Source organism: Biformimicrobium ophioploci, from assembly GCF_030270605.1.
GTDB classification, from domain to species: domain Bacteria; phylum Pseudomonadota; class Gammaproteobacteria; order Pseudomonadales; family Cellvibrionaceae; genus Biformimicrobium; species Biformimicrobium ophioploci.
In genome coordinates this window covers 1-57,671 of the sequence record NZ_BSYJ01000006.1, presented here as the reverse complement: position 1 = coordinate 57,671, position 57,671 = coordinate 1, and the positions used below count along the sequence as shown (strand labels likewise).

Below are 57,671 nucleotides of genomic sequence, written 5' to 3'. Positions count from 1 at the left end.
AACGCTGCGAGAGACGCATTCCTCGATGGCCCTGATAGTGTCAATGGGGTTATCGAGGCTGGCTCTCAGCCTGACGAACTTACTTCAATACAGTTCACCGCTGAGGAGCAAAAGCGGTTTTGGGCAACCTGGAGCGGTGTGTTGGACTTCCTGATTCGGCCGATGCAGGACGATGGTGTTCATTCCAACACGCGAATCATGAATACCAACGGTATTCCGATTGACGAGGTTGTGCACAAGCAACACGGCTTACAGCAACGCCAGGGCCTGAGCTGGAATGGCGGGGCCTATGACCTGATTCAGTTTGTCCGTGGCTTTATTACTATCACCCCGAGTGATCCGGAGGTTCCGGAAAATCGCGAGGAATATAACTACTGGGTGAAAGAGTATCGCTATATGCCATTGGTGCGGTATATCGAATCCCTGGATGAACCAGATCTGCCGATAGACAGGGTCTTTGACGCTGCCGCAGCAAAACGTGGCGAAGCGATTTTTGATCACAACTGCACCAGCTGTCACAACGGCCCTGGCGGAGAGACCAGTCGTCCCTACGATCACGCGGAAGTCGGCGTTGAAACTTCCCACGCGGACATCATGGCTCCGTTTTGGGATCCCACAGCGTTCGGCGGCGCCGGTGGTTGGGAAAACGGGATTTCTGTGGTTGCAGAACGATTCCCGGCGGGTGTGACCGGCGAGGTTACCCGGCAGGTAAAGGCGCCGCGTTTTATCGCCATGTGGGATAACGACAGGTTGCTGCACAATGGCGCTGTTGGTGGCCTGGAAGAACTGCTCACCTGCACCAGTGAGCGGAGCAGCTACGCGGAGGTGATCCCTTACGTAGATGAGGCAACCGGAGCCACGGTTATCCCAACCCTGGAAGAGCACTTTGCGGACAACCCCTTCTTCGACAACAAGGGGCATGAATTCGGCTGTTCTTTCAGTGCGCAGGATAAGGCGGATTTGATTGCGTTTATCGAAACCTTCAGGACGAGCCGTGATGTGGGCAACCGCTATAACGGCCAGTGGGATTCAGTTTGTCATCCAAAAAATAACGGCGGCTCCCAGGTTATCAACCTGACGTTTACCAATGGTAAGCGGATGGATCTGCTGGCCAAGCACTACTCCGATGATAATTGCCAGGTATATGACACGGGCCTGGTGAAGAACCCAAGTCATGGTCTTTCCTGGGAAATGGAAGTCGGTTCTGAGTTCATCAACTCCCGCGGTTATCTTTCCCATAACGTCACCTACACCAAGCCGGATGGCACTATCGCGGAAGATGTAATTGCCATCGAGGGTGATCAGCTTGCCAATGCGGAAGAGGGCGATCCGGAACCCAGAGGGTTGTTTGTTCGTGAGCGGACTGATTACCCGGGGCTGAATGGCCTTTGGCTCAACGACTACTGCACGGCTGAAAATACCCGGGAATTACTGTCGATTCGTGACGGTGTTCGGGTGAACAAGACCGTCACTTACAACGCGCCGGGTTGTACCGGCGGCGTGTTGAGTATGGTGAATGACAGTGCCTGGAGCTTCGAGGATCCAAAGTGGACCCTGGTGGGTACTCACGATACCTGGAGTCAGTCGTCGCCCAAATACAATATGGTATTGAAGATGCAGTCGCTTGAGGGCGCTGGCAACTGGACTCAATGGGTCAACGTTACCGAAACCACACTGCATGCGATGTTCAATAACTACTTTGCGGCCAGTGTCAATGGTAACGGGGAGCATTATACCCGGGTCTATAACATCAATACTGCAGAGTAATGTCTGACTTTTAACTATTGATGTAAGCGAGGCGGGAAGCGATAGCTTCCCGTTCTCATTTACAAAATTTTTTGCAAGATAAAAGGCATGTAGCGAACAAAGGAGGTGAGAATTCAAATAAAAAATATGGTTGTGAATAGGTGAATAGGTGAATTGGTGAATAGGTAAAAAGATATTGATCAACTCAAGTTAATCTAGCGAAAAGGATTGGGTGAGAGAATGATAAAAAGAATTACCCTCCTATTGAATTTGGGAGCAATGCTATTAGCGAGTACGGTACAGGCACAGCCATTGCCTGGGTACCAATCTTACAATGGGGTGACCAATGACGTAGGACCAGACCTGGCAACCGTCATTGAATACGATGCCACCAAGGCAGCCTGCGACCAGTATCAGGCGGATCTCGATCAGTACCTTATTGATAATGATGCGGTACTCAGCCAGCTCAGTGATGTGGAAACCAGCATGGCCGTTTTGTCTGAGCACGAGCAGTATATCGTCGATGACTTTGTCAATACCTATGACGAAGCGACGACCTTGAAGTGTGGTAAGTATTTATTTTTCTATGGTGCGTTCGATACCACCGGCGTTCCAAAGGTAATGGTTCACTGGATGCTCAGGAATTTCGAGGACTATTACGGACCCGGTTTCGAAAACTACGGTATGATCGCGGATCCGAACCCGGTCGCTACTATTCCGGCCTCCCCATTCAATCCAAATATCGGACCAAAGCAACTCCCTGTGGGAATTGTTGATAGCACCGGTGATTTTGGATCATCTGTACCTGTCTATGCGTTTTCCTGTGCTTCCTGTCACTTCAAAGAAATGGATGACGGAAACTTTGCGATTGGCATTGGCAATACAGAGTATGAATATGGAAAGATGATCTCTACACAGGGTCAGCTGCCCTATGCATTTCTTTTCCAGGCGCCAAATCTCATGGGTGCAACTGATGAAGTCGCGCAGACATTGCTTAATGCCTACGTGATTCCGGAGGTTCAGACAGAGCTTTCCGGCCCGGTTTCAACTGCTAGATCTATCCCTGGCGCCATTGATGAGTGGAATGCACTGGATGCATTGATGAATGAAGGGTCGACGCAAGAGGATCGTTCTTCAATTGAATACACGCTCGATCAGCAAAGGTTGAATTGGGCAACTTGGTCCGGCGTGATGGATTTCATGGTTCAGCCTAGCCAAAACGACAATGCTTTTACCATTACGCGGATTCTGAATTTGGCGGGTATTGTTGCTGATCCAAATGTGCAGAAGCAGCATGGGTTCAAAAATAAAGAAGGACTCGGATGGCATGGTGGCTCGTACGATACAATAAACTTCATTCGTTCGTTTATTACGCTGACTGCCAGTGACCTCGAAAACCCGGAGTTGAGTGACGACTATAATTACTGGGTGAATGAATATCGCTACATGCCGCTGGTAACGTACCTGCACTCTTTGAAAGAACCTGCGCTCCCCGTTGATCGGACGTTTGATGTTGTTGCAGCAAATCGTGGCGAGGCATTATTTGACAATAATTGTACAAGTTGCCATAACGGACCAGGAGGTGAAACAAGCAGAGCCTATGATCATGCCGAGCTCGATGTCGAAAATGGGCATTTGGGCTTTATGGATCTCTATTGGGACGGTGCTCTGTTTGGTGGCGCCGGTGGTTGGGAAACCAATGTGACGACCATTCGGGATAGGTTCCCGGCGGGCGAAACCGCTACTTATACCCGGGGGATCAAGGGTCCTCGTTTCATAGCGATGTGGGATAACGAGCGTCTGCTGCATAATGGATCAGTGCGTGGTTTGGATGAGTTGCTGACTTGTGCTCCTAACAGAATTAGCGACGCGACACAGTCCGATATCCAGTTCTCCAACCAGGGGCATGAATTCGGCTGTTACTTCAGCGCCGGCGATAAGGCGGACCTGAAAGCGTTCATCCAGACTTTCGCCACCAACCGCAACGCGGGTAACCGCTATAACGGCCAGTGGGATGGGGTATGTTCCACCTTGAGTAACGGAAAATCCCAGATTCTCAATATAACGTTCACCAAGGGCAAGCGGATGGACCTGCTGGTGAAGCACTATTCCGACGCAAACTGCCAGGTATTCGACACGGATCGGGTCAAGAATCCCGGCCATGGCCTCTCGTGGGAAATGGAAGTCGGTTCCGAATTCATCAACTCCCGCGGCTACCTATCCCATAACGTCACCTATACCAAGCCGGACGGCACCACTGCGGACGATGTGGTTGCCATCGAGGGCGATCAGCTCGCCAATGCGGAGGAAGGTGATCCGGAGCCCCGCGGCCTGTTTATCCGACAGCGTACTGATTACCCGGGACTGAACGGTCTGTGGCTCAACGACTACTGCACCGCACAGAACACCAAAGAGCTGGTGATGATGCGCGATGGTATTCGGGTCAATAAGACAGTCACCTACAATGCGCCGGGCTGTACCGGTGGGGTATTGAGCATGGTAAATGACAGTGCCTGGACCTTTGAGGATCCGAAGTGGCTAAATGCCGGTGTCCGGGGTGAGACCTTCCCCATGCATAACATGCGCCTGAAGATGAAAAATGTAGCCGATGGCACTAATTGGACACAGTTCATCAATGTCACCGAAACCACGCTGCATGCGATGTTTAATAATAACTATGCGGCGAGTATTAATGGCAACGGGCAGCACTATACCCGTGTGTACAACATCAATACGGCGGAGTAAATTGGGATAAAAAGGGCGGGAAGCGATGCTTCCCGCCCTTTTTTAATGTGCCGGGAAAAGTTATCTGAATTTAATGAATTAAAGTGGTACATATAGATGATTCCTGCTGATAAATCTGATACTTTTGAACTCGGTTGGATTCGTTGCGCACAGGCCTTACGCCCGGCGCGGCGGCAGGTTTGCATAGGGCGGTTTTATCAGGATCGCTACCGCAACCGACCCAACAGTTGTATCTGAGTAAATGGAGTTTTACAGAGGTTCAACATGAACAATTCCAAACCTGTTATTGCAATACTCGGTGGTACCGGCCAGCTCGGGACAGGCCTCGCACGGCGTTGGCTTCAGGCCGGCTACACCCTGATTATTGGCTCTCGCGATCTTGAAAAAGCGGAGCAGGCCGTTGCCGATTTAAGAAATGTCCTGGCGGAGCGCGGCATTAGCTCGGCTGACGTACAGGCGATGGATAACTGCAGTGCAGCGGAGTGTGCGTCCATAGTTACGCTCTGTGTGCCGTTTAGTCATCAGGAGTCGACCCTGCAGTCAGTCAAGGCAATGCTGGAAGGAAAGATCCTTATTGACGTGACGGTGCCACTGGTGCCGCCCAAGGTTGCGCGGGTGCAGTTGCCGGACCAGGGTTCCGCCGGGCAGATTGCTCAATTGCTGCTGGGGGATGGCGTTGATGTTGTTTCCGCCTTTCAGAATGTACCCGCACCGCATCTGAAGGAAGACGGTCCTCTGGACTGTGATGTCCTGGTTTGTGGTAATAACAAGGAAGCGCGGGCAGCGGTAATCGAACTGGCAGAAGCCGCAGGTATGCGCGCTTTTCATGCCGGGCCGATCCAGAACGCGGCGGCAGTGGAGGCCATGACCTCTGTATTGATATTTATCAATAAGCAGTATAAGTCGCATGCCGGTGTAAGAATTACCGGTGTTGATACCTGATATTTAACAGGCCAGGAATAGCCATGGCGCAGCGTCTTGAACTCCTCGCCCTCCCTGACTTTCCATTGGTCGAGCCTGGCGATGATCTTGCGAAAATGATTTTGGACTCCCTGCACCGGAGCGGCTACGTGCTGCAGCAGGGGGATGTTCTTGTTATCGCACAGAAAATTGTTTCCAAATCAGAAAATCGTTACGCCTATCTGAAGGATGTTCGGGTTAGCCAGGAGGCGCTGGATCTTGCAGAAAAGGTGGATAAGGACCCGCGTCTGGTACAGCTGATTCTGGATGAGTCGGTGGAGGTGATAAGACACCGACCCGGTGTAGTCATCGTCGAGCACCGATTGGGGTATGTGCATGCGAATGCGGGTATAGACCAATCCAATATTTTCTCGGAATTGGATAGCCCGCGAGTACTCTTGTTGCCGACTGATGCCGATCAGAGTGCGGCTAGGTTACGCGAGGAATTTTTTGCATCGAGTGGCGCTGAGATCTCGGTCATTATCAATGATAGCGCCGGTCGTGCCTGGCGCAATGGCACCCTGGGATTTGCCATAGGTACAGCAGGCTTTGAGCCGGTTGTCGATATGGTTGGGGAAACTGATCTGTTTGGGCGTCCTCTGGAGACTACCTCGGTCGCAGTTGGGGATGAATTGGCTGCGGCTGCCTCTTTCCTCATGGGCCAGGCGGATGAATCTGTGCCAGTTGTTTTGATTCGCGGGGCGAAGCTGAGAAAGTCCGAACACGGCTCTGGCAGCCTGGTTCGGGAAAAGAGCCAGGACCTGTTCCGGTAACCCGGGATGGTAAGAACTTCTACGCAGTTAGTTTTGGAAGCTATCAATGCAGTTTTCTTCTGAATCCAGAGTGCTGGCTCTGACCGGTGGTGTCGGAGGCGCAAAGCTCTGCCTCGGCCTGGCGCATTGCCTCGCTGGTGAACAGTTGTGCATCGTTGCCAATACCGCGGATGACTTCGAGCACCTGGGGCTGAATATTTGTCCGGACCTGGACACTGTCATGTATACCCTTGCGGGACTTAGCGACAGGGAAAAGGGTTGGGGATTGGCCGGAGAGAGCTGGAATTGTCTTTCTGCCCTTGAGGCAGCCGGAGGTGAAACCTGGTTTCTGCTGGGTGACAAGGATATCGCCACGCATTTGGTCCGTACGGGGATGATGAACGCTGGCAGGAGTCTCAGCGAAGCAACTGCAAAGCTGTGTAAACAGCTTGGGTTGAACGTCAGTCTTCTGCCCATGAGCGATGATCCAGTGAGAACAATGGTCCAGACCGCCGGCGGCGAGTTGCCTTTCCAGGAGTATTTTGTGCGGGAGCGTTGCGCCCCGGAAGTTTCCGGGTTTCGGTTCGATGGGCTGGAAAAAGCGAGGCCGCAACCGGAATTTCTTCGAACGGTTGAGGACAGTGCGCTCCGGGCCATCATTATTTGCCCGTCTAACCCCTTCGTGAGTGTCGAGCCGATAATCTCCCTTCCGGGTATTCGGGAGGGGATGGCGTCAAGCCAAGCTCCTGTCATTGCCGTATCCCCAATAGTTGCGGGAATGGCCATCAAGGGCCCAGCGGCAAAGATGATGCAGGAGCTGTCCATGCCCAGCAGTGCGCTCGCCGTAGCGGAATACTACGGCAATTTGCTTGACGGGTTTGTGATCGATGAACGTGACTGGGCTCAGGCCGAAGCGATCGAGCGTCTGGGTATATCCGTTCTGGTGGTGCCTACCATCATGAACAGCCTGCAGGGCCGGATTGAACTGGCAGAGCAGGTCTTGGAGTTTTCGCATTCGCTGATGTAGTTGTGAAGTTAACCCGAAGCGGGGTAGAGAGTACTACTTATGTGGGCATTATTACCACTGAAGGAATTCGCGGCCGCCAAGCAGCGACTTTCACCGGTTTTGAGCCAGCGCGAGCGGGCTGCGCTTGCACAGGCAATGGCCGAAGATGTGCTTGCGGAATTGCGGGATCACCCGGCAATCGAGAATATCCTGCTGGTCTCAAATGAACCGTCAGGCCGGCAGTTAGCGAGGCAATTCGGCGCAGAATTTCTGAGTGAGTCTGGCCTGCATGCGCGCGGTCTCAACCAGGCCGTGAAGGCTGGTGTACAGGTGCTGGCAGAGCGGGGGGTAGATAATGTCATGGTGGTGCATGGTGATCTGCCGCTAATTTCCGCTGCGGAGATCGATGAGCTTGTTCGTGCCCATTTTGGCAATGGCTTTGGTAAGAAGGCGGATGATTCTGAGGGTTCAGGAATGAGTGAGAAAGCCCTGACCCTGGTGTCTGATACAGCAGGTGAGGGCACAAACTGCCTGATCTGCAATACCGCAATCGAGATGCAGTATAGTTTCGGGCCTAATAGTCTTGCTGCACATCTTGATGCTGCGGCCCGTATCGGCCTTGACGCGCGGGTGGTTCCGTTACCGGGATTTGGCTGTGACATCGATGCCCCAACAGACCTCCTCACCCTACTAAAACGGCTAGAGGGCAGTAAAGCAAAGCACTCTTTGAGTGTCGTTGCGCAATTTGCCCTGGCCGAGCGTTTGCTAACCGTTGGCAGCTCTACTTATAGAGCTGACTTTCTTCTGAGTCAGGCGGGATAGAGCCGGGAGTTACCATGAACTGCAATAATCATGCTTCTGCTCTGCCGACTCATCAGCAAGCCTTGCAACTGGCTGAAAAAACCGACACGGCGGATTTGATGGCGGCCGCACGCACGCTTCGTGATAGGGGTTTTCGCGACCTTGTGACCTATTCCCGCAAGGTTTTTATTCCGCTAACCCAGCTGTGCCGCGATGTCTGTCACTATTGCACATTTGCGCAGACGCCGAAACGTGTTGAGCAGGCATATATGCCGCTGGAGCAGGTGTTGAGTACAGTGCGTGAGGCCGAGGCGATGGGCTGCAAGGAAGCGCTGTTTACCCTGGGGGAGCGGCCGGAAGATCGTTATAGTGCGGCCCGCCGGGCACTGGATGAGATGGGGTTTGGCTCAACTCTTGAATACGTCGCCCACGTAGCTGGTGCAGTGCTGGAGCAAACCGGTGTACTGCCGCACATCAATGCCGGCTGCATGAGCCGGGAAGAAATTCGCATGCTGCGGCCGGTCTCGGCATCCATGGGCATCATGCTTGAATCCTCTTCTTCACGGTTGTGTGAAAAAGGCATGCCGCACTATGGCTCGCCGGATAAGGACCCCGAGCGCAGGCTGGATACTTTACGTGTAGCGGGCCAGGAGAAAGTACCCTTTACCACCGGCATCCTGATTGGCATCGGCGAGACCCGGCGTGAGCGCATCGAATCACTGCTGGCGATTCGGGATGTGCACCAGGAGTATGGTCATATCCAGGAAGTCATCATCCAGAATTTCCGAGCCAAACCCGGCACGCGCATGGCAGAGTCACCGGAACCTGATCTGGAAGACCTGCTGTGGACCATAGCCGTCGCGCGGATAATTTTCGGGCCCGAGATGAGTATTCAGGCCCCGCCTAACCTGAGTCCGGGTGTATTGCCCCGGTTGATCGACGCAGGTATCAATGACTGGGGTGGCGTTTCACCGGTGACCCCGGACTTTGTCAATCCGGAAGCACCCTGGCCGCACGTGGAAAAGCTGGCGAGGGAATCGGCGCTGGCTGGCAAGCACCTACAGCAACGCCTGACGATTTACCCGGAATATGCACTCGATGCCGCAAGCTGGCTGGATCCTGGCCTGCGCAGTCCGGTACTGCGCATGCTGGATGCAGAGGGCTATCCGCGCACCGATGACTGGGTGACGGGGCAAAGTAAGGATGTGCCACAAAATTTGGTGCAAGAGCTAACGGTACCGGTGGAAGGCAGTGGGTTGAGTCCTGAACTGACTGCAATCGTTGAGCGGGCGAAAAACGGCAAAAGTTTATCCGAGCGCGAAATTGAACGGCTATTTCAGGCGCGGGGGCCGGAAGTGGCGTACCTGTGCGCCGAGGCGGATCAGCTCCGCCGTGAAGTAAGCGGCGAGACCGTGCGCTATGTGGTTAACCGCAACATTAACTATACCAACGTGTGCTACTTCAAGTGCCAATTCTGCGCTTTTTCCAAGGGCAAGCTGAGTGAGAACCTGCGGGGTCGCCCCTATGATTTGGACCTTGAGGAAATCAAGCGGCGTTCCCTGGAAGCATGGCAGCGTGGTGCCACTGAAGTCTGCATGCAGGGTGGCATACATCCGGAGTACACCGGTCAGACTTACCTGGACATTCTTGCTGCGATAAAGTCGGTTACGCCGGATATGCACGTACATGCATTTTCACCGCTCGAAGTGTGGCAGGGTGCAGAGACGCTGGGCCTGCCGGTTCGGAAATTTCTGCAGCAATTGAAAGACGCGGGCCTGAGCAGTTTGCCCGGAACTGCGGCGGAAGTGCTGGACGATGAAGTGCGTGCGCAGATCTGCCCCGACAAGATCAATACCCGCCAGTGGCTTGAAGTCATTGAGACCGCGCATGAAGTTGGCTTGCGCACCACGGCGACAATTATGTTTGGGCATGTCGACAGGCCGATTCATTGGGCGCGTCATATTTCCAGAATCCGTGCGTTGCAGCAGCGCACTAATGGCATTACCGAATTTGTACCCTTGCCGTTTGTTGCACAGGAATCGCCAATGTACCTGAAAGGCAATGCGCGCAAGGGGCCTACGTTTCGGGAAACACTGCTGATGCATGCAGTTGCGCGGTTGGCGCTGCACGCCGTCATCGACAATATCCAGACTTCCTGGGTCAAGATGGGGGAGGCCGGTACTGCGGCATGCCTGAATAGCGGTGCCAATGATTTGGGCGGAACGCTGATGAACGAGACCATTACCCGGTCCGCCGGTGCTTCCCATGGCCAGGAAAAAACACCCGCGCAACTGGAGCAGCTGATTCGTGATATTGGGCGGCCGCCTGCACAGCGCACGACGATCTATGGCCAGGTGGCGGAAGAACGGGTTAGTGCGTCTTTTTCTGCGGCACCACTGATACCGGTAGTGAATACCGCGATCGACCGCAAAAAATGTAGTGATACGCCGAAGCCGGTACTGGTTCGTTCTCAGGTTGAGCTGGACCAGGGCCTGATTGTCACGGCCTGATGGGGTGGCCCCCAGATATGTAAAAGCCCGCAGCGATGCGGGCTTTTTTTTTGCTGATGTGAATCAGTCTATCTTGGCCAGCACCTTGCATTGGTGGCTGGGTGTGCGCAGTGCCTCGAAGACACCCGGCAGATCGTCCAGGGCGATCACGTCGGTAATCATCGGGCTGATATCGATTCGTTTTTCTGCCAGCATCGCAATGGAAGTTTCGAAATCATCCTTGGTATAGGCTATCGCGAACTGGACATTCAGTTCTTTAATCAGGCCCAGAAACGGCATGACGCTGTCCGGCTGTTCGCACACGCCGACGGGGATAATCTTGCCGCCGTAGGGTGCGATTTCCATACATTGTTGCAGTAGCCCGGGTGCGCCGACACATTCAAAGATGATGTCTGGTGCGCCCCCGGTCAGGTCACTGAACTGCTCCAGCAGGCCGGCTGATCCTGCCGTGAGATCGGGTTTGATCACGTGGGTCGCGCCCATTTTCCTGGCCAGCGCCGCACGGGTATCCGCCAGTTCGCTGACCACTACATCCCGTGCGCCGAAGAACTTTGCCCAAAGCGCGACGGTCAGGCCGATGGGGCCCGCGCCCATAACCAGCACGCGCTGTCCGGCTTTGAGCCCTGCGACGCGCACAGCGTGCAGGCTTACCGCCAGTGGTTCCACCAGTGCGGCTGTTTCCAGATCCAGCTCATCAGGCAGGAGGATGGTTTCACGGCAGCCGGAAGTTACGTAATCGGCAAAGCCGCCCTGGTCGTCGACACCGGATACTTTCTTGTTGGTGCACTGAAAGAACTGACCGGTGGCGCAGGCCACGCATTTACCGCAGCCAATAAAGGGCAGGGCGCAGACGCGGTCACCGACTTTCCAGTCACCAACGGCTTCTCTGCCGACCTCAGCAATTTCGCCGACAAACTCATGCCCCAGTATCTGGCCGCAGCAAGCGGTGGTCAGGCCTTCGCGGGTGGCGTGCAGATCGGTGCCGCAAATACCGCAATAGGCAACTTTCATCACCAGTTCAGAGGCCGCCGGTACAGGGTCTGCAACGGTTTCGATACTCAGTGGTTGTCCTACCTCTTTGAATACAGCTGCCTTCATAGTGACACCCTCGCCATATAGATGTCCTCACACTATCCGAACAAAAACAAACAGTCAAATCTGATTGTTTTTATTTTTGAGGTTTGATACGGTGTTTTTCAGGTGTTCGATCAATAAAAAACAGGTTGCCAGGCTCCGCACTGAGAGCGGATTACAGGGCGGCCACAGCCACACTGGGAGATCAATATGGACCTCGGGCTTTCTGGAAAAAAGGCGGTAATTACTGGTTCTACCCGCGGTATCGGCCGCGCGATTGCGGAACTGCTGGCAAACGAGGGTGTAGACCTTGCCATCTGTTCACGTAATCAGGAAGAAGTGGATACAGCGGTTGCCGCCCTGAGTGAGAAAGGGGTGAAAGTTACCGGTGAAGTGGTTGATGTTGCCGACAAGGAGTCCTATCAGGCCTGGATTGCCAGGGCCGGCGACGAGCTGGGCGGTATCGATATCTTTGTGCCTAACGTCAGTGCCGGCGGTGGCAACATGTCTGACGAGGGCTGGATCAACAACCTGAATGTCGATGTGCTCGGTACTACCCGGGGGATTGAGGCGGCGATGCCATTCCTGGAGCAGTCCTCCGCGGCTTCTATTGTGGTTATCTCCAGTACCGCAGGTGTCGAAACCTTTATGGGGCCCCAGCCCTACAACGCCCTGAAAGGGGCATTGGTGATCCATGCCAAGCAGCTGAGCCAGGCCCTGGCGCCGCAGGGCATTCGGGTCAACTGCGTATCCCCCGGGCCGGTCTATATAGAGGGCGGTGCCTGGGAATATATCAAGGAACACATGTCGGACCTTTACGAGGGCACCCTTGCACAGATTCCGCAGGGTCGCATGGGTAGCGCCGGTGAAATTGCCAATGCGGTTGCATTCCTTGCCAGCCCAGCTGCCAGCCTGATTACCGGTACCAACCTTGTGGCCGACGGCGGCTTTACCAAGCGGGTACAGCTCTGATACGGCATTTTTTTGCGCGTAACGGTCGGGCCGGCAGCTGAATTGCACGCTGCTGCATGACAATCAGCTGTCGGCCTTTTTTGCAATAGGAAATGGAACACTGGTACAGGTTATGGGTAAAAGTGATCGAATTGATGTCTATCTGGTAGCGGGTGGCAAATACCATAATATTGACCATGCCCGCCTTGAGATCCTGAAGCTGTTGGCGGAACAGCCACGCATCAAGGTCAAGGTCGGTGCGGACTACAGCGATATCGACGCGATTTGCGCGTCGGATTTCATTATTACCTATACCTGCGATGTGATTCCCACCGAGGCGCAAACCAGGCGCCTGTGCGAATATGTCCGCAGCGGTAAGAAATGGTTTGCGCTACACGGCACCAATTCGATTCTTCGCTTCCTGGTGAATGATGGCAATTTCATTGTGGATTGCCCCGAAGACAATGTGCCGTTTATGGAGTTGCTCGGTAGCCAGTTTATGGCGCATCCACCAATTCATGAATATGAAGTTGTCGCGACCGAACCGGAGCACCCGCTGGTAAAAGGCATCCCAGCGTTCAAGGTGGACGACGAGCTGTATCTCAGCAAGTTCCACGGCGAGTACCAGACACTGTTGCATACGCACTGGTCCGATCCGGTGGAGAACTTCACCAGCGATCAGTGGGTGAAGAAAGATGACATACAGCCGGTGCTGTATATCCACCCGTACGGCAAGGGCCAGGTACTTTACCTGACTCTCGGTCACTGTCGTGGAAAATATGACATGCAGCCGGATATCGAGGAGTACCCCGTTCCTGAAGAGGGCGCATGGCGTACCGAGGAATTTTACGAACTGCTGCGTCGCGGTATTGGCTGGGCGATGGATCCGATTCCGGCCGCCGCTGGCCAGACGCAGCCCGAACCAATTGCCGAAAGCAGCGAAGCCTAAGGGGAAGGTAAATGGATCTATCTTTCAGCCCGGAAGAACTGCAATTCCAGTTGGAGGTGCGTCAGTTCCTTAAGGAAAACCTGCCTGCTCATATCGTTGAAGCAACGAAGAACAATAGCAGTGTCTTTGTTGAAAAGGAGATAGCGCTGGAATGGCAGGCCATTCTCCTGGAGAAGGGCTGGGCGGTGCCGCAGTGGCCAAGCGAGCATGGCGGCACAGACTGGACCGCCGCGCAGAAATACCTGTTTAGCAAGGAGTGTTACCTCGCCGGTGCGCCCATGCTGATCCCAATGGGCCTGCTGATGCTTGCGCCCGTGATTATGGCGTTTGGCACTGAGCAGCAAAAAGCGGAACTTTTACCGAAAATTCTCAGTGGTGAACAGTACTGGTGTCAGGGGTATTCCGAGCCCGGTGCTGGTTCGGATCTTGCCAGCCTCAAATTAAAGGCTGAATCAGACGGAGACGATTATGTCCTGAATGGCTCCAAGATCTGGACCACCCACGCCCATCTGGCGGATCAGATTTTCTGTCTGGTTCGCACAGACAATGATTGCAAGCCGCAGCACGGAATCAGCTTCCTGTTGGTGGATATGGATTCGCCGGGGATTACGGTCGACCCCATTATCACCATGGCCGGCGATCACGAGGTCAACCAGGTATTTTTTGAAAATGTACGGGTACCTAAAAGCAACCGTATTGGAGAAGAAAACAAAGGCTGGACCTACGCCAAGTATCTGCTGGAATTCGAGCGCGGTGGTGGCTTCAGCGGTGACCGGATTCGACATGAGCTAAATCACCTCAAAGAGCTGATGCGGGAAGAAAAGGCGCGTACAGCCGGGTTCGATAAAGGCGGCGTGCTTGCGAGAAAAGTCGCCAGGCTGGAGATCGACCTGAAGTCGCTTGAGATTACGGAGTTGCGCATCCTTTCCTCGGTAAGTGATGGGGGCAACCCGGGGCCTGAATCATCCATTATGAAGCTGATCTACACGCGCGTTGAACAGGATGTGAATGAATTAGCAGCGGCTGTGATCGGTTATCAGGGTATCGCCATGGATCCGCAGGAAGATGATAGTGGCCTGCGCCCGGATTATATCAGCTCGGTTGTACCCCGTTACCTGAATAGCAGGGCAGCCTCGATATTTGGTGGTTCTCTGGAGGTGCAGAGAAATATTGTTGCGAAAATGGTATTGGGGCTTTAGCCTGCGGGTAGTTAAGCTTTAGCCACCGATAATTTTCTTTAGCGCTGGAGCGCTATATTTTTTGTGGATGCGGAAGGGGAAGAGCCATGCAGCACGAGGGTCTTGTTCGGGAGATAAAGACATTGTTGGATCTGGTGGAGCGCAAGGCGACCACCCTGGCAGACAGTGTCATGGAAATCGATGTGCGGGAATATACAAATCCCGAGCAGTTCGAGAAAGAAAAGATTGAGTTGTTTCGGAACTATCCCCAGTTTGTCGGTCCCAGCTGCCTGTTGCCCAATCCGGGCGATTACTACGCTTTTGACGATACCGGTGTCCCCATCCTGATTGTTCGTGCTGCGGATGGATCCCTCAATGCTTTTGTCAATATCTGTTCCCACCGGGGGGCACCACTCACTGAATGTGCCAGTGGCCAGGCCAAGCGCGGCAAGATGTTTTCCTGCCCGTACCATGGCTGGAGTTACAACCTGGATGGTGAACTGGTGGGTATTCCCTTTGGCAAGGAAGGGTTCCCGGATATCGACCGCAGCAAGCTCGGCTTGAAGACGCTGCAGGTGGAAGAAAAATACGGCATGATCTTTGTGATGCCGAACCCGGAATTGCGCTTTGACATTGATGAAGTGTTGGGCGGTATTCAGGAGCGCATGTCAGGTTTCGGCTTTGAGGATCATCACTACCTTGGGGTGAAGCAGGTCTATACCGATTTCAGCTGGAAACTCAATATGGATACCTTCCATGAGTTTTACCATTTTGATTTCCTGCATCCGGAAAGTATCGGTGCCATGGCATACGGCAACACCGCCAATTACGTGCAGTATGGGCGCAACCACTCGATGAGCTCGGCAACGCTGCAAATCAACGACTTGAAGGATATTCCTGAAGAGCAGTGGTTGCCGCGGGAATACAGTTCCTATGTGAACTATATTTTCCCCAACACAGTGATTTTTGTAGTCAATGACCACTTCCAGACCTGGCGTGTCTATCCGATCAGCACTGACAAGTCGGTGGTATACCACAGCATGTTTATCCCGAAAAAGCCGGCCAATGAAGAAGAGCAGAAGGCGTTCGAGGATTACTTCCAGATGATCAACGATGTGGCGGTTGCCGAGGATTATGGGCTCGTCGACAAGGTACATCGGGGCCTGCAGGCCGGCATCGAGCGCAAGGTGATTATCGGTCGCAATGAGCCCGGTGTTCAGAATATGCATCGCACACTGAACGAAGTGCTGGCATAGCTGAGATAGGCATCTTCGCTCAGATTTCGCAAATGCCCCCTGTGACGACAGTCAGCGGGGGCATCCTTAGCTCAGTTGTCCGGTCATGCGTCAGGCGGGCTCAAACAGTTCCAGAATACTGGAGAAGTCCTTCCTGCCATCTCCCACAGCCTGCTTTTCCTGATAGAGCGCCGCGGCCAGTTCCCCGAGCGGAATTCGGCTGCCGGTAGTCTTTGCATTATCGACAGCCAGGCCGAGGTCCTTTGCCATCAGGTCCACCATAAACCCCGGCGCATAGCCGCGCGATGCCGGGCTGTCCATGACGCCCGGAAAAGGGTTGTAGAGTTCCAGTGACCAGTTTCGGCCTGAACTGTTCAGCATGATTTCCGACAGGATCTTGGGATCAAGGCCACAGTTTGCCCCCATCTTCAACGCTTCACTGGTGCCGATCATATGGATCGCCAGCAGCATGTTGTTGCACATTTTCGCGACCTGACCCGCCCCGTGATTGCCTGCGTGGAAGATGCGCTTACCCATGGCTGACAGAATGGGTTCTGCGCGCAGGAATGCATCCGCACTGCCGCCACACATAAAGGTCAGGGTACCGGCCTGGGCCGCGGCGACGCCGCCGGAAACCGGCGCATCGAGCATATCCAGCCCGATTTCGGCGCAGGCACCCGCAACTTGCTGCACCGTTTCGCCATCGATAGTCGAGCAGTCCAGGATCAGAGTGCCCGGTGCCACGGATTCAAGCAGGCCCGGTTGGCCGCCATTGCCCAGATACAGGCCGGCAACGTGTTTGCCCGCGGGTAGCATGGAAATCACGACGTCGGCCCCCGCAACGGCCTGCTCCGGGCTGCTGGCTGCACTGGCCCCCTGATCCTGCAGGGTCTGCAATGCCTCGGGTACCAGGTCGAAGACCTGAACGGTGTAACCGGCCTTGAGCAGGTTGGCCGCCATAGGTCCGCCCATGTTGCCCAGGCCGATAAATGCGATTGTTTTCATATTGACTTCCTTTTGCAGGTCCCGGTTATAGGTCGTAAAGCGGATTGGTTGCCCACGGCGGCGTGAAAAATTGTTCGACAAGTTCTTCGGGAATATCAGCGATCCGTTGGAATTGCCAATTGGGCTGGTTGTCCTTGTCGATCAACAGTGCGCGCACACCCTCGGAAAACTCCCGGTTACGTACAATACGCGTCGATAACAGCATTTCGGCCTTGAAGACCGCGGCCAGGTCCAGGCCCTGACAGCGTTCCAGCTGCTCGTGGATCAGCCTCGCGGATAGTGGCGAACCAGCCTTGAGTGCGGCCTTGGCCTTGTCCAGCCAGGGAGAGTCGCCCTCAAGCGCGTCGATCGCGTCAATGATTTCCTCGAGCGTTTGCTGGCTGCAGGCCGCTTCGATGGCCACTGCCATGCCTTCGAGGTTGCCCTGCGGCAATTCGGTCAGTGCATGGGCTGACAGCACCTCGTCAATGATGGACGAATTGGCTTCCTTCTGGTTGCCGGGGCGCCATGCCTGCTGGCACAGCGATGTGAGAAATGCCTCGCGCTGTGCCGCATGGGCTGCGTGGCTGACAAGTCCGGTGTAAAGGGCGTCTGTCAGGTTGATGGAGGAGGCGGTCAGACCGAGGAACAAACCAATGCGGTGCGGCATGCGATTGAGGAAATAGGTACCGCCGACATCGGGATACAGCCCGATGGTGATCTCCGGCATTGCAATACGGGTTTTCTCAGTGCCAACGCGGTGGCTTGCGCCTGCCATCAGCCCGAGGCCACCGCCCATGACAATGCCATGACCCCAGCAAATCAGCGGTTTGGTGTAGGTATGGATCAGGTAGTCGAGGCGGTATTCTTCCTCAAAGAAGGTTTCTGCGTAAACGCAGGGGCCGCTGGTAGTGCCGGAGGCAGAGCGATACAGTTCCTGGATATCGCCACCTGCGCAAAGCGCTTTTTCACCGGCGCCCTGCAGAAACACAGCGGCGATGTTGTCGTCTGTCTGCCAGTCGTTCAGGCAGGAAGTGAATTCGCGGACCATATCCAGGGTCAGGCTGTTCAGGGTTTTTTCCGAGTTGAGCGTGATAACCCCGACTGCCCCCTGATCTGCGACTCTCACTTCGGTAATGACGTTCTCCATCATGTATCAGCCCTGTTTCCAATCGGGTTTGCGCTTTTCCAGGAAAGCGAGGGTACCTTCGCGCTGGTTGGCGCCGCCGATCAGGTCGACGAAATTCGTCCGTTCCGACTTCAATCCTGCCGCGAGCGCGTTTTCCCGCGCCTGCGAGAGCAGGCGTTTGCAGGCTTTTACCGCATCCGGGCTCTGTTGCGCGACGCCCTGTGCGAGGACCAGTGCCGTTTCCAGTGCCTGTCCACTGGACACCGCCTGTTGGGTCAGGCCGATTTTTTCCGCTGTGGCAGCGTCGATGCGTTCCCCGCACAGGATCAGGCGTGCAGCCCAGGCTTCCCCCACCAGCCAGCCCAGCCGTTGCGTGCCGCCGGCGCAGGGCAGTAGCCCGACCTTGGCTTCGGGCAGGGCGACCTGGGCGTGCTCCTCGAAGATCCGGATATCGCAGGCCAGCGCGCATTCCAGGCCGCCGCCCATCGCATAGCCGTTGACCGCGGCAATGGAGACACCCTGAAACTCAGCCAGGGTTTCAAAAGCCTCCCCGAACAGGCGCGCGACTTCCGCGGACAGGACCTTGTCGCCCTCGGCAAACTGTTTCAGGTCCGCACCCGCAGAGAAGAACTTTTGGCCCTGGCCATGTATGACCAGTGCGCTGATCTGCGGTAGGGCATTCAGGTTATTGATGATCGTCTTGAGACCGCTGAGACTTTCGACGTCCCAGGTGTTCGCTGGCGGGTTGTTGATGGTGATTACTGCAATGTGCTCACGAAGCTCGACAAGAACTTTTTCGGTAGGGCTTATGCTGTCCATGGTTTTTCGTTTCTCTGGTTGTTAGCTGATCAGCGCGTCGCGGTGCTCGGAGAGCAATCGACGCGCAATCACCAGGCGCATGATTTCATTGGTGCCTTCCAGGATCCGGTGCACGCGCGTATCGCGGAAGTAGCGTTCGATCGGGTATTCGCGGACATAACCGTAGCCGCCGTGCAACTGAATCGCGTCATCGCATATGCGGAAGCAGGCATCGGTAGCAAAACGCTTTGCCATGGCGCAGACAGCGGTCTTGTCCGGCAGTTTGCGGTCTAGCTTGGAAGCGGCCAGGCGGATCATCTGGCGGGAGGCCACCAGGTCAGTGGCCATGTCAGCCAGTTTGAACTGCGTATTCTGGAAATCGGCGATTGCCTGGCGGAACTGCTTCCGTTCCTGCACATAGGCCGCGGTCATTTCCAGGCAGGCCCGGGCTGCACCCACGGAGCAGGCGGCGATATTGATCCTGCCGCCATCGAGGGCTTCCATGGCAAGGCCAAAGCCTGCGCCTTCCTCTGCCAGCAGGTTATCGGCCGGTACCCTCACGTTTTCGAAAGTGATGGTGCATGTGGGCTGGCTGTTCCAGCCCAGTTTTTCCTCGGGCTTGCCGAAGTGAATGCCTGCAGAATCTGCGGGTATCGCGACGCAGCTTATCCCCTTGGGGCCGGGTTCGCCGGTACGCACCATGGTGACCAGGATATCGGTCTCTCCGGCGCCGGAGATAAAGCACTTGCTGCCGTTGACGATATAGTCGTCGCCATCGCGTTCAGCCTTTGTGGCCAGTGAAGCGGCATCGGATCCGGCGCCCGGCTCGGTCAGGCAGTAGCTTGCCAGTTGCTGGCCGGTTGCCAGTACCTCACACCACTGTGCTTTCAGCTCAGGCTTTCCATAGCGCGCGAGCATATTGAGCGCCATATTGTGAATGCTGATAAAGGCCGCAGTAGAGGTACAGGCCGCGGCCAGTTCCTCGATGATCAGCGCACTGTCCAGTCGGCTCAGGCCAATGCCACAGTCTTGCTCCGGCACATACAGAGACATAAAGCCCAGTGCGCCCGCCTCGATAAACAGCTCTTTCGGGAAAATATGCTCTGCATCCCACCTGGCCGCGTGGGGTGCCATCTGGCTCTCCGCGAACCTGCGTGCGGTTTCCTGAAAGGCCCTCTGGTCTTCATTCAGTTCGTAGTCCATGTATTCCTCGTCGGGTACGCTGTATCAAGCCGAAACCGGAGCATTACTTCAGTGCGATACTCATATTCGGTGCAGAAACCTTTGTTTCTTTCCAGGCAGCGGTCACGGTTTTCGTTTCCGTATAGAAGCGTACCGCCTGTTTTCCGTAGGCATGCAGGTCGCCCATAAAAGACTTTTTCCACCCGGTAAAGGAGAAGAAGGGTAGGGGGACCGGGATCGGGATGTTTACGCCCACCTGGCCAACCTGGACATCGTGCTGATAGCGCCGTGCATTGACGCCGGAAGTGGTGAATATGGAGGTACCGTTGCCGTAGGGGCTGTCATTCACGATCTGTAAAGCATGGTCGAGGCTATCCGCGCTTACACAACAGACCACCGGCCCAAAAATTTCTTCGCGGTAGATATCCATTTCGGTGTTGACGTCGGTAAACAGGGTGGGGCCCACCCAGTTGCCGTCAGGATATCCCTCGATTCTGATGTCGCGACCATCGAGCACACAGGTTGCGCCCTGGTCGATGCCGCTCTGGATCAGTTGTTCGACCCGAGCCTTGGCCGCCTTGCTGACAAGGGGGCCGTAGGCAGCATCCGGATCGTTCCAGACCCCGGGGCGGATTGATTTGAGACGCTCCGCCAGTTCGCCTGCCCATTCTATGGTTTCCCCGACAAAGACAATTACGCTGATCGCCATGCAGCGCTGGCCCGCCGCGCCAACAGTGGCGCCCACCAGTGTATTCATCACCGTTTCCTTATCGGCATCGGGCATGACCACCATATGGTTCTTGGCGCCGGCGAAACACTGCGAGCGCTTCAACAGGTTGGTGGTGCTGCGGTAAACGTGTTCGGCGACCGGGACGGAGCCCACAAACGATGTGGCGACGATATCCGGATGGTTGATCAGTTGATCCACCTGCGCCTTGCCGCCATGCACCATCTGCACGATGCCCTTGGGCGCGCCAGCCTGTTGGAACAGCTCCAGCAGCCTGACTGTGGCCATGGGTACCTGTTCCGAAGGTTTCAATATCATGGCGTTGCCGCAGGCCACCGCCATCGGGTACATCCACAGTGGGATCATGGCCGGGAAATTAAACGGGGTGATACCCAGGGTGACACCCAGGGGCTGAACCAGGCTGTAGGTGTCTACGCCGTTCGCAACATTCTCCACGGTTTCGCCCATCAGCAGAGACGGTACATTACAGGCGTGTTCAACCACTTCTATGCCGCGCCAGACGTCCCCCATGGCATCCTCGAGGTTCTTGCCGTTATCTTCCGCAAGAATTTCGGCAATTTCCTTCTGGTGTTCCTTGAGCAGCTGCTGGTAGCGAAGCATCAGTCGCGCGCGTTGTGGTACGGGTGTGTTGCGCCATTCCATAAAAGCGGCCTTCGCACCGGCGACGGCAGCATCTATCTCTTCAGGCGTTGAAAAAGGGACCTGTGCGATCACCGCCTGGGTGGCGGGGTTTACAACATCCTGTTTATCGGCTGACGCACTCTGGATGAACTCTCCATCAATCAGCATTGGCACCTGTGCGGTCATGACTTGCCTCATTTATTTGAATGGTTTTACCAGCACTTTATCGAACCTGGTTGAGGCAGCCATTGAATAAATTGCGCGATATATGGATTATATTGCTGTTAGCTCAACAAAAAGAACGACACGCTATGAGTAAGCCATCGGCATGGCCGCTACCGGAACAGGGACTGCGCTTTTTGGTGCCCCGATTCATCCTCGACCACCTCGACAGGCATGTATTGACACGGGAGTGCTACCCGACAGCAATCGGGTACTACCCAAGGGCAGAAGGGCATGCAATGAGTCGCGCAAGCCATGATGACTTTCTGTTGATCTATTGCGAGAAAGGCTCGGGTGAGGTCATCACCGACCACTTCAGGGGATCGGTGGGGCAGGGGGATATTCTGTTGCTGCCACGCGGAATGGCGCATAAGTATCATGCGGATAGCTCTGAGCCGTGGAGTATCTTCTGGTGTCATTTCAGGGGACAGCTTGCTGAAGAATTTGTTCGCCACATCGGTCTGCTGGATAACCTGCCTGTACTCAAGGGGACTGCTGATCCGGCTCTGGTTTCCAGTTTCAAGTCCCTGCTCAGTATCGCCAGAACCGGTTATGGCAAGACCGCATTCGTGCATTGCGCGAACCAGCTTCGACAGATCCTGACCCTGCTGGCGCGTCTGAGAAAGAAACGCGTCAGGATGCAGAAGAATTTCGATTTCGAGGCCATTCGCAGCTACATGCTGGAGAACGTTGATCAGGTCCTGACCCTGGATGAACTGGCTGCTGTGGGGAACCTCTCGAAGTATCACTTCGCCCGCAAATACAAGGAGCTGACCGGATATACGCCGTTGCAGCACTTTGCGCATCTGAAGATCGAGCACGCCTGCTACCTGCTGGACAGTACTGGCCTGAGTGTCGGGCAGATTTCCGACCAGTTGGGTTACGATGACCCCTTGTATTTTTCGCGACTCTTTAAAAAGACGACAGGACTGGCGCCCTCAATGTATCGGCAGTCTACCCATCGCTGAAACACTGAAGTGGCAGTGTTGCTGGCCCGGGATATCGCGGCTGTGGTTGCTTCCGGTGCATTTTTTTATTTCGACCCCGATCCGCTTTGACAGTACTAAAGTGCCTAACTAGGTTTTTTGTTGACTATTTAAAACAAATTTCCACGGACAGGCCGCCGATGAGTCACTTCCTCGATCGTCTAACGTTCTTTCGTCAAAAAAACGAATCCTTCTCTGGCGGACATGGCATCGCAACCGATGAATCGCGCGATTGGGAAGACGCCTATCGCAAGCGCTGGGCAGCCGACAAGATCGTCCGCTCTACCCACGGCGTAAATTGCACCGGTTCCTGTTCCTGGAAAATCTATGTAAAGGGCGGAATCGTTACCTGGGAAACCCAGCAGACGGACTACCCGCGCACACGCCCCGATCTTCCCAACCACGAGCCAAGGGGCTGCCCGCGCGGCGCCAGTTACAGCTGGTATCTGTATTCCGGCACCCGGGTCAAGTATCCGCTGGTTCGTGCGCAGATGATCGAGGCGTGGCGCGAAGCGCGCAAATCAATGTCGCCGGTGGCTGCGTGGCGCAGTATCGTCGAATCGCCGGCGAGGGATAGTTGGATTTCCCGGCGCGGGCGCGGTGGATTCGTGCGTGCTTGCTGGAGTGAGATCACCGAACTGATTGCCGCTGCAAACGCCTATACCATCGAAAAATACGGCCCGGACCGGGTTGCGGGCTTCTCCCCGATTCCGGCCATGTCGATGGTGTCGTATGCCGCAGGCAGCCGTTACCTGTCCCTGATCGGTGGCGTGCTGCTCAGTTTCTATGACTGGTATTGCGACCTGCCGCCGTCGTCACCGCAGACCTGGGGCGAGCAGACCGACGTCCCGGAAAGCGCCGATTGGTACAACTCCGGTTACCTGTTGGTGTGGGGTTCCAATATTCCGCAGACCCGTTCACCGGACGCGCATTTCTATACCGAGGTGCGTTACAAGGGCACCAAGAGCGTGGTGGTGTCGCCGGACTACAGCGAGGCGTCCAAGTTTGCGGACATCTGGCTGCACCCCAAGCAGGGCACTGATGCTGCGCTGGCGCTGGCCATGGGTCATGTAGTGCTTACCGAGTTCTATGTGAAGCGCCAGGTGCCGTACTTTGACGACTATGCCCGCCGCTATACGGACATGCCATTCCTGGTCAAGCTGGTGGAACGCGACGGGCGGCTGGTGCCAGACCGGCTGTTGCGCGCAGCCGATTTCGATGGCGCGCTGGGCGAAAGCAACAACCCGGACTGGAAGCCGGTGGCGTTCGATGAAAAGAGCGGAAAGATCGTCTGTCCTGCCGGCAGTGCCGGTTTTCGCTGGGGAGAGCAGGGTAAGTGGAATCTCGAGGAGAAAGACGGCGCCGGCAACGATACGCGCCTGCGCCTGAGCCTGGACGCGGTTACCGACGCACGGGAAGCGGTGGCCTTTCCGTACTTCGGGGGTGAGGCACCGGAGACCTTCAACAGCACCGCGCATGATGAGGTACTGGAACGCAGGATTCCTGTGATGACGGTGGATCTGAAAGAGGGCCCCTGCCGAGTCGCTTCCACCTTTGACCTGTTTCTGGCGAATTACGGTGTGGATCGCGGTTTTGGTGGCGACAATGTCGCGACTACGTTTGACGATGACGTGCCCTTCTCGCCTGCCTGGGCGGAATCCGTCTGTGGTGTGCGCCGCGACGACATCGTCCATGTCGCGCGGGAATTCGCGACCAATGCGGAGGTGACGGAAGGACGCTCCATGGTGATTCTGGGGGCCGGCCTGAATCACTGGTATCACATGGATATGAATTATCGCGGCATCATCTCCCTGCTGGTGATGTGCGGCTGTTGCGGTAAGTCCGGTGGCGGATGGGCCCACTATGTTGGCCAGGAAAAGCTGCGCCCTCAGACCGGATGGCTGCCATTGGCATTTGCATTGGACTGGAATCGCCCGCCACGGCAGATGAACGGTACCTCGTTCTTCTATGCCCACACTGACCAGTGGCGTTACGAATCTCTTAAGGTCTCGGACATTCTCTCCCCGCTCGCGCCGGAGGGGGACTGGCATCAATCCATCATCGACTACAACGTGCGCGCCGAGAGGATGGGCTGGCTACCCTCGGCGCCGCAACTAAAGGAAAACCCGATCGCGCTGGCGAAGAAGCTTAAAGCAGCCGGCGTCAAGGCCGCGGAGGCCATCCCGGAGATGCTCAAATCCGGCGAACTGTCATTTGCCTGCGAAGACCCGGACAGCCCGGAAAACTGGCCGCGCAACATGTTCTTCTGGCGCTCCAATGTGCTGGGGGCCAGTGGTAAGGGGCATGAATATTTCCTGAAGCACTTCGTGGGTTCTCTGCACGGTGTGGTGGGTACGGAAAACAGCGACGAGGCGGGCCGGCCGGAAGAGGTGGCCTGGCATGAAGAGGCGCCCAGCGGCAAGCTGGATCTGATGGTCAATATCGATTTCAGGATGTCGACCACCAGTCTCTACTGCGACATCGTGCTGCCAACGGCAACCTGGTATGAAAAGCATGACCTCAACACCTCTGACATGCATCCGTTTATTCACCCGCTGACTGCAGCGGTTGAACCAGTGTGGGAATGTCGCAGCGACTGGGAAATTTTCAAGAGCATTGCCGAGAAATTCTCCGAAGTTTGCCCGGAAATCCTTGGCGTGGAGGAGGATGTGGTGATGACACCGATCCTGCACGACACGCCGGGGGAGATCGCCCAGCCTTACCAGCCACTGGACTGGAAGCGCGGCGAGTGCGAGCCGGTACCGGGGCGCACCATGGCAAATATCGCGGTGGTGGAGCGCAACTTCCCGCAGACTTATGAGCGCTTTATCAGCCTGGGGCCGGAACTGGAAAGCAAGGGTAATGGCGGCAAGGGCCTTAGCTGGAATACGGAAACCGAGGTCAAGAACCTTCGCGAACTGAATGGCGTGCACAAGGACGGCGTCTTTGCCGGGCGCCCCAAAATCGAGACTGATATTGAAGCCTGCGAAGCCATCCTGATGCTGGCCCCGGAAACCAACGGCGAGGTGGCCGTCAAGGCATGGGAAGCCCTGGGCAAGAGTACAGGCCGGGATCACCATCATCTGGCGGAAGGCAAGGAGGAGGAAAAGATCCGCTTCCGTGATGTGGTTGCGCAGCCGCGCAAGATCATCTCCTCGCCGACCTGGTCCGGTATAGAAAGCGAGCATGTTTCCTATACCTCCAATTGGACCAATGTGCATGAGTTGATTCCTTGGCGGACCCTGACGGGACGCCAGCACCTGTATATGGATCATGCCTGGATGCTGGCTTTCGGTGAGGGCTTTGTCACCTGGCGCCCGCCCATCGACACGCGCTCTGTGAAGCAGGTAATGGGCAAGCTGTCCAACGGCAACCCTGAAATCCAGCTGAATATCCTGACGCCACACCAGAAGTGGGGGATTCACTCCACCTACACGGAAAACCTGATCATGCTGAGCCTCAGCAGGGGCGGGCCGGTTGTCTGGATCAGTGAGGATGACGCGGCGGAAGCCGGTATCGAAGACAACGACTGGATCGAAGCCTTCAATATCAACGGCTCCCTGACAGCCCGCGCCATCGTATCGCAAAGGATCATGCCCGGCTCCGCCATCATGTACCACGCACAGGAAAAAATCGTGAATACCGTGGGCTCGGAAGTGACCGGGCAGCGCGGCGGTATCCATAACTCAGTGACGCGGGTCAATATGAAGCCGACCCATATGATCGGCGGCTATTGCCAGATGGCGTGGGGTTTTAATTACTACGGCACCGTCGGTGCCAACCGGGACCAGTTTGTCATTGTACGGAAAATGAATGAAATCAACTGGTTTGACAAGGAAGTGCAGGCGCTCGAAAAGTGAGCCCTGCCGGTAGCGCCAGGCCGTTTTCCAGTAAACGGTTCTGGCAAAAATGGAAATAGGTTTCGAGCCACAGCGGCACAGGAAGGTGCGATGAAGGTCCGAGCGCAGATCGGGATGGTGTTGAATCTCGACAAGTGTATTGGTTGCCACACCTGTTCAATTACGTGCAAGAACGTATGGACAAACCGTGAGGGGGTCGAATACGCATGGTTTAACAATGTCGAGTCCAAGCCAGGCGTAGGCTATCCGAAAGACTGGGAAAACCAGGAGCGCTGGAACGGCGGCTGGATCCGCAAAAAGAACGGCAAAATTCAGCCAAAAGGGGGCTCCAAGTGGCGCTTCCTGGCAAATATCTTCGCCAATCCGGATCTGCCGGAAATCGACGATTTCTACGAGCCTTACACGTTCGAGTACGACTGGTTACAGAAAGCACCGGAACTGCAGGCGCAGCCCTCGGCGAAGCCACGCTCTCTCGTGACCGGGGAGGTCCTTAAGAAAATCGAATGGAGTGGTAACTGGGAAGATGATCTTGGCGGTGAGTTCAGGAAGCGTTCCCAGGACTATAACTTTTCCGGCATAGAGAAAGAGATTTACGGGCAGTTTGAGAAGACCTTTCTCATGTATCTGCCGCGCCTGTGCGAGCACTGCCTGAACCCGTCCTGTGTCGCGTCCTGCCCGTCGGGCGCCATCTACAAGCGCGAAGAGGATGGCATTGTACTGATCGACCAAGACAAGTGCCGGGGCTGGCGCATGTGCGTTTCCGGTTGCCCCTACAAGAAAATCTACTACAACTGGTCCAGCGGAAAGTCCGAGAAGTGTATTTTCTGTTATCCACGCATCGAGGCCGGCATGCCGACGGTCTGTTCGGAAACCTGTGTTGGGCGGATCCGCTATCTTGGTGTGATGTTGTATGACGCAGACCGGATCGAGGAAGCTGCATCGGTCGAGAACGAGAAGGATCTGTACGAAGCGCAGCGCAAAATTTTCCTGGATCCGAGTGACCCGGAAGTGCAGGCGCAGGCCTACCGGGATGGGGTACCCCGTGCATGGCTGGACGCAGCGCAAGAGTCCCCGGTCTACAAGATGGTGATGGACTGGGAGGTGGCTTTCCCGCTGCATCCGGAATACCGCACCCTACCCATGGTCTGGTATATCCCGCCACTGTCACCAATACAGTCCGCCGCAGAGGCTGGCAAGATTGCTGTCAACCACGGCATGCCCGATGTGCAATCCCTGCGGATTCCGTTGCGCTATCTCGCCAACCTGCTGACGGCGGGAGATGAAGCACCGGTTGCGAAGGCGCTGGAAAGAATGCTGGCCATGCGCGCCTATATGCGCAGCAAGACTGTGGACGGCGTAACCAACGAAGCGATTGCCACGGCGGTGGGCCTCGACAGCGATGCCATCGAGGAAATGTATCGCTATATGGCGTTGGCGGCGTATGAGGATCGCTATGTGATCCCCACCAACCACCGCGAGTGGGATGAGAACGCCTACAACCTCCGGGGGAACGCGGGCTTTGCCTTTACCGAGCCTCACAATGGCAAGAGCAAGCACAAGGACATTTTCGGCGGCCCCAAACGCATGCCGCCCAAACCCTACACGGACGTTTCCTGATGAAAAGTACTTTGCGTGCGCTGGCGATGCTGCTGAGCTACCCCGGCGGACCGCTGAAAACCCATATCGCCGAGTTGCGGCAGGTCATCGAGACCGAGCCGCTGCTGAAAAAGCGTGACCGCGCTGCGATTATGCCGCTGCTGCAGCGGATAGAGCAGTCTTCACTGCTGGACCTGCAAATCGAATATTCCGGGTTGTTCGACAGTTCCAGGGCTCTGTCCCTGCATGTCTTCGAGCACATCCATGGCGAAAGCCGTGAGCGAGGCCAGGCCATGATCAACCTGGGCGAGGAGTATGCCGAGCACGGTTTTTACATGGTTACAGAAGAACTGCCGGACTTTATCCCGCTGTTCCTGGAGTTTGTTTCCTGCCTGCCCATCGAGCAAGGGCGGGACTGGTTGTCGCATCCGGCGCATGTTTTTGTGGCGCTGGAGGAGCGGTTGAAGCAGCGGGACTCTGACTATGCCGGAGTGTTCCAGCTGCTTACCTACCTGGCCGGGGACAAGCCGGATATGGAAGCGGTGCAGGAGTTGCTGCAACGCGAGCGGACCGCTGACACGCCCACGGCAGACGAGGAGTGGGAGGAGAAGCCTGTCACTTTCTCTGCGCCGCCCACCATGCAGCCGGAAAGCGGCCTGGTTTCCAGGTTGAAGGCGGCCGGCAAGTTGATCGTAAGTTCGAGTGATAATTAAGAGGTGCACCGATGGCTGATGTCATCAATTACCTGTTGTTTGGCTGGTATCCCTACGTCGCGCTCACGGTTCTGATCCTGGGCAGTATCATCCGGTTTGACAAGGGGCAGTATTCCTGGCGTTCCCAGTCTTCGCAGTTCCTGCGTCGCAAGCAGTTGATGGTCGGTTCCAACCTGTTCCATCTCGGCGTGCTGATTCTGCTGTTCGGTCATTTCGTCGGGTTGCTGACGCCGATCGGCGTTTTCGACTACTTCGGTATCAGCCATGGTTTCAAGCAGCTGATGGCTCTGGTGGTCGGGGGTATCGCCGGCGTGCTGGCATTTATCGGCTGTAGCATGCTGCTCCACCGGCGCCTGTTCGACCCGAGGATTCGGCGCAGTTCCTCTACCGGGGACATCCTTATCCTGCTGTTGCTGTGGCTACAGATTGTCCTGGGACTGGCCACGACTTTGTGGACCATCGACCATATGGATGGCAGTGCGATGGTGCTCTTCATGGGCTGGGCGCAGGGTGTGCTGACGTTCGATCCCAAGGCGGCCGACCTGATCATCGATGCACAGCTGGTATACAAGCTGCACATAGTCCTGGGGCTGACCCTGTTCCTGGTTACACCGTTTTCCCGCCTGGTACACATCTGGAGTGCGCCCATCGGGTACCTGTTGCGCCCGGGGTACCAGGTGGTTCGCTCCCGTCGTCTCGGCAGGGAGGCACGGCCCAATGTGCCCGGTCACGCGGCACCGGACGCGGGGCCGATTGCCCGCCCGGAACCCCCGAAGTAAAGGTCTGCAATGTCAAAAGATGACGCTATTCGTTATGTAGAGCTCAAGGCCTCGCCGGAAGAGGTCGGCTATCAGGATCCGGTCTCCTTTTCTGAGCCGGTGATGCCGTCCGCGTGTCAGGCGGGCGGCTGCGGCGGCGGGTCGCCACCACAGCAGCAGGAGATTGATATCTCCGGGCCGGTGCGGGTTAACAAAATTGAAATATCTCCCGACCAGATCGCACGGGAGATGCAGAATCATCGCGCCGAAGATGCGCAATCTGCATGGGTCAGTGCGGCGCGTGCCCTTGCCATCCGTGAGCTACTGCTACAGGAGGCTGCCCGGCTGGGCATATCCGGGCGCCCGGAGAGCGACTCCGTCGAGCGGGTTGAAACCGAAACAGACGCAGATATCCGCGCGTTGCTGGAGGATCAGCTTGCGGCAGCTGAGGTACCGGAGGAAGCCTGCCAGAGGTACTACGATCAGAATACGCACAGGTTCCGGACGCCGGACCTGTTCGAGGCCGCACACATTCTGATTGAGCCGGCGGAGGACAGCGAGGATGGCTGGCAAGCGGCGAAGATGCAGGCACAACAGCTGATTGGCGAAGTTGGCCATGACCAGTCGCAGTTTGCGGAAGCTGCAAAAAAACATTCGGGCTGCCCCACCGGGCAGCAGGGTGGGGTGCTGGGGCAGGTTCGCCGCGGCGAGCTGACTCAATCCCTGCAGGATGTGCTGGAACAACTCCGGGAAGGCTGCACGGCCTCCCATCCGGTGCGCAGCCGTTATGGCTGGCACGTCGTGCGTCTGCTGCACAAGATTCCCGGGCAGACACTGCCGTTCGAGCTGGCGCAGGAAAAGATCACTGACATGCTCGAGGCCAGGGCCTGGGTAAACAGTGCATCCGACTATATCGTGGCGCTGGCCCGCAAGGGCCGCGTCGAAGGCATACAAATCGATCCGGCTGCAACGGAGTGAGAGGCATCGCCTGATGACCAGTGACAAAGACCCATCGAGGGGCGCCAAGAGCCCTGACCAGGATGCTAACTTAGACCCGGGTCTGAATCCGGACCTGCACATTGTCCGGGACGAAACCTACGGGCCTGACCAGGAAGGCCACGACCCGATGGACAGCGTATCGGTGAAGTCCCGGAAGGAAGGCCGTGCGTGGCCGTGGATCTGGGGCATTGTGGCCATCGCCTGCATCCTGATCACGATTTACCTGATGCTCCCCTGACGTTTAACCGGAATGGTTGAAGGACGCCATGACTCTACCTGCTAATGTAACCCGGTCCGACCAGAACCGCGCGCTGACGCTCAGTACCATCGCGTTTACCGCGTGTTTCGCGGTGTGGACGATATTCTCCATCATCGGGGTGGCGATCAAGGAAGAACTGGACCTGAGCGACTTCCAGTTCGGGGTTCTGGTGGCGACGCCGGTGCTGACGGGTTCATTGACCCGCCTGATTCTGGGTGTATGGACCGAGCGTTACGGCGGCAGGCTGGTGTTCACCCTGCAGATGCTCCTGACGGCACTGGCCACCTGGCTATTGACCCTGGCCAGTACTTACCCGATGTACCTGCTGGCCGCGCTTGGTATCGGCCTGGCCGGCGGTTCCTTCATCATCGGCGTGACCTACGTATCGAGCTGGTATGAACCGGAGATGCAGGGTACTGCGCTTGGCATTTTTGGTGCGGGTAACGTTGGTGCGGCAGTTACCAAATTTCTGGCGCCTTTCGTTCTGGTCGCGTTCGGCTGGCATGCAGTTGCTTATGTCTGGGCGGCGGCACTGGTATTGATGGCAGTGATTTTCTATTTTTCCGCCAAGGATCATCCAAAACTGGTGGAAGACAAGGCCGCAGGCAAGAAACCCATATCCTTTGCCGAGCAATTCAAGCCACTCAATGATATCCGGGTGTGGCGCTTCTCCCTCTATTACTTCTTTGTGTTCGGTGGTTTCGTTGCGCTGGCGCTGTGGTTACCCAATTACCTGGTGGAAGTGTATGAGGTAGACCTGAAGACTGCCGGTATGGCCGCCGCGGCATTTTCATTGTCGGCGTCGCTGTTCCGTGCCTATGGCGGGCACCTGTCGGATCGCTTCGGTGCGCGTTCGGTGATGTACTGGACGTTCGGTTTTTCCCTTGTGATGCTGTTCATGCTCTCCTACCCGCCCACGCAGTACATCATTGAAACCAAGGAAGGGCCGCTGACCTTCGCCACCGAGATGGGACTGTGGCCATTCGTGGTTACCCTGTTTGTGCTCGGTTTCTTCATGAGCCTGGGCAAGGCTGCTGTCTATAAACATATCCCGGTCTACTACCCGCACCACGTCGGTTCGGTGGGCGGACTTGTCGGCATGATTGGTGGCCTCGGTGGCTTTGTCCTTCCCATCATCTTCGGGGTGATGATGGACCTTACCCATATCTATACCAGCTGCTTTGCCGTTCTCTTTGCCGTTGTGCTTGGCTCGCTGGTCTGGATGCATTATGCAATTGGCAAGGAAGAGAAACTGATTGCAGCGGGCGGGCCGGAGCGTGACCAGGAGCTGGCTGCGGAACAGCGGATGGCCGCTACAGCTGAAGCAGATTCCCGGGTGCTGACCGACTGGCGTCCCGAGGAACCAGAGTTCTGGCGGGATACCGGTCACAAGATCGCGCGCCGCAATCTCTGGATCTCGATTCCCGCGCTTTTGCTGGCTTTCTCCGTGTGGATGGTCTGGTCCATCGTTGTGGCGAAGCTGCCATCGATCGGTTTCGACTTCAATCCGTCGCAGCTTTTCTGGCTGGCTGCGTTACCCGGTTTGTCGGGCGCCACCTTCAGAATTTTTTACAGCTTTATGGTGCCGATCTTCGGCGGGCGTCTGTGGACCACACTCTCCACTGCCTCGTTGTTGTTGCCCGCAATCGGTATGGGCTATGCCGTGCAGAACCCGGACACGCCGTTTATCGTGTTCCTGATCCTCGCATTGCTGTGTGGCCTGGGTGGCGGTAACTTCGCATCCTCCATGGCCAATATCGCATTCTTCTTCCCGAAGGATGAGAAGGGCAACGCATTGGCGCTGAATGCGGGGCTGGGTAACCTCGGTGTTTCCGTAATGCAGTTTGTGGTGCCGCTGGTGATCACGGTCAGTGTATTCGGGGCCATTGGCGGTGAACCCCAGAAGGCCGACGATGGCACACTGATGTGGATGCAGAACGCGGGCTTTGTCTGGGTGCCGTTTATCGCGCTCTCTGCCGCGGCAGCCTGGTTCGGCATGAATGATATTGCGGAAGCAAAATCCAGTTTCAGCGAGCAGGCGGTAATCTTTAAGCGCAAGCATAACTGGCTGATGTGTATCCTCTACACGGGCACTTTCGGCAGCTTTATCGGCTACTCTGCAGCGTTCCCGTTGCTGGCGCGGCTGCAGTTTCCCGAGGTGAATGCGCTCAAGCTGGCATTCCTGGGGCCGCTGGTGGGTGCACTCAGCCGGGCGGCAACCGGCTGGATCTCGGACAAGTATGGCGGCGCGCGTGTTACTTTCTGGACCTTTGCTGGCATGATCGCCGCGGTATACTGTGTGATTCATTTCGTTACCAATAGCGACCAGCCCGGGGCCTTCTGGGGATTCTTTGCGTCTTTCCTGGCCTTGTTCTTCCTCACAGGTGTGGGCAACGCGTCTACGTTCCAGATGATCCCCAATATCATGGGCAGTGAAATTCCCCGCTTGATGCCGAATCTGCGCGGCGAGGACCTGATGCGCCAGGTGGAGCGCGAGAGTGCGGCCATTATTGCGTTTACCAGTGCGATTGCGGCTTACGGAGCCTTCTTCATTCCGAAGTCCTACGGTACATCGATCGAGCTGACAGGCAGTCCGCTCGCCGCACTGTGGTGCTTCCTGGTCTTCTATATCGTCTGCCTGTTGCTCACCTGGTATTACTACTCTTCCCGTCGCGGGTTGCTGTATGACATTGAGCGGCAGAAAAAATGAACTGAAAGCAGGGTTGGACCGATGAGAAAATTTTTGAGTATTGCTGCGGCTACCGTGTTGCTGGCCAATCCGGCATTCGCCCAGCAGGCGAGTGATGTGCCGGATGCTGGCAGCTCGGCCGCCAAAAAGCAGGACGTAAAAGAGCGTGAAGCGCAGCTGGAAAAGCAACAAGAAAAGCAGCAAGAAAAGCAGGAAGCGTTGAAAGAGGAGCAGCGCGAGCGCGCTGAAAAAGAAGCAGAACGCGCGCAAGAGCAGCGCAAGCAGGCGGAAGCCCAGGCAGAAGCTGCGCGAAAGAAAGCTGAAGCAGAGCGCAAGCAGCAGGAGAAGGCCAGAGAAGGTAAAAAGAAGCTGGACGGACAGCAAAAGGAAAAGGCCAAGAAACCGACCGAACCCTCCCGCGGACAGAAAGAACAGAAACAAAAAGACAAGGAAAAGGATTGGTGGCGTTTCTGGGAGGATTCAGGCGCCCCCTGAAGGACTGCAGCTACTCCCTATTCGTTTTTGACTCTCCAAACACTACTCGCCATACTCTCCGGTGATACCAGGGTCGGTTGCCGGCCCTCACAACTCAATAAAAAGCTGACTCGTTGCGGAAGTTTTTCGCCATTCGGCGCAGGACACTATCTATCGGGACTACAGGGAAATACTAATGAAAAATATAGTACCAGTTGTCATGACTGCCATGTTGCTGTCTGGCCCGGCGTTGGCGCAGCAAGCTCCGGATGTACCGGAGAAAGCCAAACCCGGCATGGAAAAGAAGGAAGCGAAAGAGCTGGAAAAGCAGGCGAGAAAAGAGCAGAAAGAAGCCATGAAGGCGCGAGAACACGCAGAAAAGGAAGCTGCCAAAGAGGCGGAGCGACAGCGCGAGCGTGCGGAGGAACAGGCGGAAGAGCGTGCAGAGGAGGCCAGGGAGCAGGCAGAAGAACAGCGCAAGCAGAAGGAAAAGCAGCTGAAAGCGCAGGAAAAACAGGCCAAGATAAAGGCCGAGCAGGAAATGAAAGAGCTGGATAAAGGCTCGGAACAGGGCAAGAAAGCCCGGGAAGAGAACCGCAAGAAGTGGTGGCGCTTCTGGGAAGACTGATCTTCACCTGACACAGGCCAGTGGGCGGGACATGGGCCCCGCCCGGGGCCGACAATTATTGCTCGTCCTTGTCCTTGAAGATGGCAACACCCTGTTTGCCATTGGAGAGGCGCCACGCCCGGTACATCCCCTCGGTATTGAACTCCAGCGCAATGTTGCCCATATGGTCAATGGCGACGATACCGCCGGTGCCGCCGGCCGGCAGTAACACATCCTGAATCACGGTTTTGGCGGCAACACTCAGGTCCTGCTTGCGGTAGAGGATGCGGCTGCAGACATCGGCGGCAACATGGTAGCGGATGAAGTATTCGCCGTGCCCGGTCGCGGAGACCGCGCAGCTCTTGTTATCCGCCCAGGTACCGGCGCCGATTACCGGCGAATCGCCAACCCGCCCCCAGCGCTTGGCCGTCATGCCGCCAGTGGAAGTACCGGCTGCGAGGTTACCTTTCTTGTCCAGTGCCGCCACGCCAACGGTGCCAAACTTGTAGTCCGGGTCTGTCAGGGTGCCGCTGGTTTCCAGGGAGGCTTTTGCCTTGTCCAGTTGCTTGCGCCGGAAATCGGTATTGAAATAGTTGTTGTCGACAGTCTCAAGGCCCGCGTCTTTCGCAAAAGCATCCGCTCCGGCCCCTGAAAGCATGACATGCGGGGACCTGTCCATTACCGCACGGGCCGCGAGAATCGGGTTTTTGACACTTTTAACGCCGGCAACTGCGCCCGCATTGCGGTCCTTACCGCTCATGATGGAGGCATCGAGTTCGTGTTCGGCATCGAAGGTGTATACAGCACCCTTGCCGGCATTGAACAGCGGCGAATCCTCCAGAATCAGAATGGCCTTTGTGACCGCGTCGATTGCTGAGCCACCGGTCTCCAGTACATGGTACCCAGCGTCCCGGGCCTCAGCCAGTTTCTCCCGAAAGGCGGCCTCCTGCTCTTTGCTCAGGTTCGCTTTTGAGATGGTACCGGCACCACCGTGCAGGACCAGGCCAAATTTGGCTGCCCAGGCGGGTGCTGACAGGGTCAAGAAAGCAAGAAGGAGGACCTTTTTCATTTTTTATCCGTAGTCTGGTGATTCAGGAAGGCGACGATGCGCAAAGGGCCGCCACTGCCGCCTTCAATTTTCATCGGCAAGGCGATCACATAGGCGCCTTTGTCTGGGAGCTTATCCAGATTGGCAAGATTTTCAAAGGCCGGGATGTTCTTTTCGAAGAGGATCCGGTGGGCCATGAAGTCCTTTGACTGTCCGTAGTCGATGCTTGGGGTATCGAGCCCGACTGCGTCGATGTCCCGCTCATCAGCGAGGAAACGTGCCGCGTCCGGATGCAGGCCGGGGAAGTGCAGCGCGTCCACTGCAGCCTTGCCACGCCTGTCGGTGCCCATATAGGCGACTTTGTCGCCGTACAGAGGTGCCGAGCCCGTATCGAAGAGTACTATCGCACCGGTTGCTATCCGGCCATGTTTTTTCTCCCATGCCCTGATATCCGCCACGCTGATCAGGTAATCACGGTTTCCGGCGGCCCTGTCACCCACCCGAATCACTACGGCCGGGCCGGTCAGGCGCGTGATGGGTATCTGGTCGGTTGTGTGCCGGCCCTCGGCAAAGTGCACCGGTGCATCCAGGTGTGTGCCGCCGTGCTCGGCGGTACTGAATTCATAGGCCGTGTAGTACCAGCCGCCGTCGGTATGGCCTTCCGCAATAGTGGACTTCCTGAATTCCGGCGAGGTTGGCCAATAGATGCTGTCGCTATTGAAAGGGTGGGTAAGGTCTATCCATTCCCCGGGCCTGTCCAGCTGCTGCGCAAAAACGCATAGCGGCGACACCAGTAAGGCGAACCGGATGGTTTCCCGAAGCATGGCCCTTCTAATGGCGGATTAGCGGGGAAACAGCAGGGTAAAAATCAGGCGGCCACCCCAGCCCTCTGGCGAGCCGGTGGTGTCATCCACCCAATAGCGTGCACCCCCGCCAACCTGGATCATCTGCCCACCAACCGTAAGGACTTTTGTAACCTGCATGTTTATCGGCACAGACCATTCCTCATCTGTCCAGCTATAGGTGCTCTCTGAATTCATGGAGAATGTCCAGGCACTCTTGGTCGTATAGGCGACAAACGGCTGCAGGAAAGTGTTGTTGAGGTCCACACTGTTTCCAAACGTCGTGATGTGGTTGACAAGGGAGCCATACGTCCAGGGACCGGACTGGCGCAAGGCAACCCCTGTTGGCCCCATGCCGAAGGTGTCGAGGCCGGTCAGGTCATCTGTGGCGGTGGGCAGCAGGAAAACCGGACCGGCGCCCCAGGTCCAACCCGATTCCGAGGGTTCCTTGGGAGAGAAAAACATGCTGGTGAGGTTATCACCTAGCGCCTGCTGGCTGCCGGCGCCGGGGAAGATTCCGGATTGGTCGATGACCGGCAGGATCGAGCGAATGATCAGGTTCCAGTCTTCGTTGATGGAAATAGGAATCACCGGCTGGATATTAAGCTGCCAGCGGTCGCCACTGTCGTTAGGGCCGATGTTTTCATCATAATTGAACTGGAAGGGCACGCTGATCAGCGAGGCGATGGGGTTTGCCAGTTTCTTGGCCGCTTCCTCCGCGCTGACGGCGCCACTGCTCTGGACTTCTTCCCGCACTCCTGCGGTGTCTTCTCCGGGGTTCTGGGCGAAAGCGGGTCCGGTAAGTAGTGTCGTCAGCGTCCAGGCCGCCACATGGGTAACCAGCGTTCTGCTGTCCAATTGGTGCTTCATGAGAACTCCCTTCCCGGATCCGGTTTAGCTGTCCATCCCTTGTAAAAACTTTAGCAGAATAACCGCTCGCGAAATTAGCAAGACAATCCCGTCGATCTATTCCCTGATGCGAAAGCTACTATTTTGAATCTCCAATTTTAGCGATTCCGACGATTTGCATATCGCATCATTGGGATAGGAAAAAATCTGCCACTAAGTCTGCTTTGCAGTACTAAAGTTTCTCTGAGTAACTCCTTTTTTCTGGCGCTGGTTATGGTCTGGAATGTGATGTCCTTTCGAACTGCTGCAATAACTCTGCTTTCTTTTGGCCTGGCTATGTCTTTTGGTTGCGACAGAAAGTCGGAGACGGAGCAGGCTACTGCACCACAGGCCAAGACAGTGCTGGCCGTGAAGACGGAACGCAGAAAGTTCCGGCCCACATTTGAGCTGCCGGCTGTTGTGGAAGCGGTAGAAACCGCGCAGCTGTACCCGCGCGTGAAGGGGATCTTGCGTGAAGTGAATGTCCTGCCCGGCGCGACAGTCGAGAAAGGGGATGTGGTCGCTCGTCTCGATGCGGATGAATTCCAGCAGGCGCTGGAGGAAGCTGAGGCCGGGTTAAGGGAAGCCGTCGCCTCTGCCGAGCAGGCAAAGGGGAATTACAGCAGGGCACAGGAATTGCGGCCGAAGGGATACATCTCCGCGCAGGATTTTGACAAGGCTAAAGCACTGGCGCTGGCCGCGGATGCCAAAGTTGCGAAAATGGAAACCCTGGTCAAGCGAGCGCGCCTGAATCTCGACTATACGGAAGTCCGGGCGCCATTCCGCGGCAAGGTATCCAAGCCCGCCTATGCAGTGGGTGACATCGTTGCGCCGCAATCACCGTTTGTTCCCATTGTTTCGCTGGTCAAGCTGGATCCTGTGTATGCTGTCGCGCATGTAGACCAGAAGAGCTACACCGAGTTCATTGAGAAAAGATCAGATTTACGCGAACGCGGCATTCAAATTCCGGAAATGCATATCTCCTTGCTGACGCCCGGCGGCAAGCAGTATCCCTATGAAGGAAAGTTTCTGGAGTGGGATGCAACAGCTGCATCGAGCAAGGGTACTATCGCAGGGCGGGTTTCATTCCCTAATCCCGAGGGCACTCTGTTACCTGAGGAAAATGTCACTCTCAAGGGCAATTTTCTGGAAGAGATAGAACGGGTGATGGTCCCGCAAAAGTCTGTCTTGCAGGACCAGCAGGGACATTATGTTTTCGTGGTGAACAGCGAGGGCAAGGTTGAGCGCAAGAACATCGAGGTTGGCATCCGGGTTGGACCGGATTGGGCAGTGTCGCAGGGTCTGGAGCCCGGCGAACAGGTGATCGTAGAGGGCTTGCAGAAGATCAGGGCCGGGGAGGCTGTCCAGGTAGAGCATGTACCGTTCCAGGAGCCGGACACTTCCACGGATATCAACCGCGCGGGAAAAATTACCTTGCAGGATGAAAACGGCCAGACAATGCAACAGGGGCAGCAGCCTGAAGGAGACGATACGCAGGAGCGCGGCAAGTAGCGACGTCAATGGACTGAGGTAAGCACCATGAGCCCCGAGTTTTTTATCAAGCGACCAAAGTTCGCGTTTGTCATATCGATCCTGATTACGATTATTGGCCTGCTGTCGCTGTTCGTTATGCCGGTGGACCAGTACCCTGACATCGCCTCTCCCAAGATCAATGTGCGTGCCGTTTATCCCGGTGCGGACGCCCAGACCGTAAAGGATGCGATCGCTACACCCATTGAGGATCAGGTCAACGGTGCTGAGGGCATGGTTTACATGACCTCGAAGTCGTCCAGTGATGGCAGCTATAACCTCACAGTTACCTTTGACATCGGCGTTGATGATGACATGGCGCAGGTCGACGTCCAGAACCGCGTGGCACTGGCGGAGCCGCTGCTGCCGCCAGAGGTTGTGAAACGCGGTATCAAGGTAAGAAAGCGCTCGTCCGATATGTTGATGGTTGTCAACCTGCTTTCCCCGGATGATCGTTACGACGGTATTTTCCTTTCCAATTACGCCTCCCTGAATGTGAAGAATGAGCTGGCGCGGGTTGCCGGGGTTGGTGAGGCGCGAGTTATCGGTGCGCTGGATTACGGTATGCGCGTGTGGCTTGACCCGATAAAAATGGCCAAGCGGGAAATATCGGTCAACCAGGTCATCGCGGCAATCAAGGAGCAGAATGTCCAGGCGGCGGTGGGCCAGCTTGGCGGTCAGCCGGCACCAGAGGATACCCAGTTCCAGTACGTGCTCAGGACCAAAGGCCGCCTGGTAACTGAGGAAGAGTTCGGAGACATCGTTCTGCGTGCAGGGGAGGGCGGTGCGGTCATCCGCATGCGCGACGTGGCGCGGATAGAGCTGGGTGCTTTTTCCTATAGAGGATTCGGTGAATACAATAACCGGCCCGGTGTTGTACTGGCGATCTACAAGCTTTCCGATGCGAATGCGTTGAACGTGGCAGAGGCCGTCAAGGAGAAAATGCAGGAATTGTCCCAGTACTTTCCTGAAGGCCTCGAGTATGACATCGGTCATGATACAACGGAGTTTATCTCTGCTTCGCTGGAAGAAACCGTACACACGCTGTTCTTCACAATTGCACTGGTGGTGTTTGTTACCTATCTGTTCCTCGGGAATGCCAGAGCCGCCCTGATACCGACGATTGCAGTACCGGTGTCGATCATCGGTACCCTTGCGGTACTTTATGCCCTTGGTATGACGGTGAACACTGTAACGCTGTTTGCCCTTATTCTGGCAATTGGTGTGGTGGTGGATGATGCGATCATCGTGGTGGAAAATGTCGAACGCATCATGGAAGAGGAGGGGCTATCTCCACGGGAGGCGACTTCGAAGGCGATGAAGGAAGTGGCCGGGCCGATCTTTGCCACTTCCATGGTCCTCGCCGCTGTATTCGGGCCGACGATGTTACTGCCGGGTATGACCGGCAGGATGTTTGGCCAGTTTGGTACCACGCTGGTGGTTTCGGTGCTGATCTCGATGGTCAATGCGCTGACGCTGAGCCCGGCACTTGCATCCATTATCCTGAAACCCGGCCATCACAAGCCCAACCTGGTCATCCGCGGTTTCAATGCGGTGTTCAACCGGGTGGCGTCGGGTTACGTGAGCCTGGTGGACTGGATGGCGCGGCACCTTGTGATAAGTTTCGCGATCATTGTTGCGCTTTTCGCAGCATTGGTATTCCTGTTCAAGATGACACCCGCCAGTTTTATTCCGGACGAGGACAAAGGGTTCTTCATGGTGGATGTAACCCTGCCGGAGGCAGCCTCGCTGAATCGGACCGAAAAGGTCATGGATGAGATAGCCGATGCATTGAAAGCAGATCCGGCGATCGATAAGGTCATTTCCGTTAACGGGGTCGGCTTGATCAGTGGTGCAATTTTGCCAAATGCCGGCATGGTGATTGCAAAATTGAAACACTGGCACGAGCGCAAATCGCCGGAGACGCACCAGTTTGCGCTACAGAAAAAATACCAGGCACAGTTCGCGCAGATGCCGGAAGCGCAGATGCTGGTATTCGGCGCGCCTGCCATCCCCGGGTTGGGTGCGATGGCTGGTTTCTCCTTCATGCTGGAAGATACACAGGGAAGGGGGGCGCAGAGCCTGGCGGAAGTGGTTGAGTTATTCAGCGCGGAAGCTTCGCGTCAGCCCGAGATTACGCGGGCATTTTCTACCTTCAGGGCGAGTTCTCCGCAGATACAGCTGAATATCGATCGGGTAAAGGCCAAGACCCTGGGTGTCAGTATTTCCGACATTTTCCTGGCGCTACAGACTCACCTGGGCGCCCTCTATGTCAATGACTTCAACCTCTACAACAAGACTTTCAAGGTAATGGTGCAGGCAGACTCCCGTTTCCGCCAGGATGAGGATGATCTGAACAGCATCTATGTAACCAATGCCAAGGGCGAGCAGGTACCGATCAGTGCGGTGCTGACAACCGAAGCGAGCCGTGGCTCGGACATACTGGACCGGCATAATACCTATGACGCAGCGATGATTCGCGGCGGTCCCAATATGGCAGGCGGCTACAGTTCGGGTGATGCCATGGCGGCATTGGAACGGGTTGCGGGTACCACGCTGCCGGAGGGCTACAAGTATGAGTGGTCCAACTCCAGCTTTGAGGAGCGCAAGGCCGGCAATGCGGCGGTGATTGCGCTATTCCTGTCACTGATATTTACCTACCTGTTCCTGGCGGCACTGTACGAGTCCTTCTTGACACCGTTTGCGATCATTCTTTCCGTGCCGATCGCGATTGTCGGGGCACTTATCGCGCTGCAGGTGGGGGTGGAGCCCCTGAGCCTGTACGGGCAGATCGGGCTGGTGCTATTGATCGGGCTTGCGTCCAAGACGGCGATTCTCATTGTTGAATTCGGCAAGTCCCAGCGGGAGGTGCAGAAGCAATCCCTGCACGATGCCACCGTTACCGCGGCCAAGCTGCGCTTCCGGCCGGTGGTAATGACCAGTATCAGTTTTGTGGTGGGTGTATTGCCGCTGGTGATTGCCAGTGGGGCAGGTGCCGCCAGTCGGGTGTCGCTGGGCCTTGCGGTATTTGGCGGTACCATCATGGCCTGTATTGCGGGCACGCTACTGGTGCCGATCTTCTTCAAGATGGTGCAGGCGTTGCGGGAAAAGGTGCATGGCGGGCCAACCCCGGCACCGGAGTAACCGCGCTGCTATCAATCAAAAAAAACGGGGGCTACGAGCCCCCGTTTTTTGTCCGGTCCGGAATAATTACTCCAGGCCGCGCTTGACCAGCAGCGGCTTGATTTCCGGCTTGCGCCCTCGGAAATCAATATACAGGTCCATACCCGGCTTGGTGCCACCCTTGCTCAGGATATGCTCGCGGTACTTCTGCGCGGTTTCCTGGTCGAAAAGGCTGGTTTCCTCGAAAGCCGCGAATGCGTCGGCATCCATGATCTCGGACCAGATGTAGGAGTAGTAACCCGAGCTATAACCACCGGCGAAGATGTGGTTAAAGTAGGTGCTGCGATAGCGCGGGATGATCTCGTCAATCATGCCGATACGGGCCATCGCCGCTTCTTCCAGTGCCAGTGCATCCGGCTTGTCGGTGGATTCCAGTGTGTGCCAGGACATGTCCAGCAGTGCCGCGCCGAGGTACTCGACCGTGGCAAAGCCCTGGTTGAACTGACTTGCCTTGTTGATCTTCTCGATCAGCGCATCCGGGATCGGCTCGCCGGTCTCGTAGTGCTTGGCAAAACCTTTCAGTACTTCCGGTTTGGTCATCCAGTTTTCGAACACCTGGGACGGGAACTCCACGAAGTCACGCGGCGTTGATGTGCCAGACAGGGATTCGTAGGTAACGTCAGACAGGAGGCCGTGCAGGGCGTGGCCGAACTCGTGGAAGAAGGTCTCCGCTTCCGACAGGCTGAGCAGTGACGGGGAACCCTCGCTCGCCGGCGGGTAGTTGAAGTTGTTGGTGACGATCGGGTGCACGTAGCCGTCCAGGTTGGACTGCTTGCGCAGGTGATTCATCCAGGCCCCGCCGCGCTTGGAGTCACGGGCAAAGTAATCGAAGTACACGATGCCGATGTGGTCACCGTTGGCTTCCTTGACCTCAAATACCTGCTGGGACTCGTGCCACTTGGGCAGGTCGTTGCGCTCGGTAAAGGTCAGGCCGAACAGTTTGTTGGCGGTATCGAATACACCATCGCGAACGATGTTGACCTCAAAGTACGGACGCAGCTCGTTCTCGTCCAGGTCGTACTTGGCCTTGCGCACCTTCTCGGTGTAGTAGCGCCAGTCCCAGCCCTGCAGGTCGGTTTCACCCGTGTCGGCCTTGAGCGCAGCTTGCAGGTCAGCGGCTTCCAGCTCGGCCTTCTGCAGCGCGGCCGGCCAGATCTTGTCCAGCAGGCCCATCACGTTCTCCGGGTTCTCGGCTACGTTGCGCTCGAGAACAAAGGATGCGTGGTTGTCGTGGCCCATGATGTTGGCGCGTTCGACACGCAGCGCTGCCATCTCACTGGCGATGGCCTTGTTGTCTTCTGCATTGCCGTTGTTGCCGCGCATTGCGTAGCCTTCAAACAGCTTCTTGCGCAGCTCGCGGTTGGAGGAATACTGCAGCACCGGGTTGATGCTCGGGCGGGCCAGGTTGAATGCCCACTTGCCCTCGGCGTCGTTCTTGGCCGCGAGGTCGGCAGCGGCATTGATCAGGCTCTGCGGCAGATCTTCGATATCCTCGAGCTTGTCAACGATCACAATAAATTCGTTGGTTTCCTTGAGCACGTTCTGGCCGAACTGCTGTGACAGTTCAGAGAGGCGGGAATCGATTTCCCGCACACGCTGCTTGTCGGTTTCGGACAGATTGGCACCGGCGCGCACGAACTGCTTATAGGTGTTTTCCAGCAGGCGGGTCTGCTCTGCGTTCAGGCCCAGGTCTTTCGACTGCTGGTAGACGGCGTTGACTCGCTTGAACAGCGCTTCATTCAGGGTGATGTCGCTGAGGTGCGCTGACATTTTCGGTGCGATACGCTTGGCCACGTCGCGGATCACATCGTTACTGTGGGCGCCGTTTACTGCGTAGAAGACGTTGCTGACGCGGGTCAGGCTGCTGCCGGACCGTTCCAGTGCCTCGATGGTATTGGCGAAGGTCGGTTCGGCCGTATCGGCGAGAATTTCTGCAATTTCCGCCTTGTGCGCTTCAAAGGCGGCCTCGAACGCCGGCTCGTAATGGCTGTCCTGGATCAGGTTGAACGGCGGTACGCCGAAATCGGTCTTCCACTCGGTCAGCAGCGGGTTAACCTCGGCAGCGGTGGCACTCTCGATCTCCTGGATTTCCGGCTTGGCATCGGAAAGGCCGGCCTCTGGGCTCTGGTTCTTTTCTGTACAGCCGAGCAGCACAAAGGCGCTGACTGCACTGGCCAGTAATGTTTTTTTCATGTTTCGTCTCTCGTAGTCGGCGACTGTCGTGAAGAAATTGGTCACAACAAATGTCGTTATTCGCGACACAGTCTACGGACTTTTAACGGGCTGCCAAGGGGCATGCGGCGGATGGCGCGTGGCGGGGGGCGGAAGGTACAAAAACGGAGCGGAGAGAGCGGAGCGGAAAAAGGCGAGTGTGTCAGGGCCGGCAGAGCAGCCCTGACAGGGGCCACAACTTAGTGTGCGTGGCCGTGGCTGACTTCGTCGTCACTGGCTTCGCGCACGGAAACCACTTCGATGCTGAAGTGCAGCTCTACGCCGGCCAGCGGGTGGTTGCCGTTGATAGTGACGTTGTCGCCTTCAATATCAATGATTTCCACCTGGATTGGCTGGCCGCCGCTGTTCTGGGCGTGGAAAACCATGCCCACTTCCAGCTTGTCAACGCCCTGGAAGGCGGAGGCTGGCATCTGTTGGATCAACTGCGGGTTAGTCTCTCCGTAGCCATCCTGCGGGGCGATCACAACCTGGAATTTGTCGCCAACGGCCTTGCCCAGCATTTCGCGCTCCAGGCCCGGAATGATGTTGCCGGCACCCTGCAGGAACTTGAGCGGCTCACCGCCCTCGGAGGAATCGATCTTCTCGCCCTCGGAATCGGTCAGGGTGTAGTGGATTTCAACGACGCTGTTATCGGCAATATTCATGTATCAGGGTTCCTGTTAAATAGCTGGCCTGCCCGGGAAAAGTCATTGATTCTGTGGGCGTTTTTTGACCGAAAGGCCGTGCATTGTATCAGTCTCAGTGTTGCGGGCAAGGGAGGGCCGGTCAGCCACGGCCTGCGGGACCATGGTTGGCGGTGGGGCAGTCAAACTGAGCCGCTACCTGCTGGCTATAGTTAATTGATGGTTGAACCTCTGGTCTGTTATTGAAGGTGCGCTGGTGGCGGGAGCAGATTCCAAGAAGAGTATTTTCTATGCCCTGTCGGCCAATGGGGCCATTACCGTGGTCAAGGCCGTTGCCGCGTTCGTGACCGGGTCTGGATCCCTGCTGGCCGAGGCGGTTCATTCGCTGGCAGATTGCGGCAATCAGGCGCTGCTGTTGCTGGGGCTCAGTAAAGCCAAACATCCCCCCTCCGATGAGTTTCCCTTGGGCTCGGGCAAGGAGATTTATTTCTGGTCCTTTATCGTCGCGATCCTGCTGTTTTCTATGGGCGGCCTGTTCTCCATAAATGAAGGCATACACAAGCTTCAGGCGCATGAGCCATTGCGTATGCCTGCACTGGCGCTCGGGGTACTGGTATTCGCGCTCTTCGCGGAGGGCGCTGCGCTGTTTGGCTGTATCCGGGAAATCAATAAGGTGCGCGGTGAACGGAGCCTGTTACGCTGGTTTCGGGAATCGCGCCAGAGTGAGTTGATTGTGATCTTTGCCGAAGACCTCGCGGCATTGCTGGGGCTTTCCCTGGCGATCATCGCGGTGGCGGCCAGCTGGATTACCGGCGAGCCGCGCTACGATGCCATGGGCAGTATCGCAATCGGCACAGTGCTGGTACTGGTGGCGGTATTCCTCGCGAAGGAGGTCAAGGACCTGCTTGTTGGGCAGGGGGTCGAAAAACCGGTACGCAAGGAAATGCTGGCGTTCCTGCAGGCGCAGCAGCAGGTGGATGCGGTGTTAAACCTGAGAACCTTGCACATGGGCACGGATGTCATGGTGGCGATCAAGGCGAGGATGGCCAGGCACCCGGATGATGTTTCGATGATCGAATCGATCAATGAAATAGAAAAGGCATTCAAGGGCCGCTTTCCGGAGGTGGCCTGGCTCTTTTTCGAGCCAGACCTGAGGGACTAGTCTGTTAAACCGGCCTCCGTCAGGAGGCCATGGCGAGGCGCTGTTCCTCCGCGTAGAAAAGTGCAGTGATCCTGTCGATAATGCGGCTGCTCCTGTCGGCGCATACGCCGCGCTCGATGAAGAAGCCCTCCAGGTATTCCAGAAGCGCATCGAACAGGAAAGGGTTCAGGCCTCTGGCGAGAAAACCTGCGCGTTCACGGTGCAGTTTGTCGGACGGAGGTGACAGTGCGTGAATCAGGAACTTGGACTGGCGCGACTGCTGTTTTGAGTGTTCAGTTGTGTCTTCCTCGCACAGGTGGCGGCCAACAGCTTGATAGAATTTTCCAACGGTCTGGTCGATGGCTTCCGGGCCGCCGACGTTTTCCAGCAGGCTTTCCATTTATCTTCCCCCGAAGATGCATAGATTTATAGTTATGGCCTTCGCGGCTGATTTGGTGCGTTTGCACCGATGCCGCTTCGGTTGCGAGGAGATTAGGTCAAGTTGCAGTGGCTGCCAATGGCGCCGAAGTGACTTTGACACAAACTTCCACGACTTTAGGCCAATTGGTCTATTCATACGCCAGTTTCCGACTGCTTTCGCACAGGGCTGCAGAAATTTCCCACAGAAATTGCACGCTTGAATGTGACATGACGCGACATATGCCGCGGTATCCGTCAGTGCAAAATCGTGGGGATTGCCTGTACGCCGGAAGTAGATACTATTGGCCAGCATGTAACTACACGAAAACGGGAAGTTTTAATGGCGTCTATTTTTACCCAAATCATCAATGGCGATTTGCCGGGGCATTTTATCTGGAAAGATGACAAGGTTGTCGCTTTCATGACGATCGCGCCGATCAAGCCGGGACACTGCCTGGTGATCCCGAAGGAAGAGGTGGATCACTGGGACGATGTGCCGGAGGCCACGGCCACGCACCTGACCCTTGTCGCGCAGAAGATCGCAAAGGCGCTTAAAGCGGTCTACAAGCCGAAGCGGGTGGGGGTGATGGTGGCGGGGATCGAGGTGCCGCACACCCATTATCATCTGGTGCCGATCAACGAGATCGCGGACCTGGACTTTGCCCTGCAGAAACAGACGGATTCTGAAACACTTGCGGCTGAAGCGCAGCGCATCCGCGCCGCACTTGCAGAAAGTGGTTATTCAGAAGCAGAGTTTTAGTTCAGCTATTCCGGGCACGGCCGTGTTCAGACCCAGGCAACACCGAAGGCGATCGTTATTACGATCGCCAACAGCGTGAGTCCACTGCCGGCACGGATGAAGTCCCGGGTAGAAAAGCCGCCGGGGCCCATGATCAGTGCGTTGACCTGCTGCGTGGGCAGGGCAAATACGTGCGAAACGGATACGGCGGCCACCAGCACCAGCAGGCGCGCGTCCACGCCACTGGAAACCCCGAGCTGGGCCGCCAGGGGCACCAGCACCACCGCAGCCCCGAGGTTGGACATCATCAATCCCAGGGCCGCGCCAACAAATGCCACCAGGCTGAATATCAGTACGGGTGCCGGTTCGCTGCCAAGCAGTGCGAGGCCCTGGTTGGCGATCCATTCCGCGGTGCCGGTGTCGGCAACCGCGACCCCCAATGGAATCAGGGCGGCCAGGAGAAAGACGGTTTTCCAGCTGATCGCGCGGTAGGCATCTTCCATCGACAGGATACCACTGGCCACCATGCCAATTGCCGCCAGTAACAGGGCATAGCCTGTCGGTGCAATCCCAAACAGCGTTGCCCCGAAGCCAATGGCCAGCCACAGCCACGCCAGCCCGGCCTTCTCGGGCATTTTGGTAATGTGCGGGAAGTCGCGAGTAATTACGGTAAAGTTGCGGCTTTCCTCGAGGTTGGCCAGGTCCATCCACTGGATGTGGCAGAGGATGCTGTCGCCGGCCCCCAGGCTGCAGTCACGCAGGTTGGACTTGATCACCGTGTCGCCGCGGTGAATGGCCAGCGGGGTGATGCCGTAACTGCGACGGATACGGATCTCGCGGATGGTGTTGCCGATCAGTGGTGATGCCGGTGGTACCACCAGTTCAGCAAAGCCCGCGTTGGCGGGCGAGAGTGCCTCTTCCAGTTCCAGGTGCTCGCTCAGTCGCACAGCGCTGGTGTGTTCCTGCAATTTTTTCAGCTCTTGCGGTGTGCTGAGAACTGCGATGGTGGCGCGCCCGGGGATGCATACTTCACGGTGCGGGGAGAGCCGAATCTGTGGTGTGGCGATAGCGATGACATGGCAGCCAAAGCGGTTCTCCAGCTCGCCAACCGGCATCTGGTCCAGCTCCGCCGGCCAGCGCCAGTAAGAATAGGTGGGGTCCACGCCGTAGGTTTCCCGATAGATGTCCTCGCTGGTTTCGCTGGCCAATTTTTCCGGCAGTAGCCATTTGTGGAACAGCGCCCAGTAAGCCAGCCCGCTCAGTAGCAGGGTCAGGCCGAGCGGTGCGACATCGAGCAGGTGGAATGGCTCCATGCCCCGCGGGATCAGATCATTGAGGAGGATCAGCGGGCCGGCACCAATCATGGTGATACTGCCACCGAGAATGGCAGCAAACCCCATCGGCATCAGGAGTTGCTGCAGCGGGATCTTGCCGTGTGCGGCTATACGGTTAGCCAGCGGCATGCACAGTGCGGCTGCGCCCAGGTTCTGGATAATGGCGGAAATACTACCTGTGGCCAGGCTCAGCAGTGCGGTTTTGGCGGCGGCAGACTGCTTGCCCAGGCGGCTGATCCACAGGGCGAGGGGGTGCAGTATGCCGGTCCGGTCTATGGCGCTGGCAATCACCATTATCCCCACCAGGGCAACCACCGCCTGGCTCGAAAAGCCGCTGAACAGGAGGTCGGGCTCCAGAAGCTTCGGCAGGAACGGCAGGTAGCAGGTGGCCCCCAACGCCATCAGTATCAGCATGGCGCTGACATCCGGGGTAAAGGGCTCCAGGATCAGCAGCCCGATAAGGACGGCCAGCAAGATCAAAACGGCGATGATTTCCGGGCCTGGCATGCTGAAATCGTCCTGGTTGCACAAAAAATGGCCGGGTGGCCGGGCTTTCGGGGCGGGAAGCCCGCGAATGCGCAAAGATTGTAAGGTAACTTGTCGGTCATCGCTAATTTAGGTCATGCTAATATTGGCCGGATTGGACGTCTGACCGAAAAATTTTACCTCGGCTGCATCCAACGGGCGGGGTTGCGTCGTCATTTAGACAACAGCAGTAATTTCGGCACGCAAAAGTAAAGTTAAGGAGTGCTCAAATGATGAACCTAGCAAGATCCACAGTTGCCGGCCTGGCACTGGCATTGGCCAGCTTGGCGCAACTCCCAGCGGCCCTGGCTGAGGAAATGGCCACCCGGACTTTCGACGTGCGCGGCTTTGACAGCCTGGAGCTGAAAGGCGGTCCGCGCCTCGAGATCACTCAGGCTAATACGTTTTCCGTGGTGGCCGAGGGGCCGGCCGAACTGATGGAGTTTGTCCGTGTGGAAACGAGTGGGGATACCCTGGAGCTGTCTGTAGAGAAAGAAAAGAAACTGTTTTTTGGTGCGGTGACTGTATCCAACGATGATGAAGTGATTTTCCGCGTCAGCCTTCCGAAGCTCGAGGCGCTGGAGGTGAAAGGATCCGGTGAGGCCATCGCCAAAAACCTGGAGAGCGAGAATCTGGCGCTGTCGGTTATGGGCAGTGGCCTGATCCAGGCTGACCGGATTGCCGCGGAAAAACTGAGCCTGAGTGTAATGGGCTCCGGTGATCTGGTTATCGATACGGTCCTCGCCGGTACCATGGGCATGGAGGTGAAGGGCAATGGCGACCTGAGCGTCAAGAATTTCGCCGGTGAAACCATGGGTGCCGACATCGCAGGCTCCGGCGACATCATGGTGGCCGGTAAGGTGGATACCCTGGCCGTTAGCGTAATGGGCTCTGGCGACTTCCACGGGCGCAACCTGCAAAGCACCACCGCGAGCGGCACCGTGATGGGCTCCGGCGATGTTGTCATCCGCAAGCCGCAGAGCCAGTCTTTCAGGGTCATGGGCTCCGGCGATATCGCGGTGATTGAATAAGCGGCTAAAAAACCGCAGTTGAAAAGGCACAACAGAAATGTTGTGCCTTTTTTGGTTATGATGTCCGGCATTGCATTGGCAGAGTATTGAGATGGGAAAAACCAGCGACAGGATCAGGGCGCTGCGCAAGTCCTTGCAACGTGAACTCAAGGATGGCGCTGAAAAAGCCACCTGGGCGATGGAGCGTGTACTGGACAGGCGCGTGTGTATCGGTGTCACCGGCCTGAGTGGCAGCGGCAAGACAACGCTTGTAACCAGTATCCTGCACCAGCTGCACAACCCCGAAGTTGCCCAGTTGCCCGGGTTTTCCCCGGCACTGAGCGGAGGGCTGCTGGGTACGGATATCCTGCCTCTGCTGGATTCCGGCCTGCCGCCGTTTCCGTTCGACGCCTCCATACAGGCGCTGAGTGCGGAACCCCCGAATTGGCCGGAATCGACCAAGGAGGAATCCGCGGTTGAGATGCACCTGCACATCAAAAGGCCGCGCGCCTGGCGTAACAAGATGCACCTGGCGGTGGAGTTGCGTGATTATCCCGGCGAGTGGCTGATGGACATTCCGCTGCTTTCCATGGATTTCCAGCACTGGTGTCGACAGCAAAATGAATTGCTGCATGAGGAGCCGCGCAAGGGGCTGGCGGGTGACCTGTTGCAGGAGCTCGGCGCACTGGATCCCTCCGCGGATTGCGACCCGGTGGCTCTGGCGCAGCTGGCTGAGCGCTACCGTGTGTTCCTGCAGCAATGCCGCGAGCAGGCGCGCCTGAGCTACCTGCAGCCAGGGCAGGTACTGATGCCTCCGGCGGGCAGTGACGAAATCCCTGCGCTGTTCCCGTTGCCGGCGCTAGCTGCGAATTTCGCGGAAGAAGCGCCGCGCCCGGGCAGCTGGCATGCGGTGATGCAGGCGGCCTACAACGACTATTGCAGGGATCACGTAACCCCCTTTGTCGAGCGCCAGTTCCGCCATATCGACCGGCAGCTGATCCTGGTGGACCTGATCGGTACCCTCTATGCGGGGGAAGCGGCGGTTCGGGATATGCGCATGGCATTCCGGCATATCGCCAATGCGTTCGAATACGGCAAGGGCAATTTCCTCACCAAGCTGTTCCGGCCACGTATCGAAAAACTGATCTTTGCCGCGACCAAGTCGGATCAGGTGCTGGCAGCCGACCACGATGCCCTGAGGCAATTGCTTGGCCAGCAGTTGCGGCAGGCCTTTAACAGCGCCCGGATATCCGGTTTACCGCTCTATTGTGAGGCAATCTCTGCAGTGCGCTCGTCCAGCGAGATAGTGCGGGGCGGACGCCGGATTCTAGCCGGGTTTGATATGCAGGGGCGGCACCTCGGCTTCGAGAATGCAGAGATACTGCCGGACCTGCCGGCCTCCGGCGGCTGGCAGCATTATCGCGATGCCGCCCCACCCAAGCTGCGCCCACCGACCGGGCTTTCCGCCCATGCGGAAATCCCGCATATCCGTGTCGATGTGCTGTTGAACCTGTTGCTGGGAGACAAAACCGGTGGATAACGGAAGCACAAACAATGGCCCGCGCCAGACCCGCGTGACCTCTCTGGAATCAAGCGCCGGCCCGGTAACGGGGCGCGGCAGCACCCGCATCGAGGAGCTCGGCGCGGCAGAGGCCGGGGAGGCCAAACCGGAATCCATTACCGCCGGTGAGGCACTGCCGAACACCACGGCGTTCTCCGAGCTGCGCCTGCCGACCAGGAGATTGCGCCTGCTCAAACCCCTGGTGATTACCGGCCTCGTATTGACCGGCGTTGCCATCGCTTGGGAACTGGTGGGGCTCTACAACTGGGCATCCTCCATCCACTGGTCGCTGGGACTTGTGAGCGGGCTGGTGCTGGCGGGCTTCAGTGCCCTCTGCGCTGGTGCCATCGTTGAGTATTTCTCCGCGGGCAAGCCGTTGCGGCAGCTCGAGAAAATCCAGGAGAGCACCGAGGCGGCGCGCGGTACGCGGCGGCGCGAGCATGTTTCCGATATCAACAGCCAGCTCAAGGCGCTGTACCGCAAGAAACAGCAGGGCGCGCTGCTCTCCGGTGTGCTGAAGGATTGCCCGGACTATTTCGACGACTCCGAGCACGTCCAGCACCTGGAAAAGGTGTTCTTTGAAGCGCTGGACCAGGAAGCGATGCGGCGGGTGGTACGCCATGCCAGTACCTCCGGGGCGCTGGTTGGCCTGAGCCCGTTTGCGACCCTCGATGTGCTTATCGCATTGCGCCAGTCACTCAGGCTGGTAGACGATATTGCGCAGATTTACGGCGTGCAGCCTTCCATTGTGGTGCGTTGGCGGCTGTTCAAGAAAGCGCTGGCGCTGGTTGCCTATAGCGGCGCTTCCCAGTATGCGCTCAATGAATTCTGGCCCGACCTGGTAGGGCACAGCTTCCTAAGCCGGTCGGCGGGTGGGCTGGGGCAGGGCCTGGGGGCGAGCCTGTTTATGGCGCGGATTGGCTTGGCCACCATCGACAGCTGTCGCCCGGTGCCCTTCTCGGAGGAGCGGCGGCCCAAATTGCGCAGCGTGATGCTGCAGATTGGCAAGAGTTTCCGCAATGGCAAAGACAACGACCTGCTTAAACAACTGCTGGAGCAAGCCAGGCGAGAGAATGAGCGGACCGGGACAGGTGAGGCGAAGCCTGAGGGCGGGAAGAAGTAGCCAAAACAAAGGGTAAAATATGCTCGCGCAGCAACTGGGTAATCTGGAGGCCTATCTCTCCCGGCAGGCGCCGGAATAAAAACGCCCCGGATTTACCGGGGCGCTCGGGCTTGATTCTGGCTTGATTCAGGGGCGTGGCGTTACTGGAACTGCTTCTGCATCAGGCGCACGGTGTGGTGCTTGTCCACCGCCTTGGCCAGTACCTGGAAGCGGCTTTTGATATGGGGTTGCGGGTTGTTCTGGCCGAGGGCATCCGGGTACTCAACGCCGTCCTTTACGTGCTTGAGCTCACGCGCCAGCGCCTGCATAGCCATGAAAATTTCGTCCGTGGTCTGTTCGTTGTAGAAGACGTTGGATTTCTTGACGTCCAGCAGGTAGGCATTGCATTCGCCCAGCCACTCACCGCGCTTGTCGAGAAAGGAGATCGTATTGCTGATGCCGCGCCGGCGATCCGGGCGGAAGTGGTCGTTGACGTACTTTTCGAGGCTGCGCATGCCGGAGTCGATAAACTGGTCCGTCAGGTCGGTACAATAGGCCTCGTTGAGGTAGGCGGGATAGTTGCCTGTGTTGGCGTGGCCGGGGCTGCATACAAAACCCAGCAGCAGGCTGATGGTGATTGCCGCGAAGGCATGGCTCTGCTTTTTCATGGTATTCGCCCTTTTATTCTTGTGGCTTTTTTATCGTTAAGGCTTTGTAGTGTGATCGCATTCTCAGAAATATCGGATAAATTTCTGGGTGTCAATGCGTAAATAGTACATTTTTAGTAATTCGGGCTAGCGATGTCACGAATGGGAGGAATTTCATTCCTGGCAAGGAGCCGTCGGTGTAAGCTGGTCCGCTTGTGACATGACTCACGATTAGGTTGGAAAACAGGTGTCTGATTTCGATTTTGATTTGTTTGTGGTTGGGGCGGGGTCCGGCGGTGTGCGGGCTAGTCGTATGGCGGCCTCCAAAGGGTTTCGTGTGGCAGTCGCGGAAGACCGCTACATGGGTGGTACCTGTGTGAACGTCGGCTGCGTACCCAAGAAGTTGTTTGTCTATGCCAGCGAATACAGCGAATCCTTCCAGGATGCACTCGCCTATGGATGGTCCGGGTCACAGAGCGGCGAGGGTTTTGCCTGGCCAACCCTGCGCGATAACAATGCGGCAGAGATTACCCGCCTGAATGGCATCTATCGCAATCTGCTGGACAATGCTGGAGTCACCACCATCGATGGCAGGGCTACAGTCACCGGTCCGCAGCAGGTCGAGGTTGATGGCAAAAGTTACAGCGCCGAACGGATTCTCGTCGCTACTGGTGCCTGGCCGTTTATCCCGGACTTTCCCGGCAACGAGCATGTCATCACCTCCAACGAGGTGTTCTCAATGGAAACACTGCCGCGCCGGGTGCTGGTGGTCGGCGGTGGTTATATTGCGGTGGAGTTCGCCGGTATCTTCAATGGTCTCGGCTGTGAATCACATCTTTTCTACCGCCGGGATCTGTTCCTGCGCGGCTTTGACATGGACGTGCGCCATTTTGTCCGCGACCAGATGCTGGAGAAGGGTGTCGACCTGCACTTCAATGCGGACGTGGCCCGGATTGATCGCAGGGGCGATGGCACATTGCATGTGACTGCGACGGATGGTACGACCCTGGAAGTCGACTGTGTATTGACCGCCACCGGACGGGTTGCAAACACCAGCGGGCTGGGTCTGGAAAAGGCGGGTGTGCAGCTGCGCGATGACGGGACCATTCCAGTGAATGAAAATTTCCAGACCAGTGTGCCGTCCATCTTTGCATTGGGGGATGTCACTGGCGGGCCGCAATTGACCCCGGTCGCAACCGCCGAAGCCATGTCCTTTGTGCGTTACCTGGAGGAAGGGGCTGCGAGCGGCCCCGATTACCAGAACATACCCACCGCAGTGTTCTGCCAGCCCAATATTGCAACGGTGGGCCTGACGGAAGAGGAGGCGCGTGCTGCGGGAACGCAGTTAAGGATCTTCAAGTCCAGCTTCAAACCGATGAAGTTCACGGTCAGTGGGCGCAACGAGCGCTCGTTTATGAAGCTGATTGTGGAGAGCGCCAGCGACCGTGTGATCGGTGCACATATGGTAGGGCCGGACGCAGGGGAAATCATTCAGGGCATTGCGGTAGCAATCAAGGCGGGTGCGACCAAGGCAGAGTTCGACAGCACCATCGGAATCCACCCGACAGCCGCGGAAGAATTCGTCACCATGCGGACAGAAAGCAGTTAGGTTTAACTGGGGCGGATTGTCCCATGGGCCGGGAAACCGGCAACATGTAGCGAAGCCGGGCGATGCCCGGCTTTTGGTTTTTGGCAGGTTGTTGTTTGCTCAGGTCCCGGGCTCACGCCTCGGATTCGGCCGGCTCCAGCTGGTGCGGGAGGGGTTGGTGGCGCTTCGCGATTTTCTTGCTGCGTCGTGCCTTGACCCGTCGCTCGGCAGATTCAAATGCGCTGATAACGGCCTTGTGAATCGATTCGTCTTCGTTGCTGATGGTGACGGAGTCGCCGCGCAACCCGAGTTCAATGGATGCCTTGAAATTCTTGCCCTTGTGCTTGTGCTGGTGGGGGGCTTCCAGTACGACCCGACTACTCAGGATGTCATCACTGAATCGTTCCAGTTTCTCAAGTTTTTTGGCGACGAGGCCAGCAAGGGTGGGAGACTTGTCGAGATCGCGAAAGAAGATTTTATCGTAGGGCGCTGATTTCATTGGCAAATACCTCCGATTAGTAGGATGCCTGCAAACCTTCAATAAAGAAGGATGCCTTCATGCTTGATCTAACTAGGGAGGGCGCCCTCGAGGAATGTTTTTTTCGTCTTTCCTCGATTTCCATAATGCGGATCCCCGAAAAAAAATCAAGGGCTATTTCGGAATGAAATGGGTAATTCGTTATTACCTGAATTGGGTATCAGGGGGAGTGTGCGCTGGGTCCCTCGGTGGTGCCCGGTTTTGAAGGGGCGCGGCTCCCAGGCCATACAAGCGGGGCTGCGCGGTTTGACAACCAGAATCCCCAATTTAGGTCATTGCGTTTCGGTGTAATTGCCGGCTAAATTGCACGTTTGCACCATGGCGCTGGATTGGGCGTGACCGGGATGCGGATTTTCGGGGCTATCGAGTTGAAAGGATTGTCGTTGATGGGATCGGGTCGAAAAGGTACAGGGGAAAGTGAAGTGAAGTGGGCTAGCGCACGTCGGGGTGGTACACGTAAGGGCGCTCTCATTGCCATTTTGCTGGCAGGGCTTGGAGTTGCCGGCGTGGCTCACGCAGATGTTGCGAAGGAAAAGGCCAGGTTGGACAGCCAGCGGCAGTTACTCGATATTCAGCTGGTTGAAATCGAGCAGATTGAGAACGATATCCTTTCTTTCGATAGCCGTGTAGAAAGGGCGCGCAAATCCCTTGTGAAAGCGGAGTCAGATTTTGCTGAAGCGCGCAATGCTGCGCTGGAGGCGCGGGCGGCGATCAAGCTGGAGGATTCCGATGTCCACCAGCGCGAGGCACGCAGGGCAGAACACCGTCTGGCAATGGCAGAGCGTGCGATCGACAGCCGTACCCGTCGGGTCGAGTTCCTGCTGGGTAATGTATCCGAACAACAGACTGCGCTGGAACAGGCGCGGGAGCAGGTAAAGAAAATTGAAGGCGCCATTGCCGCCGGTGAGCGCAAGCTGGCGGCCACGGCGCGGCGCGAAGCCGCTCAGGCGCGGGCGCGTGCGGCAAAACCGCCGGTAGCGCCGGCGATTACTCCACCGGATAGGCCTGAAAGGCCCGAAATGCCGCTGGTACTGGCATCCGCGGATACCGGGACCACGCAAGTGGCCGCAGGTATGCCGGAGACTGCTGTACAGCCCGCGGAGGCTGCAACCGAGGTTGCGGAGCCTGTCGCTGAGGTACAGGCCTCCGAGGTGGAAACCGCATCAGAGGCTGCCCGGGAAATCGCGCCGGAAATGCTTGCCTATGTACAGCGGGAAAAAGCTCGCATTGACGAGCTGCTGGGCAGTGACAGGGCGGGGCGCCATACGTTCAAGCACCTTTCGCTGAATTCCAGTATTCGCGGCAGCGCAGAATTCGAGTTTCTCGGCCAGGACCAGTACCGTGCAGTGATGGAAGTGGTGCCGGGCACCCAGTCTTTCCGGGTGAACGGTGGCCGTTTCCAGCGCACCATTCCTGAGCGTGACGCCGGCCAGCGCTATGTCTTTATCTTTGACGCGCGCAGGCTCGACCGCCCAAGGCTGGTGGTCTACCCCGAATATGTAGAGACATCGGTCGGGCCGGTAACCGCCCCCTAATTGGGGGTGGCTGGCCCCAGCGGCCAGCGCTCTATGGGCGTGTAGATACTGCCGCCCGGAGTCAGTTCACTGGCCACCAGAACCAGCTGATCGAAATATACGTTCTGGGCCGCCGGCAGTAGCGGCGGCTCGCGCAGGCGTCGCCGGCACCGGGCCAGGGTGATGTGTGGCCGAAAGCGCCGCCTTTCAGGTGGCCTGCCAACCAAGGAGAGGAGGCGCCCGCAATCCATGTGTAGCCTTTCCATATCCGGATTGCTTTCCAGTTCGGCCGCGATGATGGGTGACTTGGCATCCGGAAAACTGCAAACCCGGAAAATCTCTCCTCCGAAGCAATCATGCTGCGATGCAATCGCGTCCAGTTCTCCGCAAAGGCCCGGTAACAAGCCGGGCTCCGTTTCACCCAGAAAACACATGGTCAGATGCTGGTTGGCCTGCTTGCTCCAGCGTATGTCCTTGCTGTGACCGATGCTGGCCCGCAATGCACTGCATACGGCATCGAGGTAGGTGTGCAGCGAGCCGGGTAATTCCAAAGCGACAAACAGGCGAAGTTGTCCGCCAGATTTTTTTTGCATTTTTTGTTCGTGCCCTTGAAAAGGGTTTTTGAGGACTTATATCCAAAACTGAGGGCGGAAAGCCCGGCGGCAGGCTCGGTA

The 57,671-nt window shown here is 56.8% G+C and carries 46 protein-coding genes (1 of these 46 running past the window's edge); 30 read left to right on the top strand and 16 right to left on the bottom strand.

Translation table 11 applies throughout. The features are described from left to right. The 7 genes from QSJ80_RS13435 to cofH form a co-directional block, all read left to right on the top strand. A protein-coding gene (locus QSJ80_RS13435; protein WP_285764985.1) for a hypothetical protein crosses the window boundary here: on the top strand, positions 1 to 1,767 show its 3' portion. It extends 771 nt beyond the left edge of the window; the window shows 1,767 of its 2,538 coding nt (coding positions 772-2,538); its start codon lies beyond the left edge, outside the window; it ends in the stop codon at positions 1,765 to 1,767. Between the two features lie 219 nt (positions 1,768 to 1,986). After that, complete coding sequence (locus QSJ80_RS13430; RefSeq protein ID WP_285764984.1) at positions 1,987 to 4,491, top strand: hypothetical protein; 2,505 nt, start codon at positions 1,987 to 1,989, stop codon at positions 4,489 to 4,491. A gap of 264 nt (positions 4,492 to 4,755) precedes the next feature. Beyond that, positions 4,756 to 5,433 (top strand): NADPH-dependent F420 reductase, encoded by a 678-nt coding sequence (gene npdG / locus QSJ80_RS13425; protein ID WP_285764983.1) that lies wholly within the window; start codon positions 4,756 to 4,758, stop codon positions 5,431 to 5,433. A gap of 23 nt (positions 5,434 to 5,456) precedes the next feature. Continuing rightward, positions 5,457 to 6,224, top strand: a complete 768-nt coding sequence (gene cofE, locus QSJ80_RS13420) for a coenzyme F420-0:L-glutamate ligase (protein WP_285764982.1) — start codon at positions 5,457 to 5,459, stop codon at positions 6,222 to 6,224. A 46-nt stretch (positions 6,225 to 6,270) separates the two neighbouring features. Further along, complete coding sequence (gene cofD, locus QSJ80_RS13415) at positions 6,271 to 7,230, top strand: 2-phospho-L-lactate transferase (protein WP_285764981.1); 960 nt, start codon at positions 6,271 to 6,273, stop codon at positions 7,228 to 7,230. Positions 7,231 to 7,269: 39 nt separating this feature from the next. Next, positions 7,270 to 8,031: a 2-phospho-L-lactate guanylyltransferase gene (gene cofC / locus QSJ80_RS13410; RefSeq protein WP_285764980.1), complete on the top strand. Its 762-nt coding sequence runs from the start codon at positions 7,270 to 7,272 to the stop codon at positions 8,029 to 8,031. A gap of 14 nt (positions 8,032 to 8,045) precedes the next feature. Next, complete coding sequence (cofH, locus tag QSJ80_RS13405) at positions 8,046 to 10,520, top strand: 5-amino-6-(D-ribitylamino)uracil--L-tyrosine 4-hydroxyphenyl transferase CofH (RefSeq protein WP_285764979.1); 2,475 nt, start codon at positions 8,046 to 8,048, stop codon at positions 10,518 to 10,520. 63 nt (positions 10,521 to 10,583) lie between these two features. Here the strand turns inward: cofH and QSJ80_RS13400 are convergent, their stop codons facing one another. Then, positions 10,584 to 11,618, bottom strand: a complete 1,035-nt coding sequence (locus QSJ80_RS13400) for a zinc-binding dehydrogenase (protein ID WP_285764978.1) — start codon at positions 11,616 to 11,618, stop codon at positions 10,584 to 10,586. 186 nt (positions 11,619 to 11,804) lie between these two features. Here QSJ80_RS13400 and QSJ80_RS13395 point away from each other — a divergent pair, with 186 nt between their 5' ends. The 4 genes from QSJ80_RS13395 (at position 11,805) to QSJ80_RS13380 (ending at position 15,928) form a co-directional block, all read left to right on the top strand. After that, a complete protein-coding gene (locus QSJ80_RS13395) occupies positions 11,805 to 12,566 on the top strand; it encodes an SDR family NAD(P)-dependent oxidoreductase (protein WP_285764977.1) in 762 nt (253 codons plus the stop codon). 112 nt (positions 12,567 to 12,678) lie between these two features. Continuing rightward, complete coding sequence (locus QSJ80_RS13390) at positions 12,679 to 13,494, top strand: ThuA domain-containing protein (RefSeq protein WP_285764976.1); 816 nt, start codon at positions 12,679 to 12,681, stop codon at positions 13,492 to 13,494. A gap of 11 nt (positions 13,495 to 13,505) precedes the next feature. Then, a complete protein-coding gene (locus tag QSJ80_RS13385; protein WP_285764975.1) occupies positions 13,506 to 14,693 on the top strand; it encodes an acyl-CoA dehydrogenase family protein in 1,188 nt (395 codons plus the stop codon). Positions 14,694 to 14,779: 86 nt separating this feature from the next. Further along, positions 14,780 to 15,928, top strand: coding sequence for an aromatic ring-hydroxylating oxygenase subunit alpha (locus QSJ80_RS13380; RefSeq protein ID WP_285764974.1), 1,149 nt, complete (start codon positions 14,780 to 14,782; stop codon positions 15,926 to 15,928). A gap of 90 nt (positions 15,929 to 16,018) precedes the next feature. Here QSJ80_RS13380 and mmsB read toward each other — a convergent pair whose 3' ends face one another. Genes mmsB through QSJ80_RS13355 form a run of 5 tightly spaced genes read right to left on the bottom strand, consistent with a single transcriptional unit; the run spans position 16,019 to position 21,555 of the window. After that, complete coding sequence (gene mmsB / locus QSJ80_RS13375) at positions 16,019 to 16,912, bottom strand: 3-hydroxyisobutyrate dehydrogenase (RefSeq protein ID WP_285764973.1); 894 nt, start codon at positions 16,910 to 16,912, stop codon at positions 16,019 to 16,021. Between the two features lie 25 nt (positions 16,913 to 16,937). Beyond that, positions 16,938 to 18,044: an enoyl-CoA hydratase/isomerase family protein gene (locus QSJ80_RS13370; RefSeq protein WP_285764972.1), complete on the bottom strand. Its 1,107-nt coding sequence runs from the start codon at positions 18,042 to 18,044 to the stop codon at positions 16,938 to 16,940. 3 nt (positions 18,045 to 18,047) lie between these two features. Beyond that, positions 18,048 to 18,839: an enoyl-CoA hydratase gene (locus QSJ80_RS13365; RefSeq protein WP_285764971.1), complete on the bottom strand. Its 792-nt coding sequence runs from the start codon at positions 18,837 to 18,839 to the stop codon at positions 18,048 to 18,050. Between the two features lie 21 nt (positions 18,840 to 18,860). Further along, positions 18,861 to 20,021: an acyl-CoA dehydrogenase family protein gene (locus QSJ80_RS13360; RefSeq protein WP_285764970.1), complete on the bottom strand. Its 1,161-nt coding sequence runs from the start codon at positions 20,019 to 20,021 to the stop codon at positions 18,861 to 18,863. A 43-nt stretch (positions 20,022 to 20,064) separates the two neighbouring features. Beyond that, complete coding sequence (locus QSJ80_RS13355) at positions 20,065 to 21,555, bottom strand: CoA-acylating methylmalonate-semialdehyde dehydrogenase (RefSeq protein ID WP_285764969.1); 1,491 nt, start codon at positions 21,553 to 21,555, stop codon at positions 20,065 to 20,067. 125 nt (positions 21,556 to 21,680) lie between these two features. Here QSJ80_RS13355 and QSJ80_RS13350 point away from each other — a divergent pair, with 125 nt between their 5' ends. From QSJ80_RS13350 to QSJ80_RS13305, 10 genes are all read left to right on the top strand, one after another. Then, the gene (locus QSJ80_RS13350) at positions 21,681 to 22,559 is read left to right on the top strand and encodes an AraC family transcriptional regulator (protein ID WP_285764968.1); all 879 of its coding nucleotides are present in this window, start codon (positions 21,681 to 21,683) and stop codon (positions 22,557 to 22,559) included. A 158-nt stretch (positions 22,560 to 22,717) separates the two neighbouring features. Further along, positions 22,718 to 26,437 (top strand): nitrate reductase subunit alpha, encoded by a 3,720-nt coding sequence (locus QSJ80_RS13345; protein ID WP_285764967.1) that lies wholly within the window; start codon positions 22,718 to 22,720, stop codon positions 26,435 to 26,437. 90 nt (positions 26,438 to 26,527) lie between these two features. Further along, positions 26,528 to 28,054 (top strand): nitrate reductase subunit beta, encoded by a 1,527-nt coding sequence (gene narH, locus QSJ80_RS13340; RefSeq protein WP_285764966.1) that lies wholly within the window; start codon positions 26,528 to 26,530, stop codon positions 28,052 to 28,054. Further along, positions 28,054 to 28,746 (top strand): nitrate reductase molybdenum cofactor assembly chaperone, encoded by a 693-nt coding sequence (gene narJ, locus QSJ80_RS13335; RefSeq protein ID WP_285764965.1) that lies wholly within the window; start codon positions 28,054 to 28,056, stop codon positions 28,744 to 28,746. The genes narH and narJ overlap by 1 nt, the downstream gene beginning before the upstream one ends. Positions 28,747 to 28,757: 11 nt before the next feature. Then, on the top strand, positions 28,758 to 29,525 hold the full coding sequence (gene narI, locus QSJ80_RS13330; RefSeq protein WP_285764964.1) for a respiratory nitrate reductase subunit gamma: 768 nt from the start codon (positions 28,758 to 28,760) through the stop codon (positions 29,523 to 29,525). 9 nt (positions 29,526 to 29,534) lie between these two features. Further along, positions 29,535 to 30,482 carry a peptidylprolyl isomerase gene (locus tag QSJ80_RS13325; protein WP_285764963.1) on the top strand — a complete coding sequence of 316 codons (948 nt, stop codon included), beginning with the start codon at positions 29,535 to 29,537 and terminating at the stop codon, positions 30,480 to 30,482. Between the two features lie 13 nt (positions 30,483 to 30,495). After that, complete coding sequence (locus tag QSJ80_RS13320) at positions 30,496 to 30,741, top strand: hypothetical protein (protein WP_285764962.1); 246 nt, start codon at positions 30,496 to 30,498, stop codon at positions 30,739 to 30,741. Positions 30,742 to 30,769: 28 nt separating this feature from the next. After that, positions 30,770 to 33,472, top strand: coding sequence for a nitrate/nitrite transporter (locus QSJ80_RS13315; RefSeq protein ID WP_285764961.1), 2,703 nt, complete (start codon positions 30,770 to 30,772; stop codon positions 33,470 to 33,472). Between the two features lie 21 nt (positions 33,473 to 33,493). Then, complete coding sequence (locus tag QSJ80_RS13310; RefSeq protein ID WP_285764960.1) at positions 33,494 to 33,946, top strand: hypothetical protein; 453 nt, start codon at positions 33,494 to 33,496, stop codon at positions 33,944 to 33,946. Between the two features lie 175 nt (positions 33,947 to 34,121). After that, on the top strand, positions 34,122 to 34,553 hold the full coding sequence (locus QSJ80_RS13305) for a hypothetical protein (protein ID WP_285764959.1): 432 nt from the start codon (positions 34,122 to 34,124) through the stop codon (positions 34,551 to 34,553). A gap of 55 nt (positions 34,554 to 34,608) precedes the next feature. Here QSJ80_RS13305 and QSJ80_RS13300 read toward each other — a convergent pair whose 3' ends face one another. From QSJ80_RS13300 to QSJ80_RS13290, 3 genes are read right to left on the bottom strand one after another with little or no spacing between them, the layout of a single operon-like run. After that, positions 34,609 to 35,601: an isoaspartyl peptidase/L-asparaginase family protein gene (locus QSJ80_RS13300; RefSeq protein WP_285764958.1), complete on the bottom strand. Its 993-nt coding sequence runs from the start codon at positions 35,599 to 35,601 to the stop codon at positions 34,609 to 34,611. Beyond that, on the bottom strand, positions 35,598 to 36,404 hold the full coding sequence (locus QSJ80_RS13295; RefSeq protein ID WP_285764957.1) for a cyclase family protein: 807 nt from the start codon (positions 36,402 to 36,404) through the stop codon (positions 35,598 to 35,600). The genes QSJ80_RS13300 and QSJ80_RS13295 overlap by 4 nt, the downstream gene beginning before the upstream one ends. A gap of 18 nt (positions 36,405 to 36,422) precedes the next feature. After that, the gene (locus QSJ80_RS13290) at positions 36,423 to 37,292 is read right to left on the bottom strand and encodes a transporter (protein ID WP_285764956.1); all 870 of its coding nucleotides are present in this window, start codon (positions 37,290 to 37,292) and stop codon (positions 36,423 to 36,425) included. 315 nt (positions 37,293 to 37,607) lie between these two features. On the opposite strand from QSJ80_RS13290, the gene QSJ80_RS13285 reads away from it, so the two are divergent. Together QSJ80_RS13285 and QSJ80_RS13280 are read left to right on the top strand one after the other, a co-directional pair. Continuing rightward, complete coding sequence (locus QSJ80_RS13285; protein ID WP_285764955.1) at positions 37,608 to 38,822, top strand: efflux RND transporter periplasmic adaptor subunit; 1,215 nt, start codon at positions 37,608 to 37,610, stop codon at positions 38,820 to 38,822. Between the two features lie 27 nt (positions 38,823 to 38,849). Beyond that, entirely contained in the window at positions 38,850 to 41,984 is a 3,135-nt protein-coding gene (locus tag QSJ80_RS13280) for an efflux RND transporter permease subunit (RefSeq protein WP_285764954.1), read from the top strand. 66 nt (positions 41,985 to 42,050) lie between these two features. Here the strand turns inward: QSJ80_RS13280 and QSJ80_RS13275 are convergent, their stop codons facing one another. Beyond that, positions 42,051 to 44,216 carry a M3 family metallopeptidase gene (locus QSJ80_RS13275; protein ID WP_285764953.1) on the bottom strand — a complete coding sequence of 722 codons (2,166 nt, stop codon included), beginning with the start codon at positions 44,214 to 44,216 and terminating at the stop codon, positions 42,051 to 42,053. Positions 44,217 to 44,434: 218 nt separating this feature from the next. Further along, positions 44,435 to 44,899: an FKBP-type peptidyl-prolyl cis-trans isomerase gene (locus tag QSJ80_RS13270; protein WP_285764952.1), complete on the bottom strand. Its 465-nt coding sequence runs from the start codon at positions 44,897 to 44,899 to the stop codon at positions 44,435 to 44,437. Positions 44,900 to 45,134: 235 nt separating this feature from the next. On the opposite strand from QSJ80_RS13270, the gene QSJ80_RS13265 reads away from it, so the two are divergent. Then, positions 45,135 to 46,040 carry a cation diffusion facilitator family transporter gene (locus QSJ80_RS13265; RefSeq protein WP_285764951.1) on the top strand — a complete coding sequence of 302 codons (906 nt, stop codon included), beginning with the start codon at positions 45,135 to 45,137 and terminating at the stop codon, positions 46,038 to 46,040. Positions 46,041 to 46,059: 19 nt separating this feature from the next. Here the strand turns inward: QSJ80_RS13265 and QSJ80_RS13260 are convergent, their stop codons facing one another. Beyond that, the gene (locus QSJ80_RS13260) at positions 46,060 to 46,419 is read right to left on the bottom strand and encodes a globin family protein (protein ID WP_285764950.1); all 360 of its coding nucleotides are present in this window, start codon (positions 46,417 to 46,419) and stop codon (positions 46,060 to 46,062) included. 360 nt (positions 46,420 to 46,779) lie between these two features. Here QSJ80_RS13260 and QSJ80_RS13255 point away from each other — a divergent pair, with 360 nt between their 5' ends. Further along, a complete protein-coding gene (locus tag QSJ80_RS13255) occupies positions 46,780 to 47,199 on the top strand; it encodes an HIT family protein (protein ID WP_285764949.1) in 420 nt (139 codons plus the stop codon). Between the two features lie 26 nt (positions 47,200 to 47,225). On the opposite strand, the gene QSJ80_RS13250 is transcribed toward QSJ80_RS13255, so the two are convergent. Beyond that, on the bottom strand, positions 47,226 to 49,019 hold the full coding sequence (locus QSJ80_RS13250) for an SLC13 family permease (RefSeq protein WP_285764948.1): 1,794 nt from the start codon (positions 49,017 to 49,019) through the stop codon (positions 47,226 to 47,228). 248 nt (positions 49,020 to 49,267) lie between these two features. Between QSJ80_RS13250 and QSJ80_RS13245 the strand changes: the two genes are divergently transcribed. The 3 genes from QSJ80_RS13245 (at position 49,268) to QSJ80_RS13235 (ending at position 52,731) form a co-directional block, all read left to right on the top strand. Next, a complete protein-coding gene (locus QSJ80_RS13245) occupies positions 49,268 to 50,068 on the top strand; it encodes a GIN domain-containing protein (protein ID WP_285764947.1) in 801 nt (266 codons plus the stop codon). A 91-nt stretch (positions 50,069 to 50,159) separates the two neighbouring features. Further along, positions 50,160 to 51,587: a YcjX family protein gene (locus tag QSJ80_RS13240; RefSeq protein ID WP_285764946.1), complete on the top strand. Its 1,428-nt coding sequence runs from the start codon at positions 50,160 to 50,162 to the stop codon at positions 51,585 to 51,587. Beyond that, a complete protein-coding gene (locus tag QSJ80_RS13235) occupies positions 51,580 to 52,731 on the top strand; it encodes a TIGR01620 family protein (protein WP_285764945.1) in 1,152 nt (383 codons plus the stop codon). The genes QSJ80_RS13240 and QSJ80_RS13235 overlap by 8 nt, the downstream gene beginning before the upstream one ends. Positions 52,732 to 52,871: 140 nt before the next feature. On the opposite strand, the gene QSJ80_RS13230 is transcribed toward QSJ80_RS13235, so the two are convergent. After that, positions 52,872 to 53,378 (bottom strand): hypothetical protein, encoded by a 507-nt coding sequence (locus QSJ80_RS13230; RefSeq protein WP_285764944.1) that lies wholly within the window; start codon positions 53,376 to 53,378, stop codon positions 52,872 to 52,874. A gap of 226 nt (positions 53,379 to 53,604) precedes the next feature. On the opposite strand from QSJ80_RS13230, the gene gorA reads away from it, so the two are divergent. Continuing rightward, positions 53,605 to 54,966 carry a glutathione-disulfide reductase gene (gene gorA, locus QSJ80_RS13225; protein ID WP_285764943.1) on the top strand — a complete coding sequence of 454 codons (1,362 nt, stop codon included), beginning with the start codon at positions 53,605 to 53,607 and terminating at the stop codon, positions 54,964 to 54,966. A gap of 112 nt (positions 54,967 to 55,078) precedes the next feature. Here the strand turns inward: gorA and QSJ80_RS13220 are convergent, their stop codons facing one another. Next, positions 55,079 to 55,444 (bottom strand): HPF/RaiA family ribosome-associated protein, encoded by a 366-nt coding sequence (locus QSJ80_RS13220; RefSeq protein ID WP_285764942.1) that lies wholly within the window; start codon positions 55,442 to 55,444, stop codon positions 55,079 to 55,081. A 545-nt stretch (positions 55,445 to 55,989) separates the two neighbouring features. Between QSJ80_RS13220 and QSJ80_RS13215 the strand changes: the two genes are divergently transcribed. Continuing rightward, positions 55,990 to 57,018: a hypothetical protein gene (locus QSJ80_RS13215; RefSeq protein WP_285764941.1), complete on the top strand. Its 1,029-nt coding sequence runs from the start codon at positions 55,990 to 55,992 to the stop codon at positions 57,016 to 57,018. On the opposite strand, the gene thpR is transcribed toward QSJ80_RS13215, so the two are convergent. Beyond that, positions 57,015 to 57,590: an RNA 2',3'-cyclic phosphodiesterase gene (gene thpR, locus QSJ80_RS13210; RefSeq protein WP_285764940.1), complete on the bottom strand. Its 576-nt coding sequence runs from the start codon at positions 57,588 to 57,590 to the stop codon at positions 57,015 to 57,017. The genes QSJ80_RS13215 and thpR overlap by 4 nt on opposite strands. Positions 57,591 to 57,671: the final 81 nt, after the last annotated feature.

Excerpts from the sequence above, each read along its gene's own strand:
- QSJ80_RS13430 (WP_285764984.1), top strand. The coding sequence starts at position 1,987 with ATGATAAAAAGAATTACCCTCCTATTGAATTTGGGAGCAATGCTATTA.
- npdG (WP_285764983.1), top strand. The coding sequence starts at position 4,756 with ATGAACAATTCCAAACCTGTTATTGCAATACTCGGTGGTACCGGCCAG.
- cofE (WP_285764982.1), top strand. The coding sequence starts at position 5,457 with ATGGCGCAGCGTCTTGAACTCCTCGCCCTCCCTGACTTTCCATTGGTC.
- cofD (WP_285764981.1), top strand. The coding sequence starts at position 6,271 with ATGCAGTTTTCTTCTGAATCCAGAGTGCTGGCTCTGACCGGTGGTGTC.
- cofC (WP_285764980.1), top strand. The coding sequence starts at position 7,270 with ATGTGGGCATTATTACCACTGAAGGAATTCGCGGCCGCCAAGCAGCGA.
- cofH (WP_285764979.1), top strand. The coding sequence starts at position 8,046 with ATGAACTGCAATAATCATGCTTCTGCTCTGCCGACTCATCAGCAAGCC.
- QSJ80_RS13400 (WP_285764978.1), bottom strand. The coding sequence starts at position 11,618 with ATGAAGGCAGCTGTATTCAAAGAGGTAGGACAACCACTGAGTATCGAA.
- QSJ80_RS13395 (WP_285764977.1), top strand. The coding sequence starts at position 11,805 with ATGGACCTCGGGCTTTCTGGAAAAAAGGCGGTAATTACTGGTTCTACC.
- QSJ80_RS13390 (WP_285764976.1), top strand. The coding sequence starts at position 12,679 with ATGGGTAAAAGTGATCGAATTGATGTCTATCTGGTAGCGGGTGGCAAA.
- QSJ80_RS13385 (WP_285764975.1), top strand. The coding sequence starts at position 13,506 with ATGGATCTATCTTTCAGCCCGGAAGAACTGCAATTCCAGTTGGAGGTG.
- QSJ80_RS13380 (WP_285764974.1), top strand. The coding sequence starts at position 14,780 with ATGCAGCACGAGGGTCTTGTTCGGGAGATAAAGACATTGTTGGATCTG.
- mmsB (WP_285764973.1), bottom strand. The coding sequence starts at position 16,912 with ATGAAAACAATCGCATTTATCGGCCTGGGCAACATGGGCGGACCTATG.
- QSJ80_RS13370 (WP_285764972.1), bottom strand. The coding sequence starts at position 18,044 with ATGATGGAGAACGTCATTACCGAAGTGAGAGTCGCAGATCAGGGGGCA.
- QSJ80_RS13365 (WP_285764971.1), bottom strand. The coding sequence starts at position 18,839 with ATGGACAGCATAAGCCCTACCGAAAAAGTTCTTGTCGAGCTTCGTGAG.
- QSJ80_RS13360 (WP_285764970.1), bottom strand. The coding sequence starts at position 20,021 with ATGGACTACGAACTGAATGAAGACCAGAGGGCCTTTCAGGAAACCGCA.
- QSJ80_RS13355 (WP_285764969.1), bottom strand. The coding sequence starts at position 21,555 with ATGACCGCACAGGTGCCAATGCTGATTGATGGAGAGTTCATCCAGAGT.
- QSJ80_RS13350 (WP_285764968.1), top strand. The coding sequence starts at position 21,681 with ATGAGTAAGCCATCGGCATGGCCGCTACCGGAACAGGGACTGCGCTTT.
- QSJ80_RS13345 (WP_285764967.1), top strand. The coding sequence starts at position 22,718 with ATGAGTCACTTCCTCGATCGTCTAACGTTCTTTCGTCAAAAAAACGAA.
- narH (WP_285764966.1), top strand. The coding sequence starts at position 26,528 with ATGAAGGTCCGAGCGCAGATCGGGATGGTGTTGAATCTCGACAAGTGT.
- narJ (WP_285764965.1), top strand. The coding sequence starts at position 28,054 with ATGAAAAGTACTTTGCGTGCGCTGGCGATGCTGCTGAGCTACCCCGGC.
- narI (WP_285764964.1), top strand. The coding sequence starts at position 28,758 with ATGGCTGATGTCATCAATTACCTGTTGTTTGGCTGGTATCCCTACGTC.
- QSJ80_RS13325 (WP_285764963.1), top strand. The coding sequence starts at position 29,535 with ATGTCAAAAGATGACGCTATTCGTTATGTAGAGCTCAAGGCCTCGCCG.
- QSJ80_RS13320 (WP_285764962.1), top strand. The coding sequence starts at position 30,496 with ATGACCAGTGACAAAGACCCATCGAGGGGCGCCAAGAGCCCTGACCAG.
- QSJ80_RS13315 (WP_285764961.1), top strand. The coding sequence starts at position 30,770 with ATGACTCTACCTGCTAATGTAACCCGGTCCGACCAGAACCGCGCGCTG.
- QSJ80_RS13310 (WP_285764960.1), top strand. The coding sequence starts at position 33,494 with ATGAGAAAATTTTTGAGTATTGCTGCGGCTACCGTGTTGCTGGCCAAT.
- QSJ80_RS13305 (WP_285764959.1), top strand. The coding sequence starts at position 34,122 with ATGAAAAATATAGTACCAGTTGTCATGACTGCCATGTTGCTGTCTGGC.
- QSJ80_RS13300 (WP_285764958.1), bottom strand. The coding sequence starts at position 35,601 with ATGAAAAAGGTCCTCCTTCTTGCTTTCTTGACCCTGTCAGCACCCGCC.
- QSJ80_RS13295 (WP_285764957.1), bottom strand. The coding sequence starts at position 36,404 with ATGCTTCGGGAAACCATCCGGTTCGCCTTACTGGTGTCGCCGCTATGC.
- QSJ80_RS13290 (WP_285764956.1), bottom strand. The coding sequence starts at position 37,292 with ATGAAGCACCAATTGGACAGCAGAACGCTGGTTACCCATGTGGCGGCC.
- QSJ80_RS13285 (WP_285764955.1), top strand. The coding sequence starts at position 37,608 with ATGTCTTTTGGTTGCGACAGAAAGTCGGAGACGGAGCAGGCTACTGCA.
- QSJ80_RS13280 (WP_285764954.1), top strand. The coding sequence starts at position 38,850 with ATGAGCCCCGAGTTTTTTATCAAGCGACCAAAGTTCGCGTTTGTCATA.
- QSJ80_RS13275 (WP_285764953.1), bottom strand. The coding sequence starts at position 44,216 with ATGAAAAAAACATTACTGGCCAGTGCAGTCAGCGCCTTTGTGCTGCTC.
- QSJ80_RS13270 (WP_285764952.1), bottom strand. The coding sequence starts at position 44,899 with ATGAATATTGCCGATAACAGCGTCGTTGAAATCCACTACACCCTGACC.
- QSJ80_RS13260 (WP_285764950.1), bottom strand. The coding sequence starts at position 46,419 with ATGGAAAGCCTGCTGGAAAACGTCGGCGGCCCGGAAGCCATCGACCAG.
- QSJ80_RS13255 (WP_285764949.1), top strand. The coding sequence starts at position 46,780 with ATGGCGTCTATTTTTACCCAAATCATCAATGGCGATTTGCCGGGGCAT.
- QSJ80_RS13250 (WP_285764948.1), bottom strand. The coding sequence starts at position 49,019 with ATGCCAGGCCCGGAAATCATCGCCGTTTTGATCTTGCTGGCCGTCCTT.
- QSJ80_RS13245 (WP_285764947.1), top strand. The coding sequence starts at position 49,268 with ATGATGAACCTAGCAAGATCCACAGTTGCCGGCCTGGCACTGGCATTG.
- QSJ80_RS13240 (WP_285764946.1), top strand. The coding sequence starts at position 50,160 with ATGGGAAAAACCAGCGACAGGATCAGGGCGCTGCGCAAGTCCTTGCAA.
- QSJ80_RS13230 (WP_285764944.1), bottom strand. The coding sequence starts at position 53,378 with ATGAAAAAGCAGAGCCATGCCTTCGCGGCAATCACCATCAGCCTGCTG.
- QSJ80_RS13220 (WP_285764942.1), bottom strand. The coding sequence starts at position 55,444 with ATGAAATCAGCGCCCTACGATAAAATCTTCTTTCGCGATCTCGACAAG.
- thpR (WP_285764940.1), bottom strand. The coding sequence starts at position 57,590 with ATGCAAAAAAAATCTGGCGGACAACTTCGCCTGTTTGTCGCTTTGGAA.